We start from the raw sequence: 52,809 nt of genomic DNA on the forward strand, positions 1-52,809 counted from the left end.
GTCGCCCTCGAGCGCGTCGCGCACGGCCACCAGCTTCGCGGCGGCCTCGCGCACCTCGGTGTCGGGATCGGAGTCCGCGACGATCCCGCACCCGGCGAACAGGCGGGCGGTGGGGCCGTCGAGCTGGGCGCAGCGCAGGGCGATGCCGAGCTCGCCGTCGCCGCGGGAGTCGACCCAGCCGACCGGCCCGGCGTAGCGGCCGCGGTCCATGGCCTCCAGCTCGGTGATCAGCTCGACCGCGATCTTGCGGGGGGTGCCGCCGACGGCCGCCGTCGGGTGGACGGCCTCGGCCAGGCGCAGCAGCGAGGCGGGTCCGAGCGGGTCGAGCCGGCCGCGGACGTCGCTCGCGAGGTGCGAGACGTTGTGCAGCGTCAGCACGTCGGGGACGGCGGGGGCGTCGAGCGAGGCGCAGAGGGGTTCGAGCGCCGAGGTGAGCGAGTCGACGGCGAGGGCGTGCTCGTGGCGGTCCTTGGCCGATCCCATCAGCCGGTCGCCCAGCGAGCCCCGGCCCGGGGACGTGGCCCACATCGTGCCGGCCAGCACGCGGGACTCGACGACGTCGCCGGTGCGCCGGACCAGCAGCTCCGGCGTGGCGCCGACGAGCCCCTCCACCGCGAACGACCAGCACGTCGGGTAGCGCCGGGCGAGCCCGCCCAGCAGGTGTCGGGGGTCGAGCGGGTCGTCGGCGAGGGCGATGAGGTCGTGGGCCAGTGCCGCCTTGTCCAGCTCGCCCGCCCGCATCCGGCGCACGGCCTCGACGACGGCCGCGCGGTAGCGCGCGACGGGCAGCAGGCCGTCGGAGTAGCGCAGGGTGCCGCTGGGGCGCACCGGGTCGACCGCGTGCACCACCGACGGGCCGTCGCCGTGGGAGAACTCGGTGATCCACGACCGGCCGCCGCGCCGGCCGACGAGCACCCGGGGGACGACGACGACCGAGCCCGGCGACTCGTCGCTGAAGGTGAAGCTGGCGAACGCGACGGGCCCGGTGCCGGGCTCGCCGACCTCGTCGAGCACCTGCACGCCGTCGACGAAGCAGCGCCACCACTCGTCGGCGTCGGCGAAGCGGTCGGGGCCCGTGCCGCTCCAGCGGGCGACCTCGCCCCAGCCGACCAGACCGTCCTCGCCGCGCACCCAGGACTTGGGTGTGCGGGCGTCGGGGAGCAGCTCCAACAGGCCGCCGAGGTCGTCGACGGGCCTGGTTCGCACGCGCACACCGGTCGGTAGCGGAGCGATCGTCACGTTTCGAGCGTAAGAGGCGGGCGGCGCCGACGCTCGTCCGCCCCGGGGAGTCGCTGGCCACAGTGGCCGCGGCGAGGGCGTCTAGACTCCGTCGCCGTGGCCGAACCCAGCGCGCTCGACGAGGTGGCGGCCACCGTCGCGCCCACCGTGCGGTTCGTCCGCAGGCGCCTCCCCGAGCTGGTCACGGCCCTCGCGGTGCTGGTGACGGTGCTGGCGGGGCTGGCCCTGATCGGCTCGGCCGTCGACGACGCGGCCATCGACGCCAACCCGGCCACGGCCCAGGCCGAGGTGCTCGACGGCTCCACCTTCTTCCGCACGCTGGTGCGGTTCACCGTCGCGAACGGGCAGACGGTCGTCCCCGAGCAGGGGGTCTTCCACCCCCGCGGGCTCTCGCCGGGCGAGCAGGTGGCCGTCGAGTACGACGTCACCGAGCCGGAGCTGGTGCGCGTGGCCGGGCGCCGGACCGTCGACGGGATCGGGTCGACGGTGCTCGGCGTCGTCGCGACCTGGGTGGTGCTGGGGCCGCTGGCGCTGTGGCTGCGGCGCAGGCGGGCGGCCGCGGACCCGGGGTGAGCCGGGTTCACCCGGGTCGGGTCAGCCGGGCCACGACGGCGCGGTGGTCGCTGCCCGGCAGGTCGACGACGTCGGTGCTCACGGCCCGCATCCGGTCCGCGGGGTAGAGGACCCGGTCGATCTGCGCGCCGAGGTACGCCGGGATCCGCGACGGCCACGTCCCGACCAGGCCGTCACCGGTCTGCGCGGCGGCGTCCGCGCAGGAGCCGAGCCGCCCGCGCAGCAACGAGTGGTCGAGCGTGGCGTTGAAATCGCCGGTCACGACCACCGCGGACGACCCGTCGCACCACGGGCCCACCAGCTCCAGGTCGCGCTGCCACGCCGGGACGAGCGCGGGCACCGGCGCGGCTCCGTGGTACGCGACGTAGCGGAGCTCCCCGAGCTCGCCGCCGGTGACCTCGAGGTACGGGAACAGGGTCCCCCGGCCCTCGGTGACCCGCACCGGACCCACCCCCGGCGCGACGAGCACGGTGACGGCGTCGACGTCCTGGTCGCTGTCGCCGGTCGCGGTGAACGACCGGTACCCCGCCCCGGGCAGCCCGGCCTGCACCGCGTCGGCGAAGCGGGTGCCGGCCTCGATCAGCGTGACGAGGTCGGGCCGGCGCTCCCGGACCAGGCCGGCGACCGCCGCGGGGTCGGCACGCCCGTCGTAGGCGTTGAGGGTCAGCACCACCAGGTCCCGGTCGCCCGGCGGTGCGGGGTCCCCGACCGCCCGCGGGACGACCAGCGCCAGCGCCACCACGGGGGCGACCAGCAGCGACGCCGTCACCCACTGTGGTGGACGCAGCGCGACCGCGACGAGCAGCACGAGGACGACAACGCCCGCGGTCGACGCCGGGCGGAACGCGGTGAGCTGGGCGAACGGCGTGACGGCGTCGAGCCCGACCAGGTCGGGCAGCAGTAGGACCGCGGGCAGCCCGATCAGGACGACGGTGACAATGGCGCGACGAGCGGACACGTACACCTCGGGGACGGGTGGGGAACCGACGCGCGAGCTTATCCACGCCGGCCGCCCGGCCGCGTCGCCAGCGCCACCCCCAGCACCGCGACGACCATCCCGGCCACCGCGAACGGGCCGAGCGTCTCGCCGAACGCGACCAGCGCGATGAGCGCGGTGATGCCGGGGACGAGGTAGAAGTAGCTGGTCACCTGCGCCGCGGCCCCGCGCCGCAGCATGAGGTAGAGCAGCGAGACCCCACCCCCGGTGAGCACCAGCACCGACCACAGCAGCGCGCCGACGAGCTCCGGGGTCCAGTCGAGCCGGAACGACTCGAAGGCCAGCACGAACGGCAGTGTCACCAGGATCGAGGCGACGAACTGCACGACCTGGCCGGTGCGCAGGTCGAACTCCGGGCAGTACCGCTTCTGGTAGAGCGTGCCCGCGGTGATCGCGAGCAGGGCGAGCGTGGTGAGCCCGAGCGTCGTCGCGGTGATGCCGGCGGTCGTCAGGTTGCTGGACACGACCAGCACCACCCCCAGGAAGCCCAGCACCAGCCCGGCCACCTGCAGGCGCCCGAGCCGCGCGCCGGTCAGGCCGGCGACGGCGGCGGTGAGCACCGGCTGCAAGTTGACGACGAGCGCCGCGACCCCGGCCGGCATGCCCGCGGCGACCGCGGCCCAGACCCCGCCGAGGTACCCCGCGTGGATCCCGACGCCCGCGACGGCGATGTGCAGCACGGCCCGTCCGCGCGGCCAGCGGGCCCGCGCGACCAGCGCGAGCACCACCATCAGCACGATGACGCCCGCGTAGCGGACCAGCAGGAAGCTCAGCGGCTCGGCGTGGGGTGCGGCGTACTTGGCGACGACGAAGCCGGTGGCCCAGATGAGGACGAACAGCACCGGGGTGGCACGGACGAGGAGGGCCGCGCCGTCGCGGGTGCCCGGGGTGGTGGCGATGGACCGACCCTAGGTGGCCCACCCCGCCCCCCACCACCGTGAGCGAGCAGCGCCACTCCCCACCCCGCGAGTCCCCCGTTCTGCGTCCGCGAGTCCCCCGAACCCGGCCCGCGAGTCCCCTCTACCCCGTCCCCCGGGTCGCGGATCAGGGCGCGTGCCACCAGGACAGAACCGCGTCGAGCGCCCCGGGCACGGCGACGACCAGGTCCTCGGACGGGAGCGGGTCGGGGTTGCCCCGCGCGTCGACGACGACCGCGCCCGCCTCCGCGGCCAGGCACAGCGCCCCGGCGACGTCCCATTCGCGGTAGCGGTCGAGCACCGCGGCGACGGCGTGCCCGAGCGCGACCTGGGTGATGGCCAGCGCCGCCGACCCGAGCACGCGGACGCCGGTGTGGGCGGCGGCGGCCCGGGCGGTGAACCCGGGCGCGCGCTCCAGCGACAGCTCCGCGCACACCAGCCCCCCGACGACGGGCCGCGGCGCGATCCGCACCGGCACCCCGTTGGCGCGCACCCCGCGGCCGCGGGCGGCGGCGTAGATCTGGGCCCGGCTGGGGTCGGCGATCACCCCGACGACCGGCCCGTGGGCGTCGACGAGGGCGAGGCTGTAGGCGCACCACGGGAACCCGGAGACGTAGTTGGCGGTGCCGTCGACCGGGTCGACGACCCAGCGCAGCGGCGCCGAGTGCACGCCCTCGTCGGCGCCGTACTCCTCGCCCAGCACCGGCACCTGCGGGAACTCCGCGGCCAGCACGCGGCGAGTGTGCCGCTCCAGGGTGCGGTCGGTGTCGGTGACCCAGTCGAAGGGGTGGGCCTTCACGGTGTCGGTGAGGCGGTCGCGCCCGGCCGTGGCGGTGATGACCTCGGCCGCGTCGTTGGCCAGCCGCCCCGCCACCTCCAGCGCGCGCGAGAGCAGCCCCGGGTCCGCGGGCGGGAGGCGGCGGGTCTCGTGCTGGAGGCTCATGTGGGCCGAGGGTCACCGCGCCCGGTGTCGGGTGTGGAACGGCCGGGTGTCGTGTCGCCCATCACCGGGCCAACTGTGGCGGCGGTTCCCGATGTTGGCCGTGAGTTCGGCAGGTGGTCAGGCCGACGACGGCAACCCGGCCCGTGGGTGGGAGAGGTTCGGCCGGTGCGAGTCGCGATCGTGTCCGAGTGCTTCCTGCCCGTCGTCAACGGCGTCACCAACTCGGTCCTGCGGGTGGTGGAACACCTCACCGCCGCGGGCCACGACGTCCTGGTGGTGGCACCGGGCACCGACGGCCCCACCGAGTACCGCGGCGCGCCGGTCGTCCGGGTGCCCTCGCTGGACCTGCCCGTCGTCACCTCCATGCCGGTGGGGGTCCCCAGCCGGCGGATCCTCACGGCGCTGCGGGAGTTCCGCCCCGACGTGGTGCACCTCGCGGCCCCGTTCGTCGTCGGCTACCGCGGGCTGCACGCCGCGCGCCGCCTGGGGATCCCGACCGTCGCGGTCTACCAGACCGACGTCGCCGGCTTCGCCTCCTCCTACGGCCTCGGGCTGACGGCCCGGGCCGCGTGGCGCTGGACCTGCCGGCTGCACGGGCAGGCCGACCGCACGCTGGCCCCGTCGAGCTGGGCGACCGAGGCGCTGCGGGCGCGCGGCGTGCCGCGGGTGCACCAGTGGGCGCGCGGCGTCGACACCTGCCGGTTCACCCCGTCCAAGCGGGACGCCGGCATCCGCGCCGAGCTCGCGCCCGGCGACGAGCTGCTGATCGGCTACGTCGGGCGCCTCGCCCCGGAGAAGCAGGTGGAGCGGCTCGTGGCGCTCGACGGGCTGCCCGGCACGCGGCTGGTCGTGGTCGGGGCGGGGCCCAGCGAGGAGCGGCTGCGCGCCGCGCTGCCGGGTGCGGCGTTCCTCGGCTTCCGCGGCGGCGACGAGCTGGCCCGCATCTACGCCTCGCTCGACGTGTTCGTGCACACCGGGCCGTCGGAGACGTTCTGCCAGGCGGTGCAGGAGGCGCTCGCCTCGGGCCTGCCGGTGGTGGCGCCGGACGCGGGCGGCCCGCGCGACCTGGTGCTGCCCGGCCGCACCGGCTACCTCGTCCCGCCGCGCCCCGACCAGGCCGACCCCGACGACCCCGCCGCCCGCTCCGCCGACGCCCGGCTGCGCGCCGCGGTGCGGGTGCTCACCGACGACGACGCCCTGCGCCGCCGGTTCGGGCAGGCGGCCCGCCGGTCGGTGCTGCGCCGCACCTGGTCGACGGTGTGCGACGAGCTGCTCGCCCACTACGCCGAGGTGATCGGGCTCGCGGCGGAACCGCGGGCCGCCGCCTGACCCGGTGCGCATCGTCCAGCTCGCCAACTTCTACGGCCCCCGCTCCGGCGGGCTGCGCACCGCGCTGACCCACCTCGGTGCGGGCTACGCGGCCCGCGGGCACGAGGTGGTGCTCGTCGTCCCCGGCCCACGCCCCGCCGACGACCGGCTGCCCGGCGGGACCCGCCGCGTGACGGTCGCGGCGCCGCGGCTGCCGGGCACCGGCGGCTACCGCGCCGTCGACCCGTGGCGGGTGCAGCGGCTGCTGGAGCGGCTCGGGCCCGACGCGATCGAGGTGTCGGACCGGCTCACCCTGCGCGGGCTCGGCGCCTGGGCGTCCCGGCGCGGCGTTCCGGCCGTCGTCGTCTCCCACGAGCGGCTCGACCGGCTGCTTGCCCAGTTCCTGCTGCCCGGGCCCGCCGCCCGCCGCCTGGCCGACGCCGCGAACGCGCGGATGGCCGCCGCCTACGACAGCGTCGTGTGCACCACGACGTTCGCCGCGGCGGAGTTCGAACGGATCGGGGCGCGCAACGTCGTGCGGGTGCCGCTCGGCGTCGACCTGGAGACGTTCTCGCCGCGCCACCACGACCCGGTGCTGCGCGCGTCGCTGGCCCGCGGCGCCGACGTCGTGCTGGTGCACTGCGGGCGGCTGTCCCCGGAGAAGCACCCCGAGCGCAGCATCGACACCACCGCCGCGCTGCGGGCCGCCGGCCTGCGGGTGCGGCTCGTCGTCGCCGGGGACGGGCCGCGCCGCCCGATGCTGGAACGCCGCGCCGCCGGGCTGCCCGTGACGTTCCTGGGCTTCGTCCCCGACCGCGCCCGCCTGGCGCGGCTGCTCGCCTCGGCGGACGTGTCGCTGGCCCCGGGCCCGCACGAGACGTTCGGCCTGTCCGCGCTGGAGGCGCTGGCCAGCGGCACCCCGGTGGTGGTGTCGGCGTCCTCGGCGCTGCCCGAGATCGTCGGCACCGGCGCCGCGGTGGCCGACTCGCCCGCCGCGTTCGCCTCGGGCGTCGCCACGGTCCTGGCCGCCGACGAGGCGCTGCGCCGCGGCGCCGCGCGCGCCCGCGCCGAGCGGTTCGGGTGGCCCGCGTCCGTCGACTCGATGCTGGCCACGCTGCGTGCCGGGTGATCCGCCGCGGCGGGTACCGTCGGACCGGTGAGCCGCGCCGACCTCGACAAGGACCCCCGCGACGTCGCCGCCATGTTCGACGGCGTCGCCCGGCGCTACGACGTGACCAACACCGTCCTCACCGCGGGGCAGGACCGCCGCTGGCGCCGCCTGACCCGGCAGGCGCTGGGGCTGCGGCCGGGGGAGAAGGTGCTCGACCTCGCCGCGGGCACCGCGGTCTCCACCGTGGAGCTGGAGCGCTCCGGCGCCTGGTGCGTGGCCGCCGACTTCTCCCTCGGCATGCTGCGCGCCGGCGAGGGCCGCAGCGTGCCCAAGGTCGCCGCCGACGCGCTGCACCTCCCGTTCGCCGACGGCGCCTTCGACGCCGTGACGATCTCGTTCGGCCTGCGCAACGTCGCCGACACCGACCGGGCCCTGCGGGAGCTGGCCCGCGTCACCCGCCCCGGCGGTCGGCTGGTCGTCTGCGAGTTCGGCACGCCCACCTGGGCCCCGTTCCGCGCCGCCTACTACGCGGGCCTGGAGACGGTGCTGCCCGCGATCGCCTCGCGGGTGTCGAGCAACGCCGAGGCCTACCGCTACCTGGGCGAGTCGATCCGGGACTGGTCACCGCAGCCGGAGCTGGCCGACCGGATCGCGCGGGCGGGCTGGGGAGAGGTGGCCTGGCGCGACCTCACCTTCGGCGCCGTCGCCCTGCACCGCGCCCGCCGCAGCTACGCCTGACCGCGATCGCGCCCGAACCGGACGCGCGGGTTCGGGCGACCCTGTCTAGACTCCTCCCGACTTCGTGAATATCTTCACAAGGAGTCGCAAGACCCCATGCGGACCACCACACGCAGCGGGCGTCGGGATCGACGACCACGACGGTGACCAGGCCCGCACGGAGTGCGAGTAAGGCTCACCTGGCTTCGGCCGGGAGGGCCGCCGCGACCTAGGGTCGCGCCCGGAATGTGATCCGTCGACGGCGAGGACTGCGCAGGATGCTCGATCCGTATCTCCCGCTGGTGCTGATGTTCGCGCTGGCCGGTGCGTTCGCCCTGTTCTCCGTGGTGTCCGCGCCCTACATCGGCCCGCGGCGCTACAACCGCGCCAAGCTCGACGCCTACGAGTGCGGCATCGAGCCGTCGCCCCAGCCGGTGGTGGGCGGTGGCCGCATGCCGGTCGCCTATTACCTCACCGCGATGCTGTTCATCCTGTTCGACATCGAGCTGGTCTTCCTCTACCCGTACGCGGTCGTGTCCGACTCGCTGGGCCTGTTCGGCCTGGTCGCGATCGTGCTCTACATAGCGACCATCGCGTTCGCCTACGTCTACGAGTGGCGCCGCGGCGGACTGGAGTGGAACTGACATGGGTCTCGAAGAGAACCTGCCCAGCGGCGTCCTGCTGACCAGCGTCGAGAAGCTGGTCAACTGGACCCGCAAGTCCTCGCTGTGGCCCGCCACCTTCGGGTTGGCGTGCTGCGCGATCGAGATGATGACGACCGGCGCCCCGCGCTACGACCTCGCGCGGTTCGGCATGGAGGTCTTCCGCGCCTCGCCGCGCCAGGCCGACCTGATGATCGTCGCCGGCCGGGTGAGCAACAAGATGGCCCCGGTCCTGCGCCAGATCTACGACCAGATGCCCGAGCCCCGCTGGGTGCTCGCCATGGGCGTGTGCGCCAGCTCCGGCGGCATGTTCAACAACTACGCGATCGTCCAGGGCGTCGACCACGTCGTGCCCGTCGACATGTACCTGCCCGGCTGCCCGCCGCGGCCGGAGATGCTGATGGACGCGATCCTCAAGATCCACGCCAAGATCATGGACGAGCCGCTGGGCGCCAAGCGCGCCGCGGAGCTGGCCGAGAGCGGTCGCCGGACCCCGATGATCCCGTCCTCGGTGAAGTACGCGCCCAAGGCGAAGAAGTCGGCGCCGAAGACGGCCCCGACCGTGACCGCCGGAGGCGAGTGACGATGGCCGACGACACGACCGGCACCTCCAAGGAGAGCGCCGAGCCGACGGGCGGCGCCCAGTCCTCCGCCGAGGAGAGCGGCGCCGACCGCGACGCCCAGCGTGCGGCGGGCGGCACCGCCCCGGCCGCGGGCGAGACCGAGCAGGCGGGCCGCGACGCCGAGGGCGCCGACGTCGACCGCACCGGCGTGACCGCCGAGGGCGGCACCCGGCAGGCGCCGCCCGCGCGCGCCCGCGAGGGCATGTTCGGGGTCTCCGGCACCGGCGACACCTCCGGCTTCGGCGGCCTGCGCCTGCCCGGCTACGCCCCGGCCCCGGCCGAGCGTCCCTTCGGCGGCTGGTTCGACGAGTTCGCCGACGACTTCGCCGAGGCGCTGGCCGAGCGCGACGTCCCGCACGGTGCCGTGCAGCAGATCACCGTCGACCGCGGCGAGATCACCTTCTACGTGCAGCCCGAGCGCGTCCTGGACCTGTGCCGGACCCTGCGCGACGACGAGGGCCTGCGCTTCGAGCTCTGCAGCTCCATCTCCGGCGTCGACTACGGCGAGGGGGTGCGGCAGCGGCTGCACGTCGTCTACCACCTGACGTCGATGACCTACCGCCGCCGGATCCGGCTGGAGGTCGCGCTCGACGTGGACCACCCGCACGTGCCCAGCGTCGTCGAGGTCTACCCGACGGCCGACTGGCACGAGCGGGAGTGCTGGGACATGTTCGGCGTCATCTTCGACGGGCACCCGGCGCTGACCCGGATCCTCATGCCCGACGACTGGGAGGGCCACCCCCAGCGCAAGGACTATCCCCTCGGCGGCATCCCCGTCGAGTACAAGGGCGCGGAGATCCCACCGCCCGACGAGAGGCGGTCGTACTCGTGACCACACCCACCCCCGCCGAGGAGCGCATCACGACCGAGGGGTCCGTCTACACCGTCACCGGTGGCGACTGGGACACCCTCCTCGACGAGGACCACGACGACCGCATCGTCATCAACATGGGCCCGCAGCACCCGTCGACGCACGGGGTGCTGCGGCTGGTGCTGGAGCTGGAGGGCGAGACCGTCACCCAGGCCCGCTCGGTGATCGGCTACCTGCACACCGGCATCGAGAAGAACTGCGAGTACCGCACCTGGACCCAGGGCGTCACGTTCGTGACGCGCATGGACTACCTCGCACCGATCTTCAACGAGGTCGGCTACTGCCTGGCCGTCGAGAAGCTGCTCGGCATCGAGGTGCCGCGCCGCGCCACCGTCGCGCGCGTGCTGCTCATGGAGCTCAACCGGATCGGTTCGCACCTGGTGTGCCTGGCCACCGGGGGCATGGAGCTGGGCGCGCTCACCGGCATGACGGCCGGGTTCCGCGAGCGCGAGGAGGTCCTGCACCTGCTGGAGTTCCTCACCGGCCTGCGGATGAACCACGCCTACGTCCGCCCCGGCGGGCTCGCGCAGGACTTCCCGGACGGCTGGGAGGAGAAGGTCACCGAGTTCGTGGCCCTCATGCGCTCGCGGCTGCCCGACTACGACAAGCTCCTCACCGGCCAGCCGATCTGGCGCCAGCGCCTGGAGAACGTCGGCTACCTCCCGCTCGACGGCTGCCTGGCCCTCGGCGCCACCGGGCCCATCCTCCGCAGTGCGGGTCTGCCCTGGGACCTGCGCAAGGTCGAGCCGTACTGCGGCTACGAGGAGTACGACTTCGAGGTCCCCGTGGCCACCGAGGCCGACTGCTACGCCCGCTACCGGCTGCGCGTGCAGGAGATGCACGAGTCGCTCAAGATCGTCGAGCAGGCCGTGGCGAAGATGGAGCCCGGGCCGGTGATGGTGGAGGACCGCAAGGTCGCCTGGCCCGCGCAGCTCTCCGTCGGCTCCGACGGGATGGGCAACACCCTCGAGCACGTCCGCAAGATCATGGGTCAGTCGATGGAGTCGCTGATCCACCACTTCAAGCTGGTCACCGAGGGCTTCCACGTCCCGGCCGGGCAGGTCTACACCGCCGTCGAGTCGCCGCGCGGGGAGCTGGGCTTCCACCTGGTCTCCGACGGCGGCACCCGCCCGGTGCGCGTGCACGTGCGCGAGCCCAGCTTCGTGAACCTGCAGACGATGCCGGCGATGAGCGAGGGCGGCATGGTCGCCGACGTCATCGCGGCCGTCGCGTCGATCGACCCCGTCATGGGAGGCGTGGACCGGTGACGACACCCAACCCCGAGACGAACGGCCCGGTGGCCGCTCCGCAGGAGCGTGTCTGGGACGGGCCGGCGCCGCAGTCGCCGGTGAGCCCGGTGTTCGACGAGCTCACCCGGCAGCGCACCAAGGAGATCGTCGCGCAGTACCCGCAGTCGCGGTCGGCGCTGCTGCCGTTGCTGCACCTCGTGCAGTCGGTCGAGGGCCACGTCAGCCAGGACGGCATCCGCTACTGCGCCGAGGCGCTGGAGCTGACCACCGCCGAGGTGGCCGCGGTCGCGACGTTCTACACGATGTACAAGCGCACGCCCTGCGGCGAACACCTGGTCAGCGTCTGCACCAACACGCTGTGCGCGGTGCTCGGCGGCGACGACATCTACGCCCGGCTCAAGGCGAAGCTCGGCATCGGCCACGAGGAGACCGCGGGGGAGCCCGGCAGCCCCGGCTCGATCACCCTGGAGCACGCCGAGTGCCTGGCCGCGTGCGACCTCGCACCGGTGGTGCAGGTCAACTACGAGTTCTTCGACAACCAGACCGTCTCCTCGGCCGAGGAATTGGTCGACGCGCTGCAGCGCGGCGAGAAGCCGCACCCCACGCGCGGCGCCGCGCTCACCGACTTCCGCTCCGTGGAGCTGGAGCTGGCCGGGGTCTTCACCGACCTGCCCACCACCGTCGAGGGTGCCTCCAGCGCCGTCGAGACCATGCGCGGGGCCCGGCTGGCCACCGACCGCGGCTGGAGCGCCCCGTCGATGCCCGACACCCCGCCCGCCTTCCCGACGTTGCCGGAGAAGAAATGACGGACATGCTCACGCCGGTGCTGACGCGCCGCTGGCAGTCGCCGCGCTCGTGGTCGATCGACACCTACGAGCAGCTGGAGGGCTACCAGGCCCTGCGCACCGCGCTGACCGCCCACCCCGACCAGCTGATCCAGCTCGTCAAGGACTCCGGCCTGCGCGGCCGTGGCGGCGCGGGCTTCCCCACGGGCATGAAGTGGGGCTTCATCCCGCAGGGGCCCGACGGCCCGGGCGCCAAGCCCAAGTACCTGGTGATCAACGCCGACGAGGGCGAGCCGGGCACCTGCAAGGACATCCCGACGATGATGGCCGACCCGCACTCGCTCATCGAGGGCTGCATCATCACCAGCTTCGCGATCCGCGCGAACTTCTGCGCGATCTACATCCGCGGCGAGGCGCTGCACCCGATCCGCCGGGTGCGCCACGCCGTCGACGAGGCGTACGCGAAGGGCTACCTGGGCAAGGACATCCTCGGCTCGGGCTTCGACCTCGACATCGTGGTGCACGCCGGGGCCGGCGCGTACATCTGCGGCGAGGAGACGGCCCTGCTCGACTCCCTGGAGGGCCGCCGCGGCCAGCCGCGGCTCAAGCCCCCGTTCCCGGCCACGTCGGGCCTCTACGCCTCGCCCACCGTGGTGAACAACGTGGAGACCATCGCCTCGGTTCCGGCGATCGTGCAGGGCGGGTCCGAGTGGTTCCGGTCGATGGGCACCGAGAAGAGCCCCGGCCCGAAGATCTACTCGGTGTCCGGCCACGTCGAGCGGCCCGGCCAGTACGAGGCCCCGCTCGGCATCACCCTGCGCCAGCTGCTCGAGCTGGCCGGGGGGATGAAGGGCGGGATCCCGCTGAAGTTCTGGACGCCGGGCGGCTCGTCCACCCCGCTGTTCACCGCGGAGCACCTCGACGTGCCGCTGGACTTCGAGGGGGCGGCGGCCGCGGGCTCCATGCTCGGGACGACGGCGGTGCAGGTCTTCAACGAGACCGTGTCGGTGCCGTGGGCGGTCATGAAGTGGACCGAGTTCTACAAGCACGAGTCCTGCGGCAAGTGCACCCCGTGCCGCGAGGGCACCTACTGGCTCGTGCAGATCCTGGAGCGCATGGTGGCCGGCGAGGGCACCCCGAGCGACGTCGAGACGATGCTCGACATCTGCGACAACATCCTGGGCCGCAGCTTCTGCGCACTGGGCGACGGCGCGACGAGCCCGATCACCAGCGCGATCAAGTACTTCCGCCAGGAGTTCCTGGACCTGTGCGCCGCCCAGCCGGTCGCGGCGCCGGAGCCCGCCGGAGCCATGGCATGACGACGCACCACAGCACCGAGATGACGGGGGGACGGGCGTGACGCTCGCTCAGGACGCGTCCACCGACACCGACCCCGTGCCCGAGGGGCACGTGCGGCTCACGATCGACGGCCGCGTGATCGACGCCCCCAAGGGCGAACTGCTGATCCGTACCTGCGAGCGGCTCGGGATCATCGTGCCGCGCTTCTGCGACCACCCCCTGCTCGACCCGGCGGGCGCCTGCCGCCAGTGCCTGGTCGAGGTGGAGATGGGCGGGCGCCCGATGCCCAAGCCGCAGGCCAGCTGCACGATGACCGTCGCCGACGGCATGGTCGTGAAGACCCAGCACACCTCGCCGGTGGCCGAGAAGGCCCAGGCCGGGGTGATGGAGCTGCTGCTCATCAACCACCCGCTGGACTGCCCGATCTGCGACAAGGGCGGCGAGTGCCCCCTGCAGAACCAGGCGATGACCTCCGGGCGCACCGACTCGCGGTTCACCGAGACCAAGCGGACGTTCCCCAAGCCGCTCCCGATCTCCTCGCAGGTGCTGCTGGACCGCGAGCGCTGCGTGCTCTGCCAGCGCTGCACCCGGTTCTCCGAGGAGATCGCCGGCGACCCGTTCATCGAGCTGCTCGAGCGCGGCGCGGAGCAGCAGGTCGGGGTGGCCGACGACAAGCCGTTCCAGAGCTACTTCTCCGGCAACACCATCCAGATCTGCCCGGTCGGCGCGCTCACCAGCGCCGCCTACCGGTTCCGGTCCCGGCCGTTCGACCTGAGATCGACGCCCGGGGTGGGCGAGCACGACTCCGGCGGCGGCGCGATCCGCGTCGACACCCGCCGCGGCACGGTGCTGCGCCGCCTGGCGGGCAACGACCCCGAGGTCAACGAGGAGTGGATCGACGACCGCACCCGGTTCGCGTTCCGCTACCTGTCCTCCGCCGGGCGAATCACCCGCCCGATGGTCCGCGGCGCCGACGGCGTGCTCGCCGAGACGTCGTGGACCGACGCGCTCGCGGTGGCCGCGCAGGGCCTGGCGGCGGCGAAGGAGGGCGGCATCGGGGTGCTGGCCGGGGGCCGGCTCACCGTCGAGGACGCCTACGCCTACGCCAAGTTCGCCCGGGTCGCCGCCGGCACCAACGACGTCGACTTCCGTGCCCGGCCGCACTCGGCCGAGGAGCTCGACTTCCTCGCGGGCCACGTCGTCGGCCAGGGCCCGGAGGTCCTGAGCTACACGCGTCTGGAGGCCGCCCCCGCGGTCCTGTGCGTGGCGCTGGAGCCGGAGGAGGAGGCCCCGCTGGTCTTCCTGCGCCTGCACAAGGCGGTGCGCAAGCACGGCCAGCAGGTCTTCCACCTGGGCCAGTGGACGACCCCCGCGGTGGAGCGCACCTCGCGCGGCACCGGGGCGGCGTCGCCCGCGGCCAAGGACAACCTGATCCCGGCCGTGCCGGGCGCCGAGGCCGCGGTCCTGGCCGCCCTGCCCTCCCACGTCGTCGACGCGCTGCGTGGTGGAGGTCTGGGCGGCGGCGGCGTGGTCCTCGTCGGCGAGCGGGCCGCCGAGGTGCCGGGCCTGTACTCCGCGGTGTCGGCGCTGGCCGCCCGCACCGGCGCCGTCGTCGGCTGGGTGCCCCGCCGGGCGGGTGACCGCGGCGCGCTCGAGGCCGGCGCGGTCCCGACCCTGCTGCCCGGTGGCCGTCCGGTCGGCGACGCCCGCGCCCGGGCCGAGGTCGAGGCGCTGTGGCAGCTCCCGTCGGGCTCGCTGCCCTCGCTCCCGGGCCGCGGCACCGCCGAGATCCTGACGGCCGCGGCCGACGGCGAGCTCGCCGCGCTCGTCGTCGGCGGGGTCGACCCCTACGACCTGGCCGACCCGGCCGCGGCGATCACCGCGCTGCGCGAGGTCGGCTTCCTGGTGAGCCTGGAGATGCACACCTCCGCGGTCACCGAGCTGGCCGACGTCGTGCTCCCGGTGGCGCCCGACGCGCACCGCGCGGGCAGCTACGTCAACTGGGAGGGCCGCAGGCGCCCGTTCGAGCCGGCCCTGGACGCCAGCGGCGTGCTGCCGGACTGCCGGGTGCTCGACACCCTGGCCGTCGAGATGGACGTCGACCTGTTCACCCAGACCCCGGCCGCCGCCGCGGGCGAGCTGGAGCGGCTCGGTGCCCGCACCGGTGCCGCGCCCGCGGCCCCTGCCGTGCCGGCCGGGGAGCCCCGCCGCCCGGCCTCGCCCGGCCAGGCGGTGCTGGCCACCTGGCGCCAGCTGGTCGACCACGCCAGCCTCTCGGTCGACGAGCCTGCCCTCGCCGGTACGGCCCGGCCCGCCCTGGTGCGGGTCAACGCGGCCACCGCGGAACGCCTCGGGCTCACCGAGGGCGCCCCGGCGACCGTCCGCACCGCCCGCGGCATGATCACGCTGCCGGTGGCGCTGACCGACCTGCCGGACGGCGTCGTGTGGCTGCCGGGCAACTCCGGTGACTCCCGCGTCCGGGCGCTGCTCGGCGCGGGGCACGGCGACCTGGTGGAGGTGACCGCGTGAACACCTGGCTGGCCCAGGAGCCGGAGCCGGTGGAGGGCCTGACCCGCACCCAGCAGCTGCTGGCCGACGACCCGCTGTGGCTGATCCTGCTCAAGGTCGTGGCGCTGTTCGCGATCGGCGTGGTCCTGACCCTGGTCATGATCAACGCCGAGCGCAAGGTGGTGGGCCGGATGCAGCAGCGTCCCGGCCCCAACCGCACCGGACCGGGCGGATGGCTGCAGTCCTTGGCCGACGGGCTCAAGCTCGCGTTCAAGGAGGACATCATGCCGGTGATGGCCGACAAGAAGATCTACTTCATCGCGCCGGTCATCTCCACCATCCCCGCGTTCGTCGCGTTCAGCGTCATCCCCTTCGGCGGCGAGGTCGTCATCTTCGGCGAGCCCACCGTGCTGCAGCTGGTCGACCTGCCGGTCGGCGTGCTGGTGGTGCTGGCCTGCGCCTCGATCGGGGTCTACGGGATCGTCCTCGGCGGCTGGGCCTCGGGCTCTCCCTACCCGCTGCTCGCCGCGCTCCGCTCGGCCGCCCAGGTGATCTCCTACGAGATCGCGCTGGGCCTGTCGATCGTCGCGGTCATCCTCTACGCCGGGTCGCTGTCCACGGCCGACATCGTGGCCGCCCAGGCCTCGGGCTGGTTCGGCTGGCTGCTGATCCCGAGCTTCGTGGTGTTCGTCATCTCGATGGTCGGCGAGACCAACCGCGCCCCGTTCGACCTCCCGGAGGCCGAGTCCGAGCTCGTCGGCGGCTTCCACACCGAGTACTCGTCCCTGAAGTTCGCGCTGTTCTTCCTGGCCGAGTACGTCAACATGGTCACGGTCTCGGCGATGGCCACCACGCTGTTCCTGGGCGGCGGGATGTGGCCGTGGCCGCTGTCGTTCCTGAACGGCAACGGGTGGCTGCAGATGGTCGCCTTCCTGATCAAGATGTCGCTGTTCCTGTTCCTGTTCATCTGGCTGCGCGGCACGCTGCCCCGCCTGCGCTACGACCAGTTCATGAAGCTGGGCTGGAAGGTCCTGGTCCCGATCAGCCTGATGTGGATCGTCGTGATCTTCGCGATCCGGGTGTTCCGCAACAGCGGCAACGACCTGTCCACGCTGCTGGTGACCATCGGCATCATCCTGGCCGTCGTGCTGATGATCGCGTTCCTGGTGCCCGAGCGTTCGCGGCCGCAGGAGACCGTCGAGCTGGCCTCGGACTACCCGGTGCCGCCGCTGGACCTCGCGGTACCCACGCCGTCGCGGCACAAGCTGCGTCCCCGCGCTGCCGAGAGCCGCGAACCGGCGCTCGCCGGACCCGACCCGAAGGAGGGCGAGTAGATGTTCGAGTTCTTCAAGGGCTTCGGCGTCACCTTCTCGACGATGTTCAAGAAGGTCGTCACCGAGGAGTACCCGGAGAACTTCCCGCCCGCCGCTCCCCGGTACCACGGCCGCCACCAGCTCAACCGGCACCCGGACGGCCTGGAGAAGTGCGTCGGGTGCGAGCTGTGCGCCTGGGCGTGCCCGGCCGACGCGATCTACGTCGAGGGCGGCGACAACACCGACGAGGAGCGCTACTCCCCGGGTGAGCGCTACGGGGCGGTCTACCAGATCAACTACCTGCGCTGCATCGGCTGCGGCCTGTGCATCGAGGCCTGCCCCACCCGGTCGCTGACGATGACGAACTTCTACGAGATGGCCGACGACGACCGGCAGAACCTGATCTACACCAAGGAGCAGCTCATGGCGCCGCTGCTGCCGGGCATGGAGCAGCCCCCGCACCCGATGCGGCTCGGCGACTCCGAGCTGGACTACTACGTCCAGGGCCCCTCGCTGGAGAAGGTCGACGTCACCGCGGTCGCCGCCGAGGCGGGCCGGTGAACGTCCTCGCGCAGGAGGCCGCCGGTGCCGTGAGCACCGGGGAGGCCGTCGTCTTCTGGATCCTCGGGCCGATCGCGCTGGCCTGCGCGATCGGCATGATCTTCGTGCGCAGCGCGGTGCACTCGGCGCTGCTGCTGGTGTCCACGATGTTCTGCCTGGCGATCTTCTACATCGTCCAGTCGGCGCCGTTCCTGGGCTTCGTGCAGATCATCGTCTACACCGGCGCGGTGATGATGCTGTTCCTGTTCGTGCTCATGCTTGTCGGGCGCGACAGCTCGGACTCGGTGGTCGAGGTGCTGCGCGGGCAGCGGGTCGCGGGCCTGCTCCTCGGGCTCGGGCTCGCGGTGCTTCTGGTGTCCGGGCTGTCCCGGGCGCTGGTGTCGGTCGAGCCGGTCGGTCTCGCCGCCGACGGGGCCGGCAGCGGCAACAACGTCGTCGGCCTCGGACAGCTGATCTTCGGCCCCTACGTCTACGCGTTCGAGCTCACGGCCGCGCTGCTGATGACCGCCGCGCTCGGCGCGCTGGTCTTCGCGCTCGCCCAGTCCACCGCGCACGACAAGCGCGGCCAGCGGGCCACGGTGATCGCCCGCCTGCGCGGCGAGCACGCCCGGATCTCCCCGCTGCCCGGCCCCGGCGTCTTCGCCACGGCCAACTCGGTGGCTGTCCCGGCGCTCCTGCCGGACGGGTCGATCGCCCCCGAGTCGCTCTCCGAGATCATCGACGCCACCCCGGTGGCCCCGGTCGAGGACGTGCTCCCCGATGCCCGTGCCCTCACCGGGCGCTCCTCCGACACGTCCGCCCACGACGGGGAGGACCGGTCGTGACCCCCACCTACTACCTGCTGCTGTCGGCGCTGCTGTTCTCCGTCGGCGCGGTGGGCGTGCTGGTCCGGCGCAACGCCATCGTCGTGTTCATGTGCATCGAGCTGATGCTCAACGCGGTGAACCTGACCCTGGTCACCTTCTCGCGGATCAACGGCGACCTGGACGGCCAGGTCATCGCCCTGTTCGTGATGGTCGTGGCCGCCTGCGAGGTCGTGGTCGGTCTCGCCATCATCATGTCGATCTTCCGTTCCCGGCGGAGTGCCTCGATCGACGACGCCAACCTCCTCAAGTACTGAGTCCCCGACATGCCCACCACTGGAGTGCTCCCCGTGCCCAGCCCTGTCCCCCCGCGTGAGGTGACCCGATGACGGAGTTGCCCGAGGTCGGGGCCGCCACCGGCGTCGCGTCGCTGGCCTGGTTGCTCTTCCTGCTGCCCGCGGCGGGCGCGCTGGTCCTGTTCGTCGCCGGGCGCCGGGCGAACGCGTGGGGCCACTGGCTCGGCGTGCTCACCGTGCTCGCGTCCTTCGGCGTCGGCCTGGCGATCTTCCTGGAGACGGTCGGGCTGCCCGCCGCGGAGCGCACCCGCGAGCTGTCGCTGTTCGACTGGATCTCCGTCGCCGGGCTGAACATCGACTTCGGCCTGCGGCTCGATCCGCTGTCGCTGACGTTCGTGCTGCTGATCACCGGTGTCGGGTCGCTGATCCACATCTACTCGGTCGGATACATGAGCCACGACCCCGGCCGCCGCCGCTTCTTCGCGCAGCTCAACCTGTTCGTCGCGGCGATGCTGCTGCTGGTGCTGGGCAACAACTTCGTCATGCTCTACCTGGGCTGGGAGGGTGTCGGCCTGGCGTCCTACCTGCTGATCGGCTTCTACCAGGACCGCCCGTCCGCGGCCACGGCCGCCAAGAAGGCGTTCCTGATGAACCGTGTCGGTGACGTCGGGCTGGCCGTCGCCATCTTCATCCTGTGGACCCAGCTGGGGACGCTCCAGTACTCCGAGGTCTTCGCGAACATCGGTCAGGTCGACCCGGGCGCCGTCCTGGCGATCACCCTGCTGCTCCTGCTCGGGGCGTGCGGCAAGTCCGGCCAGTTCCCGCTGCAGTCCTGGCTGCCCGACGCGATGGAGGGCCCGACGCCGGTCTCCGCGCTGATCCACGCGGCCACGATGGTCACCGCGGGCGTCTACCTCATCGCCCGCGCCTCCCCGATCTACAACCTGTCGGAGACCGGGCGGTTGGTCGTCGCGCTGATCGGGGTGATCACGCTGATGATCGGCGCGATCATCGGCTGCGCCTACGACGACATCAAGAAGGTGCTCGCCTACTCCACGGTGAGCCAGATCGGCTACATGATCCTCGCCGTCGGCCTCGGCCCGGCCGGGTACGCGCTGGGCATCTTCCACCTGCTCACCCACGGCTTCTTCAAGGCCGGCCTGTTCCTCGGGGCGGGCTCGGTGATGCACGCGATGCACGACGACGTCGACATGCGCCGCTACGGCGGGCTCGCCCGGTACATGCCGATCACGTTCGTCACCTTCGGGCTGGGCTATCTCGCCCTGATCGGCTTCCCGTTCCTGTCCGGGTACTTCTCCAAGGACGAGATCATCAAGGCCGCGTTCGACCAGCCGGGCTGGCAGGGCTGGGTCTTCGGCGGTGCCGCGCTGCTGGCCGCCGGGCTGACCGCGTTCTACATGACCCGCCTGATGCTCATGACGTTCTTCGGCGAGAAGCGCTGGAAGGACCTGAAGTCCGCGGACGGACAGGACTACCACCCGCACGAGTCGCCGCCGTCGATGACCGTGCCGATGATCGTGCTGGCGTTCGGCTCGGTCTTCGCGGGCTTCCTGCTCTACAACGGCAAGGTCCTCGAGGAGTGGCTGGCGCCCTCGGTCGGTGAGCTGGTCGTGCTGGAGGCGAACGTGGTGTCCCACGCTCTCGTCCCGTTCCTGGTCGTCGGGATCTCGGTGGTCGGGGCGCTGGTCGCCTACCTGACCGTCGGCCGGCGGCGGACCCCCGTCGAGCGGCCGGAGCGCGTGTCGCTGCCGGTGCGCGCGGCGCGGCGCGACCTCTACGCCAACGCGATCAACGAGGCCCTCATCGCGCGGCCGGGCACCTGGCTCACCCGCGCGCTGGTGTTCGTCGACAACCGGGGCGTCGACGGGGTCGTCAACGGCACCGCCGCCCTGCTCGGCGGCTCCTCGGGGCGTCTGAGAAGGCTGCAGACCGGCTTCGTCCGGTCGTACGCGCTGTCCATGCTCGGCGGCACGGTGCTCGTCATCGCGGCCCTGCTCGCGGTGAGGTTCGCCTGATGAACTCCGGATTGCTGCTGCTCGCCCTGCTGCTGCTCCCCATGGTGGGGGCGGCGGTGGTCGCCCCGCTGGGCGCCGCGACGGCCCGCGTCGTCGCGCTCGGGTTCTCGCTCGCCTCACTGGCGCTCACGGTCGTGGTCTGGTTCGCCTACCTCGGCGCCCGGTCCGAGAGCCGGTTCGCCCTCGAGCTGTCGGTGCCCTGGATCCCCGCGTTCGGCACGTCGTTCGCGCTGGGCATCGACGGCATCGCGCTGGTGATGCTCGGGCTGATCGCGGTGCTGGTGCCGATCGTCATGCTGTTCTCGTGGGAGGAGAAGCTTCCCGAGGGCCGCTCCGTCGCCGGGTTCTTCGCGCTGCTGCTGGCCACGCAGAGCCTGCTCGTCGGGGTGTTCGCCGCCACCGACGTCTTCCTGTTCTACGTGTTCTTCGAGGCCATGCTCGTCCCGATGTACTTCATGATCGGGCGCTTCGGCGGGCCGCGCCGCCAGTACGCCGCGGTCAAGTTCTTCCTGTACTCGCTGCTCGGCGGACTGATCATGCTGGCGTCGGTGATCGGCCTGTTCGTCGTGTCCGGCACCGAGCTGGGCGCGGGCACGTTCACCTGGGTCGAGCTGCAGCGGATGGCCGCGGGCGTCGACGAGACCACGCAGATCTGGCTGTTCCTCGGCTTCTTCCTCGCCTTCGCGATCAAGGCGCCGCTGGTGCCGTTCCACACCTGGCTGCCCGACGCCGGTGCCGAGGCCCCGGTCGGGGCGGGCGTGCTCCTGGTCGGCGTGCTCGACAAGGTCGGCACGTTCGGCTTCCTGCGCTACTGCCTGCCGCTGTTCCCGCTCGCCAGCCAGCGGCTCGCCCCGCTGGTGCTGACGCTCGCGGTGATCGGCGTGCTCTACGGCGCGCTGCTCGCCGTCGGCCAGACCGACATGAAGCGCTTCGTCGCCTACACCTCGATCGCGCACTTCGGCTTCATCGCACTGGGGATCTTCTCCTTCTCCAGCCAGGCCTTCGCCGGCGCCACGCTCTACATGGTCAACCACGGCATCTCCACGGGGATGCTGTTCATCGTGGTCGGCCTGCTGATCGCGCGCGGCGGCTCGCGGCTGATCGGCGACTACGGCGGCGTGCACAAGCTCGCCCCGCTGCTGGCCGGGTCGTTCCTGATCGCCGGCCTGTCGTCGCTGGCGCTGCCGGGCACCAACTCGTTCGTCAGCGAGTTCCTGGTGCTCGTCGGGTCCTACCCGCGCCAGCCGGTGTTCACGATCCTGGCCACGGTCGGCATCATCTTCGCCGCCCTCTACGTGCTGTGGGTCTACCAGCAGGTCATGCAGGGCCCGGTGCGCGGCGCCGCGGTGCTCGCGGCGGTGTCCACCAGCGGCCCGGGCACGATGCTCGACCCGTCCGTCGAGGCCGCACGTGGCGGCTCGTCGGGCTTCCCCGACCTGAGCAGGCGCGAGATCGCCGTGGTGACCCCGCTGATCGTGCTGATCCTGGTGCTCGGGTTCTTCCCGGGGCCGGTGCTCGACGTCATCACCCCGTCGGTGGTGGCCACCATGAACGAGGTGGGTCTCGCCGACCCGGTGGGAGGGTTCGCCCCGTGACGTACGAGGTCCCGACGACGCTGGCCCAGGCCATCGAGCCGCCCGCGATCGACTACGCCGCGATCATGCCGCTGCTCGTCGTGCTCGGCACGGCGTGCGTCGGCGTGCTGATCGAGGCGTTCCTGCCGCGGCACCAGCGCTGGCCCGCCCAGGTGGCGCTGTCGGTCGCGGGTATCGCGGTGGCCGGGCTCACCCTCGGCCTCTACGCGGGCGGGGCGGGCGCGGAGGGCGTGCTGACCCTCGCCGGCGCGGTCGCCGTCGACCGCCCGACCCTGTTCATGTGGGGTGCGCTGCTGGCCCTCGGGCTGGCCAGCGTGCTGCTGATCGCCGACCGGTCCGTCGAGCCGGGCGGGGCGTTCATCTCCTCGGCCGTCGCGCGGGCCGCGGCGGGTGGCGGTCCCGGCACGAGCGGGACGGCTGCCGACGACCGCGACTACGGCAGCCCCGACCAGGCGCCGACGATGCAGACCGAGGTCTTCCCGTTCGCCTTCTTCGCCCTCGGCGGGATGATGGCGTTCGTCTCGGCCAACGACCTGCTCACGATGTTCATCGCGCTCGAGGTGCTGTCGCTGCCGCTGTACCTGATGTGCGGGCTCGCGCGGCGTCGCCGGCTGCTGTCGCAGGAGGCGGCGGTCAAGTACTTCCTGCTCGGGGCGTTCGCCTCGGCGTTCTTCCTGTACGGCCTCGCGCTGATCTACGGCTACGCGGGCTCGGTGCGGTTCTCCGACATCGCCGAGGCCTCCGTCGGCTCCGCCCGGTCGGACGCGCTGCTGTTCGCCGGCCTCGCGCTGCTGGTCGTCGGGCTGATGTTCAAGGCGTCGGTCGGCCCGTTCCACACCTGGACGCCCGACGTCTACCAGGGGGCCCCGACCCCGGTCACCGCCTTCATGGCGGCCTGCACGAAGGTCGCCGCGTTCGGCGGCATCCTGCGGGTGCTGCACGAGGCGTTCGGCGACACCCGCTGGGAGTGGCGCGGGGTGCTGTGGGCCGTCGCGATCGCCTCGATGGTGATCGGCGCCGTGATCGGTCTCACCCAGACCGACATCAAGCGGATGGTCGCCTACTCCTCGGTCGCGCACGCCGGTTTCCTGCTGCTCGGTGCGATGGCGATCACCCCCGAGGGCATCTCGGGCACGCTGTTCTACCTGCTCGCGTACGGCTTCAACACCATCGCGATCTTCGCGGTGATCAGCCTGGTCCGCGACGCCGACGGGGAGGCCTCCCACCTGTCGCAGTGGGCCGGGCTCGCCAAGCGGTCGCCGGTCGCGGCGTACACGATGGCGTTCCTGCTGCTCGGGCTCGCCGGCATCCCGCTGACCAGCGGGTTCACCGCCAAGTTCGCCGTGTTCTCGGCCGCGCTGGCCGACGGCATGGCGCCGCTGGTGGTGATCGCGCTGATCGCCAGTGCGATCGCGGCGTTCTTCTACCTGCGCGTGATCGTGTTGATGTTCTTCAACGAGCCCGCCCCGGACGGCCCGGCCGTCACGATCCCGGGCGCGTTCACCACCGCCGCCATCACCCTCGGTGTGCTGTTCACCCTGCTGCTCGGCATCCTGCCGACACCGGCCTTGGAGTGGGCGGCCGGCGGGGTGTTCGTAAGCTGAGCAGGTGAGCAACTACGAGGTAGCGGGCGTCGAGCTGGGAGACGCGGAACTCGCGGGCGCCACGGCGGCGGGGCTGGAACGCGTGGAGGAGCTGCTGCGCCGCGAGGTGCAGGGCGACTACCGGTTCGTCACCGAGACGTCGTTGCACCTCATCGAGGCGGGCGGCAAGCGGTTCCGCCCGCTGTTCACCCTCCTCGGGGCCCAGATGGGGCCCCGACCGGACTCGGCCGACGTCGTCACCGCGGCGGCGGTCGTCGAGCTGATCCACCTCGCGACGCTCTACCACGACGACGTCATGGACTCCGCCACGATGCGCCGCGGCGCGGAGAGCGCGAACCACCGCTGGGACAACACGGTCGCCATCCTCACCGGCGACTTCCTGTTCGCCCACGCCTCGCGGCTGGTCGCCGATCTCGGACCCGACGCCGTGCGGATCATCGCCGAGACCTTCGCCGAGCTCGTCACCGGACAGATGCGGGAGACCCGCGGACCCGCGCCCGACGAGGACCCGGTGGAGCACTACCTCACCGTCATCGCGCAGAAGACCGGGTCGCTGATCGCGACCTCGGGCCGTTACGGCGGGATGTTCTCCGGCTGCACCCCCGAGCAGGTGGAGGCGCTGAGCCGGTTCGGCGCCGTCGTCGGCAGCGCGTTCCAGATCTCCGACGACATCATCGACATCGCCTCGGCGTCGGAGGACTCGGGCAAGACGCCGGGCACCGACCTGCGCGAGGGCGTGCACACCCTGCCCATGCTGTTCGCCATGCAGGGCTCCGGACCCGACGCCGACCGCCTGCGGGAGCTGCTGGCCGACCCGATCGCCGACGACGCGCTGGTCGACGAGGCGCTGGTGCTGCTGCGCCGCGGCGACGGGATCGGCCGGGCGCGCGAGGTGCTCGCCCTGCAGGCCAAGGAGGCCCAGCAGGAGCTCGCCCAGCTCCCCGCCTGCCCGGCCGCCGACGCTCTGGCGACCCTCACGGCCTACATGGTCGACCGCACCGCCTGAGCGCCGGCCCGTTCGCGCGGCCGGCCGCCGCGGACCAGGTCGGCGGTGAACAGCGCCAACGCCGTCCAGACCAGGGCGAAGCCGATCCAGCGGGTCGGCTCCATCTCCTCCCGCAGCACGACCACGCCCCACAGGAACTGCAGCGTCGGGTTCAGGTACATGAGGATCCCGATCGTGCTCAGCGGCACCCGCCGCGCGCCCACGCCGTAGAGCAGCAGGGGCACGGCGGTGACCGGGCCGGCCAGCAGCAGGAGCAGCAGGTGCCCGCCGCCGAAGCCGGTCATCGTCCCGGCGCCGGTCAGCTCGAACCACGCGATCACGCCCAGCGCGACCGGTCCCAGGACCAGGCCCTCCGCGGTGAGGCTCGCGGTCGCCGTCAGCGGGACGGTGCTCTTGATCAGCCCGTACAGGCCGAAGGACACGGCCAGGGTCAGGGCCAGCCAGGGCGGGCGGCCGCCCTCTACCGCGATGACGACGACCGCGACCGCCGCGATGCCGACGGCCACCCACTGCACGGGCCGCAGCCGCTCGCGCAGCACCAGCACGCCGAGCAGCACGCTCACCAACGGGCTGACGAAGTACCCGAGCGCCGCCTCGACGACCTGCCCGGTGAACACCGCGTAGATGTAGCAACCCCAGTTGAGGGAGATGAGCAGCCCGGCCGCGGCGACCATGCCCCACCCGCGGGGCGCCAGCGTGCCCAGCTCGCCCCAGCCGCGGACCAGCGTGAACACCACGGCCATCAGCACCGCGGCCCAGGCGATCCGGTGGGCCAGCACCTCGACCGGCACGGCCGGCGCGAGCAGCGGCCAGAACGCAGGGAACAGCCCCCAGATCGTGTACGCCCCCACCGCGGCGGCCACGCCCCGCCCGTCCAGCCCCGTCCCCGCCACGTGCCCATGAGAACACCGCGGCGCCACGGGATCCGCCGCCGGATCCGTGACGTGCCCGACATCACGTCGTGGCATCCTTCTCCTGTCCACGACCCGGTTGGAGGCCCGATGGCCGCGCGGCGCACGCCGGTGCTGCTGTGGTGCGCGGCGCTCGTCGCGGTGCCGACGGTGCTCGCGGGCGTCAGCACGGTCTGGCCCGGCGCCCCCGCCGGGGCCTCGGCCGTCGCCGCCCCCGCGACGCCCGCCCCTGCGACGCCCGACCCTGCGATGTCCGACCCTGCGATGTCCGGCTCTGTGGCGTCCGGCCCCGGCGACACCTCCGTCGCGACCGCGGTGGCGCCGGACAGCGCCGTCACCGTCGCGGGGGCGCCCGCCGGCCGGGCCGACGACGGGTCCGCCCCGACGGCCCCGGCGCCCACCGCGGGCACGCTCCCGGCCGCCGACCAGGTCGCCGCTCTCACCGCGGCCAGCCCGGTGCTCTTCGCCCCCGACAGCGCCGAGCTGGGCCCCGACGCCGCCGGCACGGTGCGGGCCATCGCCGAGGCGCTGGCCGCGGCCCCGGACGCGTCGGTCCTGCTGGTGGGGCACGTCGCCGACACCCCCGGGCCGCCGGAGACCGCCCAGCTGCTGTCCGAGCAGCGCGCCGAGGCCGTCGCCGACGCCCTCGTCGCGGGCGGCGTCGACCGTGCGCGGATCACGACCGTCGGCCGCGGCGCGGCCGAACCGCGCGACACCAGGGCGGCGAGCCGCCGCGTCGAGTTCGAGATCCGGTAGGAGGCACCGTGACGGGGTTCGTCGCGCAGGTCTGGGTGCTGTGTGCGGTGGCGTTCCTGCTCGGGGCGGGGGTGACCTGGCTGCTGTTCGTCCGGCCGCAGCGCCACCAGCCGGTCCCCGTCGCGGCCCCGGCGCCCGTCGCCCCGCCGGCGCTGCCGCGCCGCGTCGTCCGGCCCCCGGCACCCCCGGCCGTGGACCCGGGCGCCCCGCCCGCCGACCCGGCGCTCGCGGCGCTGGACGGGCCGGCCGTCGCGCCGTCCCGGTGGTCGAGCACGGGTGCCCGCGCGAGCGACGCCCTCGACCGGCTCGGCGTCACGCCCTCCGGGCTGGCGCCGGCGATCCCGACCCAGCCCGGGCCCGCCGACGAGGACGAGCCCCGGGCCTGACGGCGAGCGTGTCGCGGCCGGCGGTGGTCGGCCTCAGTCGCCGTGCGCGCCGCAGGAGATGTTGACCTGGGTCGCGGTCATGGAGCGGGCCCGGTCGGAGGCGACGAACGCCGCGACGCGGCCGACGTCCTCGAGCGTGGCGGCCCGGCCGAGCAGCGTCGCGTCGGCGATGGCCTGCTTCGCGGGCTCCATCTCCGGGGCGTCCGGGAACGTCTCCGGGATGCCGCCGGTGAGCAGCGTCAGCACCCGGACGCCGAGGGGGCCGAGCTCGCAGGCCCACTGCCGGCGGATGCCCTCGACGACGTCCATGCCGATCTGCACGCTGCCCATGCCCGGCTGCTTGTAGATCCCGTCGGAGCCGCCGAAGAACAGGATCACCCCCGAGCCCTGCTTGCCCATGTGCCGGGCCGCGGCCCGGGTGGTGATCAGCTGGGAGGTGACGGTCCCCGCCACGGAGCGGGCGACGTCGGCCACCGGGAGGTCGGCGAGCGGCCCGAAGACCGCCTCCTGCGTGATGACGTTGACGGAGATGTCGAGCGAGCCGGTCGCGGCGGCGACGCTGTCGGCGTGGTCGTTCACCGCCGCCTCGTCGAGGGCGTCGAGCACGGCGGTCTCCGCGCGGCCGCCGCTCGCGCGGACGGCCGCGGCCGTGGTGTCGAGCGGGCCGGGGGTGCGCCCCACCAGCACGCACCGGGCGCCCTCGGCGGCGAAGCCGCGCGCCAGCGCGCCGCCGATCGCCCCGCCCGCTCCGTAGACGACGGCGGTCCTGTTCTCCAGCAGCATGTCCTGCTCCCTCGTTCCGGGGTGTGGTCCGGCGGGTGCCGGTGACCGGAACGCTAGGGACGACGGCCCCCCTCCGGCGTCGGTCGGACGACCGGTGTGCCGTCGTGCGGGAGGACGGCCGTATCCGTCGTGGCGCTACAGCGCCAGCCGCGACAGCTCCGCGCGCCGGGCGATCCCCAGCTTGGGGAAGGCGCGGTGCAGATGGTGGCCGACGGTGCGCGGGCTCAGGAACAGCTGCGCCGCGATCTCCTTGTTGCTGCGCCCGGTGGCGGCCAGCCGCACCACCTGCAGCTCCTGCGGCGTGAGCCGGTGGCGGGGGTCCTCCGCCGCCGGGTGGGCGACGGGCCGCTCCCCGATGGTGGCCAGCTCCGACCGGGCCCGCTGCTCCCACCGGCGGGCCCCGAGCCGGTCGAACGCCGCCGCGGCCGCGCTGAGCTCGGTGTGGGCGTCGCTGCGCCGCCGCCTGCGGCGCAGCCACTCGCCGTGCACGAGCCGGGTGCGGGCCTGGTCGAACGGGCCGGCCCCGGCGTCCAGGGCGGCGCGGTACACCCCGTCGTCGTCCCCGAGCAGGGCCCGGCAGCGCAGGGCCAGGCCGGGGGCGACCGGGCCCCCGACCTGCTCCGCCCACCGCTCGACCTCGGGCAGGTGCCGGCGGGCCGCCTCCTGGTCGCCGGCCCGCACGGCGGCCTCGACGTGGTCGGGCACGGCCCGGACGAGGACGTCGCGCCGGCCGGGGGCCGTGCACACCGCGTCCAGCGCGCGCAGCGCCCGGTCGAACCGGCCGCCGGCCAGGTCGAGGCGGGCCAGCCCCCAGCGGGCGAGGTCGGCGTTGAGCAGCCCACGGGCGTCGGCGTCGGGGAGCACGGCGCGGGCGAGCGAGGTGGCCCGGTCCTCGTCGCCCGCCGCGGCCGCGACCCAGACCGCCAGCGCGCGCAGCGCGGCGAGCTCGGTGTGCCAGCCGGCCTCCGTGGCCAGCGCGATCGCCTCGGTGACGTGCGCGTCCGCGTCGTGGACCGCCCCGGCCAGGAGCCGGGCGATGGCGAGGAACTCCAGCACGTACGGGCTCCAGCCGGCCGCGCCGGTGGCCCGCGCGTGGTCGAGGGTCTCCTCCAGCACCCGGGTCGCGCCCGCGTCGTCGCCCACCAGGAGCGCACCGACGGCGGCGACGATCCGGTGCGGGAACCCGAGGGAACCGACACCGGCGGCGAGCGCGCCGACCGGGCCCACGGCGGCGTCCGCGCGCCCGTCGAACAGCGCGCTCCACGCGACCTGCGCCCCGATGGAGACGCCGAGGTCCGAGTCCGGCGGCACCGCCAGCGACCGGAGCCGGTCGGCGGCACGTCGCACCAGGTCGTGTGCGGCCACGTGCCGGCCGACCAGCAGCACCTCGGTGAGCATCTCCGCGGCGCGCTCCGGATCGGCGGTGAGCACCAGCTCCGCGGCGGGCAGCGCCAGGTCGGCGTCCGCGCGGGGAGCGGTGCGGTCGTACTCCACCTGGGCGCGGACGAACATCGCGGCGGCCACCACCCGCGGGTCGCGCCCGTACGACTCGGCCTCGGCGGCCAGGCGCGCGGCCCGGTCGGCCCGGCCGCCGTCCCACGCGGCCTGCGCCGCCAGCGTCAGCCGCCGGGCCCGGCGGTCGTCGTCGGTGCTCAACCGGGCCGCGCGGTCGTAGGCCGCGCAGACGGCCATCACCCCGCCCCGGTGCCGGGCCCGTTCCGCGGCCCGTTCCAGCCCCTCGGCCACCCGCTCGTCGGGCTCGATCGCCGCCGCGGACTCGTGCCAGGCACGGCGGTCGGCGTCGGCGGTGCCCGCGAGGTCGTCGGCGAAGGCCCGGTGCACCGCCACCTGCTCGTGGTGCGCCGCGCCCTGGTAGACCGCCGCCCGCACCAGCGGGTGCCGGAAGGCGACCGCACCCCCGGTCACCGTGACGAGCCCGGCCCGCTCGGCCGGGGCGAGATCGGCCGGGGTGGCGCCGCGGCGCGCCGCCACCCGCAGCACGGTGTCGAGGCCGGCCCGGCCGTCGGCGGCCGCCGCGAGCAGCACCGTCCGGGTCGCCGGGGACAGCTCGGCGAGCTGGGCGCGGAACGCCCGCTGCACGCGTCCCGCCACCGGCAGCGGCCCCACCTGCTCGACCGGCTCGTGCCGGCCCGGCGCCTGGGCGCCGCCGAGCTCCAGCACGGCCAGCGGGTTGCCGCGCGCCTCGTGCAGCACCCGCTCGCGGACGGGCCCGCTCAACCCGGGCACCCGCGCGTCGAGCAGCGCGGCCGACTCCGCCACCGGGAGCCCGGACAGCGCGAGCGTGTCGATCCCCGGCGCGGCGAACGGGACCGCGGTGTCGCGTGCCGCCATCAGCACGGCGATCGGATCGGCCTGGAAGCGGCGGGCCGCGAACAGCAGCGCGTCCACCGACCCGTGGTCGAGCCACTGCACGTCGTCGACCAGGCACAGCAGCGGCCGCTCGTCGGCCAGCTCGGCGAGCAGCGTGAGGGTCCCCGCCCCGATCAGGAACCGGTCCGGGGCGGCGCCGTCGGCCAGGCCGAACGCCGCCCGCAGCGCGGCGGCCTGCGGCCCGGGCAGCGCGTCGAGCCGGTCGAGGTGGCCGACGAGCAGCTGGTGGAGGCCGCCGAAGGCGAGCTCTGCCTCGGACTCGATCCCCAGCGCGCGCAGCACCAGTGCGTCACCGGCCGCGGCCGCGGCGTGGTCGAGCAGCGCCGACTTCCCGATGCCGGCCTCGCCCGTGACCAGGAGCGCGCGGCTGGTGCCGCGCATCGCCTCGGCGAGCAGGCCGTCGATCGTGGCCCGTTCGGCGTCGCGTCCGACGATCACGGGCGCGGGCGGTCCGGACGCGCGTCGACGGTCATGCGGGGCTCAGCCGATCACGGTCCAGGTGTCGCGGCCGTGCAGCAGGGCCTGCAGGTCCGGGCCACCCGCGGCGGCGGCCTTCTCCTTCGCCTCGGTGACCTGGGCGCGGGCCGCGTCGTCGTAGGTGAGCTTGTCGACGTCGCGGAAGATCCCGGTGACGGTGTGGGTCAGGTCCTGGTCGGACAGCCGCGACAGCGCGAACGCGAGGTTCTGGTCGCGGGCGTCGTGCACCACGATCTCCGACGCGTCGACCTCGGCCGCCTTCGCGACCCCGAGCCCGAAGCCCTCCCGGACCACGGCGAACGTGCCGAGCCCGTCGTCGCCCGTCGGCCCGAACCGGATTGGCTCGCCGTCGGTGAGGTGGATCAGCCGCTCCTCGACGTCGTCGCCCTTGCGCAGGACGTCGAAGGACCCGTCGTTGAAGATCGGGCAGTCCTGGAAGATCTCGACGAGCGCGGTGCCACGGTGCGCGGCGGCCGCGCCCAGGACGGCGGTGAGGCCCTTGCGGTCGGAGTCGATCGCCCGCCCGACGAAGGTGGCCTCGGCGCCCAGCGCCAGCGACACCGGGTTGAACGGGTGGTCGACCGAGCCCATCGGCGTGGACTTGGTGACCTTCCCGACCTCGGAGGTGGGCGAGTACTGGCCCTTGGTCAGCCCGTAGATCCGGTTGTTGAACAGCAGGATCTTGAGGTTGACGTTGCGGCGCAACGCGTGGATCAGGTGGTTGCCGCCGATGGAGAGCGCGTCGCCGTCGCCGGTGACGACCCAGACCGAGAGGTCCGGTCGCGACACCGCGAGACCCGTGGCGATGGTCGGCGCACGTCCGTGGATCGAGTGCATGCCGTAGGTGTTGAGGTAGTACGGAAACCGGCTGGAGCAGCCGATCCCGGACACGAACACCGTGTTCTCGCGCTTGATGCCCAGCGTCGGGAGGAACTGGCGGACGGCGGCGAGCACGGCGTAGTCGCCGCAGCCGGGGCACCAGCGCACCTCCTGGTCGGAGGTGAAGTCCTTGGCGGTCTGCTTGTCGGTCGTGGTGGGGACCCCGTCGAGGCCCCCGATCGAGGGCAGACCCAGATCCAGCGCGGTCATGCGTGCACTCCAGACAAGTAGCTCAGGAACAGGTCCTGCAGTTCCTCGGCCTTGAACGGCAGGCCGGTGACGTTGGTGTAGCTCTTCGCGTCGACGAGGTAGCGCGCGCGCAGCAGCATGGCCAGCTGCCCGAGGTTCATCTCGGGGACCAGCACGGTGCGGTAGCGCCCCAGCACGTCACCCAGGTTGGCCGGGAACGGGTTGAGGTGCCGGATGTGGGCCTGGGCGACGGAGTGGCCGAGCGCGCGGACGCGCCGGCAGCCGGCCCCGATCGGCCCGTAGGTGGAGCCCCAGCCGACGACGAGGAGCTCCGCGTCGCCGGTCGGGTCGTCGACCTCGATGTCGGGCACCGCGATGCCGTCGACCTTGGCCGCGCGCAGCCGGACCATGCGGTCGTGGTTGGCCGGGTCGTAGGAGATCGAGCCGCGGCCGTCGGCCTTCTCCAGGCCGCCGATCCGGTGCTCCAGGCCCTTCGTGCCGGGGACCGCCCACGGGCGGGCGAGCGTGTCGTCGTCGCGCAGGTAGGGCCAGAACTCGCCGGACCCGTCGGGGGCGTTGGGCTCGGTGGCGAAGCCGGGGTCGATGGGGGCCAGGTCGGCGACGTCGGGCACCCGCCACGGCTCGGAGCCGTTGGCCAGCGAGCCGTCGGACAGCAGCAGCACCGGGGTGCGGTAGGTGACCGCGATGCGGGCGGCCTCCAGCGTGGCGTCGAAGCAGTCGCCCGGGCTCTGCGGGGCGACGATCGGGACCGGCGACTCGCCGTTGCGCCCGAACATCGCGTGCAGCAGGTCGGCCTGCTCGGTCTTGGTCGGCAGGCCGGTGGACGGGCCGCCGCGCTGCACGTCGACGACGATCATCGGCAGCTCCAGCGCCACCGCGAGGCCGACCGTCTCCGACTTCAGCGACAGGCCGGGACCCGACGTCGTGGTGACGCCGAGGGCCCCGCCGAAGCTCGCGCCCAGCGCCGCGCCGACCCCGGAGATCTCGTCCTCGGCCTGGAACGTGGTGACGCCGAAACCCTTGTGCTTGCTCAGCTCGTGCAGGATGTCCGACGCCGGGGTGATCGGGTAGGAGCCCAGGAACACCGGCAGCCCGGTGGCCTGCCCGGCCGCGACCAGGCCGTAGGACAGCGCGGTGTTGCCGGTGATCTGGCGGTAGGTGCCGGTGGGCAGCGGGGCGGGCTTGACCTCGTAGGTGACGGCGAACGCCTCGGTGGTCTCGCCGTAGGCGTGCCCGGCCCGGAACGCGAGGATGTTGGCCTCGGCCAGGTCGGGGCGCCGCGCGAACTTCTCCCGCAGGAACCGCTCGGTGCCCTCGTGCGGCCGGTGGTACATCCAGGACAGCAGCCCGAGCGCGAACATGTTCTTCGCCCGCTCGGCGTCCTTCTTGCTCAGCCCGGTCTCCGACAGCGCCCCCATCGTCAGGGTGGCCATCGCGACCTCGTGCACCGCGTACTGCTCCAGCGAGTCGTCCTCGAGCGGGTTCGTCGCGTAGCCGACCTTGGTCAGGTTGCGCTTGGTGAACTCGTCGGTGTTGACGATCAGCACGCCGCCCGCGGGGAGGTCGGCGATGTTGGCCTTGAGCGCGGCCGGGTTCATCGCGACCAGCACGTCGGGGCGGTCGCCGGGGGTCAGGATGTCGTAGTTGGCGAAGTGCAGCTGGAACGACGACACGCCCGGCAGGGTCCCGGCGGGTGCCCGGATCTCGGCGGGGAAGTTCGGCAACGTGGAGAGGTCGTTGCCGAACGCGGCGGTCTCCGAGGTGAACCGGTCACCGGTGAGCTGCATGCCGTCACCGGAGTCACCCGCGAAGCGGATGACCACCCGGTCCTTCTCGACGACCTCGGGGCGGTCGACGGCGCTGTCGGGGGTGGCAGTCATGGGTGGGTCGTGTCCTCGTTCCGGACGGCTGCAGGTAATCCTCGAGCGAGGTTAACTCCCGTTTCGCCCCAGTGTCCTCGCACCCTGCCTGATGTCACACCTCGCCGAAAGGTGGGCGTCCCCGGCTCAGGAACGGCTGATCTTCGCCTGGAGCGCGGCGAGCCGGGTCCGGAACTCCGGGGAGTGCACCGACTCGGCCTGCGCCCGCACCTCGATCTCCACCGCGGCCCCCTGCGTGTCGAGCCCGGCGGTGAGCCGCATCGTGGCCTTCGTGGCGATCGTGAGGTCGCGGGGGTTGGCCGCGGCCCGCGCGCCCATCTCCACCGCGGCGGCCACCACGTCGTCGACGGTGCGGTGGACGAGCCCGATCCGCTGCGCCTCCTGCGCGTCGACGACCTCGCCGAACAGCGTGAGCGCCGCCGCCCCCTGCGCACCGAGGACGCGGTGCGCCATCCAGGTGTAGCCACCGCCCGGGTGGATGCCCAGCGGCAGGAACCGGGCGTCGAACCGCGCGGCCGGTCCGGCCAGGCGCACGTCGGCGGCCAGTGCGAGGTTCATCCCGGCACCGACCGCGGCCCCGTTGACGGCGGCGATCGTCGGCAGCGGGCACTGCGCCACCGCGAGGAACCCGGCGTAGACCCGCTGCAGGGTCGGCGCGTCGGCCGTGGCGAGCTCGGCGAGGTCGCCACCGGCGCAGAAGCCGGGGTCCTCCCCGGTGACGACGATCGCGCCCACCTCGGGGTCGGCGACGGCCTCGGCGACCGCGGCCTCCAGCAGCTCGGACAGCGCGAGGTTCATCGCGTTGCGGCGCGCGGGGTACGACAGCGTCAGGACGGCGACGCCGTCGGTGGTCTCGCGGAGCACCCGGATGTCGGATGTGGGGAAGTCGGCCATGGCCGCATCCTGCCCCAGCCCCGGCTACCGTCCGGTACATGACCCTCTCCGTCCCCGGGAGTGCCGTCCGGCCCGCCTCGCACCCCGACACCCCGCCGCCCGGCACCGTGCTGCCCGCCCACTACGAGGGCTGCTTCGGCTGCGGCGACCTCGAGGGCGGGATGCGGCTGCGCTCCACCGTCGGCGACGACCTGGCCGTCACCACCACGTTCGTCGTGCAGCGCCACCACCAGGGGGCGCCGGGCATCGCGCACGGCGGCGTCGTCGCGGCCGCGTTCGACGAGGCGCTCGGCGCGCTGGCCGTGCACCACCGGGAGCCCGCGGTGACGGCGAGCCTGCAGACGCAGTTCCGCCGCCCGGTCCCCGTCGGCGTCACGCTCTACCTGGTGGCGCGGATCGTGGGCCGCGAGGGGCGCAAGGTGTGGTGCACGGGGGAGGCCCGGCTCGGGGCACCCGACGGCCCGCTGGCGGCCGAGGCGACCGCGCTGTTCCTGGTCGTCCCGGCGACCCACTTCGCCGAGCACGGCACCCTCGAGTAGCCGTGTGGCGCAACTGGGCGGGCAACCAGCGCGCCGAGCCGTCGCGCACCGTCGTGGCGCGCGACGCGGGCGAGGTGGTCGACGCGGTACGCGCGGCGGGCCGCGACGGGCTGCGGGTCACCGCGCTGGGCTCCGGACACTCGTTCACCGCGATCGGCGCGCCGCACGGCGTCGCGCTGCGGGTGCCCGCCGACCCGGCGGCGGCGCGCGTCGACGGCGACCTGGTCACGGTGCCCGCGGGGCTGCCGCTGAGCGCGCTGAACGCGCTGCTGTGGGAGCACGGCCGCGCGCTGCCCAACCTCGGCGACATCGACGCCCAGACCGTCGCGGGCGCGATCTCCACCGGCACCCACGGCACCGGCGCGACGCACCGCGGCATCGCCGCGCAGGTCCGCGCGCTCGACCTGGTCACCGCGGACGGGTCGCTGCTGCACTGCTCCCCGTCGGCGCACCCGGAGGTGTTCGACGCCGCCCGGGTCGGGCTCGGCGCGCTCGGCGTGCTGGTCGGCGTCACGCTGGCGACGGTGCCGGCGTTCCGGCTGCGCGCGGTGGAGGCGACGCTGCCGCTGGAGGCGCTGCTCGCCGACCTCGACGGGTTCCTGACCAGCGCCGAGCACGTCGAGTTCTACTGGTTCCCGCATTCCGACGTCGCCGCGACCAAGCGCAACGACCCCCTCCCCGTCGACGGACCGGTGCGCGGCCGCGCCGCCCGGTGGGCCGGCGAGGAGCTGCTCGGCAACGCCGGGTTCGGCGCCGCCTGCCGGCTCGCCCGCGCGGCGCCTGCTCTGGTGCCGCGGCTCAACCGGTTCGTCGCGGCCCGGATGGCGGCGGGGGAGTACGTCGACCGCTCCCACCGGGTGTTCACCAGCCCGCGCCGCGTCCGGTTCCTGGAGACGGAGTACGCCGTACCGCGTGCCGCGCTGCGCGAGGCGTTCGACGGGGTGCGGGCCGCGGCGGCCCGGCACGCGCGGGCCGTCCCGTTCCCGGTGGAGGTGCGGGTGGCCGCGGCCGACGACGTCCCGCTGTCGACGGCGTGCGGGCGCGACAGCGCCTACGTCGCCGTCCACGTGCACCGCGGGCAGCCGCACGAGGCCTACTTCGGGGCCGTCGAGGACGTCATGACGGCGCTGGACGGGCGCCCGCACTGGGGCAAGCTGCACACCCTCGGGGCGGACGACCTGCGGCCGCGCTACCCCGGGTTCGACGCCTTCACCGCGCTGCGCGACCGCCTCGATCCCGACCGCCGTTTCACCAACCCCTACCTGGACCGGGTGCTCGGATGAACCTCCGTGAGCTGACCACGCCCGCCCTGCTCGTCGACGTCGACGCGCTGGAGGCCAACCTCGCCGACATGGCCGCGGCGCTGCCCGGCGACCGGCTGCGCCCGCACGTCAAGGCGCACAAGACCACCGCGCTCGCCGCCCGGCAGGCCGCGGCCGGGCACGCCGGCTTCACCTGCGCCACGGTCCGCGAGGTCGAGGGGATGGCCGCGGCGGGGCTCGGCGAGGACCTGCTGCTGGCCAACGAGGTCCTCGACGCCCGGCGACTCGGGGTGCTGGACGCGCGGGTCACGCTGGCGGTCGACTCCCCCGAGACCCTGCGCGCGGCCGTCGACGGCGGGGTGCGGGAGGTGCTGATCGACGTCAACGTGGGGCTGCCGCGCTGCGGGATCGCCCCCTCGCGCGCCGGTGCGCTGGCCGACCGCGCCCGCGCCGCCGGGCTGACGGTGCGCGGGGTCATGGGCTACGAGGGCCACCTGATGATGCTCGGCGACGTGGCCGAGCGCGCGCGGCTCACGCAGGAGTGCATGGAGCGGCTGCTCGCCGCGCACGCCGAGGTGGGCGGGGAGATCGTCTCCGGCGGCGGCACCGGCACGTACGCGCTCAACACCTGGGTCACCGAGGTCCAGGCCGGGTCCTACGCGCTGATGGACACCGCCTACACCGCGGCCGGGCTCCCCTTCCGGCAGGCGCTGACGGTGCTGGCCACGGTGATCTCGGTGACCGCGCCGTCCGGGGAGATGCCCGGGTGGGCCGTCGCGGACGTCGGGCTTAAGGCGCTGGGGATGGACCACGGCAACCCGACGGTGCCCGGGGCGCAGGTGTGGTTCTGCTCCGACGAGCACCTCACCTTCGCCCCCGACGCACCGCTCGCGGTGGGCGACCGGATCCGCGTGCTGCCCGCGCACGTCGACCCGACGGTGGCGTTGCACGAGCGGATGCACCTGGTGCGGGGCGACGGCCCGGACGCCGAGGTGCTCGACTCCTGGCCGGTGGACCTGCGCGGCTGGTGACCGGTCGCGGTGCCCCCTGCCGCCCGGCCGCCCCGTCGACGGATGGGGCGGCGGGTTCGCGCGGGTTTCCGGGTCTCGCGCGGGTTTCCGGGTCTCGCGCGCCCCCGGGGCCGTGCGAGACCCGGTTCCGCGCGCGAGACCCGGTTCCACGGGCGCCCCGGTCCGGCGTGGGGACCGGTCCGGGATGCGGGGCGTCGAGGGCGCTCAGTCCGGCACCACGGCGTCGGCGACGGGCCGCCACACCTCCCGGACCTCGGCGGCCCAGCGCCGGACGAGCGCGCAGTGCTCGGCGGCGTCACGGGCGCGGGCGACGTCGGTGACGCGCAGGACGGCCCGGCCGGCCGGGCGGGGCACCGGGCCGGGCGGCTGGTCACGCAGCCGGGACGACGCCCAGGCGACGTGGCGGCGCAGCGCGGGCCCGTCGAGCCCGCGGTCGACCGCGGCGCACAACGCGTCGAGCAGCAGCGCGAGGGTGTGGTCGCTGCTGTCGCCGGGGTGCTCCAGCCGGTAGGCCGCGACGGTGAGCTGGTGCACCGCGAAGTACTCCGGGTCCGCGAACTCCCGTGCCAGCAGGATCTCGAACGCCTCCTGCTGGGTCGCCTCCTCCTGGGTCGACTCCTCCTGGGTCACCGCCGCCGCCAGGTGACCTGCAGGGCGTCGCGGCGGACCGTCGAGTGGTTGCGGGTGCCGGAGTGCCACAGGTGGCCGTCGAGCACGACGGCCGATCCCGCGCGCAGGGCGATGCGGCGCTCGCCGGGCCAGGTGCGGTCGACGGTGGCGCCGGGCGCGGTGCGGTTCCACCGGTGGGTGCCCGGGACGACGCGGGTCGCGCCGCCGTCCTCGGTGACGTCGACGAGCGCCACGATCGCGACGGCGACCTGCGGTAGCGGGGGCGGCGGCCCGGCGAAGTCGGCGTGCAGTGCCTGCGCGCCGAACCCGGGGTGCGGCGCGCGGACGTGCAGCGCGCCGCGGACGGGGTCCGGCCCGAGGATCCGCTCGACCGCCGCGACCAGCCGGGGTGCGGTCCACACCGCCTCGACCGCGGGGCCGCGCAGGTCGTCGACGTGCAGGGTGCCGCCGGGGCCGCGCGGGCCGTCGCGGTCCAGCGCCTGCGCCGTCGCCGCGCGGACACCGTCGAGCGCGGCGGCGTCGAGGAGGTCGGGGAGCAGCAGGTAGCCGTCGGCGTCGAGCGTGGTCACGCGCAGAGGGTGCGACGTGGCAGCGGGTGGAGGTCAAGCGGTTTCGGAACACCACCCGGTCGTGGCTCGTTGAAGGTGCAACCGAGACCGGAAGGGACGGACCCCGCATGAACGGCCTCAGGACCGCGCTGCTGCTCGGCGGGATGGGCGGTCTGCTCCTGCTCGTCGGGTCGATGTTCGGCCGCACCGGGCTGCTGGTCGCCGTCGTCGCCGCGTTCGCGATCAACGGATGGGCCTACTTCCACTCCGACAAGGTGGCGCTGCGCGCGATGCACGCGCGGCCCGTCACCGAGGCGGAGCACCCGGTGATGTACCGGATCGTCCGCGAGCTCTCCCGCGCCGCCCGCATGCCGATGCCGCGGCTCTACATCTCCCCGACCGCAGCGCCCAACGCGTTCGCCACCGGCCGCAGCCCGCGCCACGCCGCGGTCTGCGCCACCACCGGCCTGCTCGACCTCCTCGACGAGCGCGAGCTGCGGGCCGTGCTGGGCCACGAGCTCTCGCACGTGTACAACCGCGACATCCTGATCTCGTCGGTGGCCGGGGCGCTCGCCACCGCGATCGGCTTCCTGGCGAACCTGGCGATGTTCTCCAGTCTCTTCGGCGGGGGCGACGACGACCGCCCCAACCCGGTCGCGATGCTGCTGATCGCCCTGCTCGCCCCGGTGGCCGCGGGGCTGGTGCAGATGGCGGTGAGCCGGTCGCGGGAGTACCAGGCCGACGCGAGCGGCGCGGCGCTGACCGGCGACCCGCTCGCGCTGGCGTCGGCCCTGCGCAAGCTGGCGGTCGGCACCCAGCTCGCCCCGCTGCCGCCCGACCCGCAGCTCACCGCGCAGTCGCACCTGATGATCGCCGGCCCGTTCCGGGCGGGGGAGCACCTGGCCCGGCTGTTCGCCACCCACCCGCCGATGGCCGACCGCATCAGGCGGCTGGAGGAGATGGGCCTGCACCGGCACTGATCACGAACCCGCCGGGGCGGACTCCGGGGCCGGGAAGAGCCGCGTCAGCCACTCCTGCCACGCCGTCGTGAGCGCCCCGGCGTCGACCGGCTCGCCGTAGAAGTAGTGGTACGCGCTGACCCCGCACCCCTGCTCGCCCTCCACGCCGATGCGGTGCAGCCCGTGCGCGGAGCGGACGCCGAGGAACTCCGGGCTCGCGACGTCGACCACCCCGGTGACCGCGGGCGGCCCGTCGGGAGCGAGCGTCACCTCGTCGCCGACGGCCGGGTGCCGGTCGAGCCGCAGCGCCGCGTGCAGCATCGGCCAGACGTCCGCGGGCCGGCCGGGCGTGAACGTCATCACCAGCGCGTTGCGCACCGGCTGCCCGGCGAAGTGGGCCAGGTAGGTGCGCAGGTTGCCGAAGAACAGGTCCCAGCCCCGGTCGAAGCCGTCGTACTCCTGCTCCCAGCCCTCGTCGGTGAACCCGCTCTGGACGAAGCGCAGCACGGTGCCGCCCCCGTCGCGGCCCTCGACGAGGAACTCGAACGCGTAGTCGGCGCCCTGCTCGGGGGGCCCGGCCGAGCCGTAGGCGAACCGCTTGCCGGGCTCCCACGCCGTCACGCGGCCGGTGGCCCCGGCGCCGCTGCCGAAGTCGGCCGAGACGGCGCCGCCCTCGCGCGGTTCCACGCTGTGCGGCACGAACCAGGTCGAGATGCCGGGGCCGGTGGCGATGGCCTCCCAGACCTGCTCGGGGCTCGCGTCGAGCTCGACGGACCTCTCCAGGCGGCGGTCGTTCACGGGCTGTCTCCGATCATGGGATGGACGGCGACGACGATCCGGTGCGGCCGGCCGTCGGGTGCGCCGTCGTCGTGGTATCTGCCGACCAGTGCGGTGACGGCGGTGGCGAGCTCCTCGGCGAACGCGGCCCGGTCGGCGGCGGAGGCGAAGCGGACCTCGCCGTCGATCGCGAGGGTGGCCAGGCGCTTGTCGGCCCTCCTGGCCCCGGCGATCAGCTCGCCGACCTCGCGGACGGTCCGCGCGGCGACGGCCACGAGCCAGCGGGCGGAGAGCCGGTCGGGGGAGCGGCGGGGGTCGGGCGCCATCGCGCCCAGCGTCGAGGGGGAGATGACGAAGCTGGCGGCGGTCGCCCGCATCACCCGCTCGGTCATGTTGCCCCGCCGCCGCTCCTCCACCAGCTCGACGAGCCCGTGCTCCTCCAGCGTGCGCAGGTGGTAGTTGACCTTCTGGCGGCTCAGGCCGACGGCCGCGGCCAGCGTCGTCGCCGATCCCGGCTCGACGAGCGCGGCGAGCAGCCGGGCGCGGATCGGGTCGAGGGAGACACCGGCCGCGGCCGGGTCGTCGATGACGGTGAGCTCCTGCACCGCGAGAACGTCCCACCGACAAGAAAAGTTGTCAAGGAGTCCGGCCGAACCGCCCGAGCAGCTCCGCCTGCGCGCCGCTGCCGGCCGGCACCTCGACGCGCGGCCCGATCACGCCGATCCGCTGGTAGAGCGCCTCGGTCTCCTCGACGTACCAGGCCAGCAGCGCCTCGACGACCTCCCCGTCGAGCGTCTCGTCGGTGCCCAGCGCGCGGGCGAGGTCCCAGGCGTGGACGAGGTGGTCGGCGGAGAGTTGCAGCACGTACTCGCTCGCGGGCCGGTCGCCGAACGACAGGTGCGCCGTGCCCTCCACCGCGCCCTCGGCGAGGACGGCGGCGAGCGCGGCGGCCGCGGCCTCGTCGTAGGTGCCCACGGGGTCGGGGCCAAGCAGATCACCGTCGAAGCGGTCGCCGACCTCCTCGACCGTCGCGCCGCCGAGCAGCAGCGGGGTCCACCGCTCCTCGTTGACGAGGTGGTTGACCAGCTCGCGCACGTCCCAGCCGGGGTTGACGGTGGGTGCGTCCCACCGGCCGTCGACGGCGTGCACGCGCTCGCCGAACGCTGCGCTGCACCGGGTGTAGATCTCGCGGACGTCCATGCGCCGATTGTGCGACGGGCCCGCGCCCCTGTCGTCGTCCATCCGGGATCCCCCGCTGGTGCATGCTGTCCTCGCCCGGTGATCACCGGCCCGGCGCCACCCACGGATCGGCGACCCGGTGGATCGCTGAGGCCCCTTCGTCCGTCGCGCGGACCGCCGGAGCACCCCGCTCCGCCGCCCACCCGACGCACGACACCGGAGGACCCTCGTGACGACCACGTTCGACCACACCGTCATCGCCGCGCGCGACCGCACCGGGTCGGCGCGCTTCTACCGCGACCTGTTCGAGCTGGCCGAGGCCCCGTCCTGGGGCCCGTTCACCAACGTCCTGCTCGACGACGGCGTGCTGCTGCGGTTCGCCGAGCCGCCCGTGCAGATCCAGATGCAGCACTACGCGTTCCTTGCCGACGACGAGCTGTTCGACCGCGCCTACGTCCGCCTGGTCGACGGCGGTGTCGAGCACCGGGTCGACCCGCAGCTCACCCGGCCCGGCGAGACGAACACCGAGCACAGCCTGAAGATGATCACCCGGCCGTACCTCTGACGGAGCCGGCCAGCACCGTGGCGGCCAGCGCCGTGCGGTGGTCCTTGGCCCACGGCGGGCCGAGGACCGCCCGCGGGCCGCGCAGCACCTCGTCGGCCCGGTCGCCCAGCAGGTCCGCGGCGCGGCGCTCGGCGTCGGCGTCGTAGAGGTGGACCTCCCACCCGCGGTCGCGGGCGAGGTCGTCGAGCACCTGCCGGTACATGACGGAGTCGGCCCGGGCCTCGTAGGGCACGCGGCGCAGGGTCGCGATGTCGGTCGGGAAGTCGGGTGACCAGGCCCGCAGCGACAGCGACACGACCGGGCCCACCGCCGCGGCGAGGTCGTCGAGCGCGGCGGCGCCCGCCCGCACGGCCGAGGCCCGGACGCGGGCGACGAGCGCCGCCGCGCCCGCGTCGTCCAGATGGGCGCCCTCGTGGTGGATCGGGGCGGTCGGCACGCCGGGCTCGACCAGCTCGATCCGCCGCCGGTCGACGACCCGGTGGCCGGCCCCGGCCGTCACCACCACCGCCCAGCCGAGGTGGTGGGCGACGCCGACTCGCACGGCTACCGCTCGTCGGTGAACTGCATCTGAGCAGGCACGATGCCGAGAATATCCCAGTGATCCGGCGTTGCGTGGTGTGGTGTGACGCGGGGTGTCGACCGGTGTCGGCACTGTTCTGTACCGGATCTGTGCCGCCCTTCCTCGTGGCTCGCTCGGGGAATGGGCGCAACTCGGTGCTCCGTGCGGTGTAACGGCGCCGCTGAGGGCGCCGAAGTGACCGGCAGGGATGGACGGCCTCAGCGGAGGGGGAGCGGCGTTGTCTGATCGCGTTGGACACTCGGTGAACTGGGGTCCGGTCACGACCCATCACGCACGCGAGAAGATGATCATTCGTCCGTTCCTCTCCGTGCGTTCCTGGATGATCGTCACCGCTGCCCTTCTGGTGCTGGCGGCCGTACTCGCCATCACGAACGGTTCAAGCGCCGGGGGGCCTGTCTTCGTGGCGGCCGTGATTTCTGCGTGTGTCGTGTCCCGGTCTGCGCACAAGTGGCGGGAGTACAACGACGCGGTGGCCGCCAACAAGGCCAAGGCCAAGCGGGCGGAGGAGGACGAGCAGGATCGAGCGCTCTACCGCAGGTGGCTGCGCGAGCAGGCGGGCAAGGACCCTGAGTAGAGAGTCGGATCGACCGGGTCATCGCTCGGCCGGAATTCGCGTGCGGACAGGGGGACCGCTCCGATGCGAACGCGCGTCCGGCGATCGGAATGCCACCGCGGCGGGTCGTCTGTGCTGCTCCCCGTGTCGCGGCGTGCGGGCGGCTAGTGCGATTCGTGACGCGCTGCGCAGGCTCGCGTGACGACCGAACCTGTCGATCCGCTGCGCGGTCTGCGGACGTGACCACACCGTCCTTCGACGCCGACGCCGACGCCGACGCCGACGCCGACGCCGACGCCGACGCCGACGCCGACGCCGACGCCGACGCCGTCATCGCCGGTCTATGTGCGGACCCGATCCGCGCATCCGACGTCCGCACCCATATGCCGGCAGCCCCCGGTCTCTACGCGTGGTGGGCGAGCCCTGCGGTACTCCCGACGCTGTGCGGCCCGCCTCATCCATCGGCCACGGATCTCCGGCTGCTCTACGTCGGCATCGCGACCAGGCTCCGGACCCGGATCGCCTCCAACCATTTGGGCCGGACCGGCGGCTCGACTCTGCGCCGCACGCTGGCCGGCCTCCTCCTCGATGAGGAGCAGTACCGCACCCGCTGGACGGACCGCGTGGTCCTGGTCGACGTCGACGAGCGGCGGCTGACGGACTGGATGGTCGCGCACCTGCACGTGTCGTGGTGCGAGCACCTGACGCCGCGCGACGCCGAGGAATCGATCATCCAGGTGCTGCGGCCGCCGCTGAACGTGGATCACGCTTCGGGCCCTGCTCTCGGCATCGTCAAGGCAGCCCGGCGGCACTACTACGGCAGCGCCGGCCCTCGACCGGCTCCGTGAACGACGGCGGACGCGGCACCGGTACGCCCCACGACCGGCCCCGGTGCACCCGCTGTTCATCCGTGGCGACCGGCGACCCGTTCGCCGGGAGGATCTCCGGCACGACTTCGGCACGGTGCTGATCGTCGGGCGCGCGAAGCGTCAGGAGCGTGCAGCCCGCGATGAGCCACACGACTCCGACGATCACCCTCCACGCCGACGTCGGCTACTGGTCGGCCGCGATCGACCAGGCACGCAGACCCGGTCGACTCCGCGCTCCGTTGTACCGAGGTGTACCCGACCCCCCTGCCTGACCGGTTCGGGCAGGTCAGGGCCGGTGGTTCATCGGTAGTTGGTGAACTGCAACGCGATGCCGAAGTCCTTGCTCTTCAGCAGCGCGATGACGGCCTGCAGATCGTCCTTCTTCTTCCCGGTGACGCGCAGCTGGTCGCCCTGGACCTGGGCCTGCACGCCCTTGAACTTCTCGTCACGGATGGCCTTGCTGATCTCCTTGGCCTTGTCCTGCTCGATGCCCTGCAGGATCTTGCCGTTGACCTTGTAGACCTTGCCCGAGATCGCCGGCTCGCCCGCCTCGAACGCCTTCATGGAGATGCTGCGCTTGACCAGCTTCTCCTTGAACACCTCGACGGCCGCCAGCGCCCGCTCCTCGGTCTCGGACTCGATCGTCAGCGCCTCCTCGCCCGCCCACGCGATGGAGGTGTTGGTGCCGCGGAAGTCGAAGCGCTGCGAGAGCTCCTTCGCGGCCTGGTTGAGGGCGTTGTCGACCTCCTGCCGGTCGACCTTGCTCACGACGTCGAACGACGGGTCTGCCATGCGGTCCTCCTGATCGCCGGGGCCGGGAGCGAACCCGGTTTCCGGCTGTCGTATCCTTCTCCAGCGCTTCGGCGCACCGGGGCAGGTTGCCCGAGTGGCCAAAGGGAGCGGACTGTAAATCCGTCGGCTTAGCCTACGAAGGTTCGAATCCTTCACCTGCCACACCCCGCAGAAGCGGCCCCTGACCAGCAACAACACGGTCAGGGGCCGCTTCTGCGTCTGTCCGGCTGTGTCCGGCTCCAGACGGCTGTATACGGCCATCCACGGACGCATCACGGACGCGATCATGAACTCCCCTGCCTCAGCGCGTCCTCGACCCGGCGCCGGACCGTTGCATCCTGACCGGAGATGCACTTGGCGTAGACCCGGAGCAGGACGTCCACGCTGTGCCCCGCCCACGCGCCCACCTGGGGCGCCGGAACCCCACCGTTGAGCCACGTCGACACCGCGGCGTGCCGGAGGTCGTAGGGTCGGCGAGCCAACGGAGAGGCCGCCTCCTCCGCGCTCAGCGCAGCAGCACGAGCGACCGCCCAGCGCCGGCCGTACAGGCTCTCCGAGAGTGGGCCACCCCGCACACCGCGGAACAGCCGGCCATCCGGCGCGGTCCCATGGTCGTCGAGGTGTTGGTGCAGGAGCGCGGTCAACTCCGGGGGAGACGGCACCACCCGCACCTCCTCCATACCCCGGTGCTTCAACTGGCGAGGCTCCCGCCGTGTCCCGGACTCACTCCACGAGCGTCCGGCCGACGGCGCCGACGTGCTCAGGTACAGCTCGCCCCACCCCTTCGACGGCAACGCCAGTGCGTCCTTGCGGAGATCGACCGCTTCCCCGGGCCGGAGCGCGGCGTAGTACATGACCCCGAAGAACGCGACCAGCCGCGGGCCGACCGGTTCCTGTGCCCGCACCGCGTCGAGCAGGGCACGAGCCTGCCCGTGGTTGATCACCACTCGGGGATTCACCGCCTCGGTGACCTTCGGCGCCCGCCACTTGATCGACGCGACCGGATTGCCGGATAGGTGCCCGAGCTCCACCGCGTACTCCACCGCGTTGTAGAAGATCGCCCGCTTCCGCGCCACCGTCGACGCCGCAGCCGGCTTCCCGTCCATCCGCAGCGCTAGGGCGTCGAGGGCCGGCCGCAGCACTCCCGGATCGGCGAGATCCCGTACCGGCCGGGTGTTTGCCGCCACCCACCGCTCAGCCCGCCGATGCACCTCGTCCGGTGGCCCGCTGGCCCGACGCCGCGCGTTGAACGACCACCCGTAGAGCGCCGCGCGCAGCGCCTCAGCACCGGGCCGGCTCTTGACCGACGACAGCAGCGCAGGCGTCACCGTCGCCAGCGAATCCGCGATGCCCTGGCGGCTCTTGCCCGCCGCGTGCGGCCACTTCATGTCCACGTAGGCGCAGGCGTGGTCGTACCAACTCACCGGAGTCTCGGCCGGGCGGTCCCAGGTCATCGGCCGCCCGGTAGCGACCGAGAACGGCTCACCACGCCGGGTCGCGGATACGAGATCGGACCGGAAGCTGTCGGCCATCGCGCGCGTCGGGAAGCTGTCGTGCCACTCCTTGCGACCCACGAGCCAGCGCACCCGGTAGGTGGTGCCGCTTGGCCACACGCGTTTGCTGACACCCCAGACGCGCACGCCGTACGTCGTCGGATCGCCGCTCACGCCGCGTCCGCGAGCGAGGCCAACCAGGCGTCCAGATCATCGCGCCGGACCCGGATCGCGCCGTTCGGGAGCCGCACGCACCGTGGGGCCTTCCCGACCTGCCGCCACTGGTAGAACGTCGACCGCGCCACCTGCAGTTCCTCGCAGAGCTGGTCCACCGTCAGCTGCTCCACGACCGTCCGGGCCACCGTTGCCATGCGCTTCACGCCGCCTCCCCAGCAGTTGCCGAACGATCCGCGGGTGGGTCGCCGGCCAGGGCCTGGGCGGCGGTGTAGTCGGCTTCCCAGCGCTGTCGCTGCGAGATCGCGTGCAGCAGCAGCGCCGGTCTCGTCGGCACATCCGGGTCACCGGGGCGGGTCTTCTCCCACTCGAACGGCCCGTCATCGACGGCGTAGCCGGGACGGACGCCGACCCGGTTGAGGAGTTGCCGAACGAACTCCGCCCGCTCGGCCTGGTGGTCGCCGAGCGTCTTCCCCGACCACTTGCGCGAGACCAGGACACGGCGGCCACCGATGCCGAGGTGCTCGGGCCGGTGCGCTTTGCCCTTGCACTGCCCGGGGACTGCCGTGTGTCTGACCTTCTTCGGCTGCACGCCGTAGAGCAGCCAGATCGGGCACTGCGGCGAACAGGGCGTGCGTTCCAGCTCGGCGACCAGACGGCGACGGTGCTCGCGTTGCCGAACACTCGGGTCCTCCACCAGCCCGGCGGCCTGGGACACGGACTTGGTGAGGTACTTGGTCAGGTAGCCGATGTGGCGGCCGGCCTCCTCCGTTCCGCCGAGGATGCCCTTGACGTGGACCTGCGCCCCGAAAGTCACCGTGTGCCCGGGGGTGAGCAGCACCGCCGGATCGGTGGCCGCGTCCCAGGTGGGCAGCGCGTCGCCGGTCTCGGGGTCGACGAAGCCGTGGGCGTCGTCGTTCCACACCGGGACGCGATCGCCGCGGTAGACCTGCTCGTCGTGGTGGGGCCACCACACCTGGTGGTAGGTCGCGGCGGTGATCGCCCGCAGCTCGGCGCGCGGAATGGAGCCGCGGATGGCGGCGTGGAAGTGCGGTGCCCCGCGCTTCTGCGGCTCGATCGTGCCGAAGTACTGGACCTCCCAGCCGACGCAGCGCCGGGTGTTCTGCCAGAACCGGTCCACGATCTTGGGGAAGTGGATCGCGTCGCGGGCGGCCCGGCGGTAGTCGTAGTCGTCCGGGTCCAGGGCGGCCCCGTCGCCGTCCACCCGCCCGTACGAGTCGAGGGTGAGCGTCAGGAAGGTGGAGGGCCGGTACCTGCCGCCGAACACCTGCCCGAGCGTGCGCTTCTCCACCGGACGGCGGGGGAGGTTCGGGGCGTCCTGCCGCCGCCGGGTCGAGCGCTTCACCGCGGGCCGGTCGGGCGGGTCGAGTGGTTCCAGCCGGCCCGTCACCCCGGCGCGGCGCAGCTCGTCGTCCAGGACGGCGACGGTGTTGCGGATCGCCTCTCGCTCGGTCTCCTCGTCCTCCTCCTGATAGACGGTGTGCAGATCGGCCCGCACGGCCAACAGCTCCTTCTGCGCCTCCGTGGGCGCCGGCCGGTCCGGGATCGGTTCGTGCTCGAGGTGCCAGCCCTCCCGGCACTGCGTCATCCGGGTCCGCCGGCACTTCTCTGCACACGGCCGGCACAGGTCCTCCCGCCGAGCCCCACACGGGACCGGGACAACCTCTACCCGGCCGGTCGTGAGGTCGATCCGCCGCATCGCCAACGGTCGGACACAGACCCCGTGATCCTCCGCGAGCTGCTGCGCGACGTCCCCGGACAGGGACATGAGCGCCTTCTGCGCCCGGCTGAGCTGGTCGTACTCGACCGTCCGGCCCACGACGTCGGTACTGGTGTCGATGGTCATGCGGGGCCTCCGATGGAGTGCAGGACGGGTACGGGCAGCGCGACCGGACCGGCCTGCGCAGGGATGGCCAGCCCGGAGGGGGTGGTGACGAACCGCTCCAGCTCTTTGATCACGTGGTCGGGGACCCAGGCGGAGCGGACGCGCAGGGGTTCGCGGATGCCTTCGCCGAACAGGTAGCCCACCCCGGGCTCGTGCTCCCCGATGCGGTTGGCCCAGGCGCCGCGGTCGTAGGCGTGCTCTCCGAGCACCATCGACACGTGCGACTTGCTCGCGACGCGCAGGCAGATGCGGCGCGGGAACAGCTCCCGGACCGGGACGGTGTCCTTGGTCGGCTCCTGCACGTAGCCGCGGACCGCGTACCCGAGCGCGCGGCCCTGCGTGGTCAGCACGGCAACGCGTTCGACGATCGCTTCCCGGGTCTTGCGGTCCCCGACGTAGCGCACAAGGGCGCCGATCTCGTCGAACTCGACCAGCTCCAACGGGTACTCCCGCGAGATCGGGACGACCCGCTTGTGGGTGGAGAACCGCTCCTTGCGGGCGGTCATCCCGTCGATCAGGTCGTCCAGCAGGGCTAGCGCGTCTTTGGAGGTGGAGGCGTAGCGGTGGAACACCCGCCGCCCGTAGGCCAGCTCCATGCCCTTGGGGTCGATCCCGGACACCCTCACCAGGCCGTCGCGGATGGCGGGGGCCATCGAGATGATCGGCGCCCAGGTCAGCGAGTTCTTCCCCGCACCGGTCGACCCCGCGACGAGGGTGTGGCTGCCCTCGATGGCCTGGAACCAGTCCGTGCCGTACTCGGTGCGGCCGGACCAGACGCGGCGGAAGTCGACCTGCTCCCCGCGCACGCCCCATAGGGCTGGGAGGGGCTGGCAGTCGACCACCGCGGTGAGCCGGTCGTGGCGCTGGAAGTCGATCGATACCAGGTCCGGGCCGAGCTCCCGCACCTGACACCGCGCCACCCCGCGAGCCACCGCGAGGGAGCGGGCCGCGAGGTCGAAGTCCTCGGGAGTCTGCCCGGGAACGAGCCGTACCCGGACCTCGTCCCAGGACCCGCCGGAGCGGACCCCGACCACGCGGGGGGTGCGGCCGGCGCCGGGCTTGACCTTGGGCTGCACCGCCGAGCGGCGGAACGGGTTGACCTGCACGTGGACGCCGGGGTCGCGGTCGGCGACGGTGAGCCCGCAGGCGCGAAGCCAGCGGGGCATCGTGCGGGCGTAGAGCGCCCAGCGCAGCCACCAGGCGCGCAGGTGTCGGCCGGCCCACGGCTCGAACGACTCCCGCCCGAACCAGAACCAGCCGAGCAGCCACACGCCGATGACTCCGCCGGTGATGAGCAGCGACGGCCACCCGAGGAGGTAGCACCAGGCGGCCACGAGGGCGGTGGCGGTGCTGGTGCGCCAGTGCCGCACGATCCGCCGACCCACCCACCACACAGCCTTGGCGGCGAACCACAGCGTCACGAACACGACCGCGATCGCGGCCAAGGCTTCCAGGAGCTGGGTCAGCCACTTCCCAACCTTGTGCAGCACCCACAGCCCGGCCCCGGCACCAAGGGCGAGCAGGACGAGTTGCGCGGAAGTCATCACGCCACCTCCCGAGTGGCGGCCGGGCCGCCGGCCCAGCGCTGGTGTGCGGCCTGCCGGGTGACGCCGAGCCGGGAGGCGATCTCGCCCCACGAGTAGCCCGCCGCCCGGAGACCGGTGACCGCGTCCGTGATCGCGGCGTCCAGGTCGGCCGACAGTGCGGCGAGGTAGGGCAGGGCCTCGACGTCCCCGGCCGCGATCCGGCGCCCGGCAGCCCGGATGACCCGCCCTCCGAACGCGGTGAAGTCAGAGTTCTCCACCACCCGCGGGGTCCGTCCGGCCGTCAAGCGGGCATTGACACGGGATCGGGTGCGGGCGCTCACGCAGCCACCGCCCCGGTCGAGCCGAGCAGCGAGCGCTGCCCAGCGTGCAGTGCGGTTCGCTCGTCGGGGGTCAGACCGGCGGTGACGCCCCAGCGCCGGGCCGGGTCTTCCCCGGCCATCACGTCGACCAGGCACGCTGCGCGGACCGGACACCCCGCACAGACCCGCCGGGCGGCCGTGACGGCGGGGGCGGTCGGGTCGAGGTCGAGCGGGTAGAACACCTCCGGGTCGACGTCCGCGCAGGCCGCGTGGTGGCGCCAGTCGCGCCCGATCAGCGCGCCGAGGTGGGTTGGCGTGGTGGTCATGCCGTCACCCCCAGCTCGGCCCAGTTCGACAGTCCGCCGGCCGCGTCCGAGGTCGGGGTTCGGTCGGCGCGGGCGCGCCAGTCCGCGGCGGTGTCGCGCCAGAACCGGGCCCGGTCCCGCTCCGTGTCACTGGCAAGCAGGGCTGCCTTGCCGTGGAGGCGGTGGTAGCCGGCGCGGTAGGTGAACCGGGCCAGGACCCGCCACCACGCGGCGCGGCGGGCGCAGACCCGGGCGATGGCCAGGGCGCGGTCGGCGTGCTCGACATTGCCGCGGTGGGGCATGGCCACGGCTGCGGCGTAGGCGTCGTCCAGCCCGGCCAGGGCGGTGATGATGTGGGTCGGGATGTCGACGACCGGCCGCCGCGCACCGACGCGGGTGAGGTCGTCGGGTCGGGCGCGGTGGTGTCGATCAGTGATGGTGTGCATCTAGGCTCGTGGTCCTTCCGGGACTCGGATTCCTTGCCAGGGGTTGGAGCTGTGGGAGATCAGGAGGGGAGCCCGGTTGCCGCCGGACTCCCCTCCGCTCGTGCTGGTCAGGCCGCCTCCGATCCCGAGCGCGGCGATGCCTTGCTCGCCGCGGGGGCTCGCATGCCGGTGGCCCGGAAGCTGTAGGCCACGCGGGCGCGGCCGCCGTTCTCGTTCAGGTACGGGGTCACGGTGAGCCCGTCGAACTCCACCGGCCGGAACGGCAGCCCCGCCGCCAGCTCCCCGGGCGGCACCGGCTGCACCGGGGCGGAGATCTTCACCGTCACCGTCTTGGCGTCCTTCCGGGCTTCCGGGTCCGGGTCGAGCACCGACACCGACCACACCAGCTGGCCGGTCTCCTTGTCGGTGGCCTGCACCGGCCGCTCCCGGGTGGAGCGCTCGAAGTCCCGCACCGCCTCCACGTCCCCGACCACGTACGCGCCGTGCGGGAACACGTCCCCGTGGTTGACCTTGAACCTGCCGTTGATCGCCATGAGGCTTCTCCTTGTCTCCGCGGCTTGCATACCACGTATACGTAGTATGGTGGCACGCGGTCGCCAGTCCGCGCAAGTACCCCGTATACGAGGTTGGGCGGAGCACTCGGATGGAGCAGTGGCAATGAGGAAGTACACGAAGCCCGGAGAGCCGGCCTACGTCACGATGGCCGGCCACTTGCGCGAACAGATCCAGTCCGGCGAGCTGCCCTCCGGCGCGAAACTTCCTAGCGAACGAGAGCTGTCACAGGCGTGGGGAGTGAGCGGCATCGTCGCCCGCCAGGCCGTGGCAACACTGCGCAGCGACGGCCTGGTCTACGGCGTTCCCGGGAAGGGCGTCTTCGTCACCGACCGCCCGAATCTCACCCGAGTCGCCCCGGCGCGATACCGCAAAGGCCGTACCGCTCGCACCTTCGTCGACGAGGCGGCATCCGCCGGCCAGACCTCCGACCGCGTCACGAGCACAAGCCAGATTCAGGCCCCCGACGACGTCGCCGAACGGCTCGGCATCGAACCTGGCGCCCAGGTCAGCGACACCGAGTACCTGATCAGCATGGACTCGGTCCCCGTCACCTGGTCGCACGCCTACGAGCCGTTGGAGCTGACTGGCGGTACGGAGATCGAGTGGCCGAACGAGGGGCCGTACGGCCACCTGGGCATCGCCGACCGGTTCGACGTCATCGGCCACCAGGTAATCGAGGTCGAGGAGCAGCTCACCTTCCGCGCTCCTACCGACGCCGAGGCAGCCAAGCTCCAGATCACCGCAGGTGTCGGCGTCATCGAGATCAAGCAGACGTTCCGCACGAGTGAGCGCGCCGTCGAGGTGGCCGACATCGTCTACCCGGCCAACCGCTACCGGTTCATCTACCGGATGCCCGTTCCACAGCAGTGAGCAAGCAGCTCACGAGGGTGTCACCGCAGTTGGCCGGCCGGCCAGCGAGGTGGCACCCTCGTTGCATGAGCGCAGCGCCCGAGCCCGACCACTACATGGTCAGTGAGTTCGGCGAGCCCATCGCGCTCCGACCCGACGGCTGCCCACACTGCGAAGCCGATTTCGTCTCCGTCTACACCAGCCAGTGCTGGCGCTGCGAGCGGACATTCCCACCGCTGACGTTGCCCGACGCTCCTGAACCGGGCACGTGAGTCACAGGAGCGCACGAGCTGATTCGTCGTCATTTCACCGCTCGATGCTGCCGAATCAGTCTCTTTAGGATCAAGGCGCCGCCTCCGGCGGCGCG

Annotated in this window: 55 protein-coding genes and 1 tRNA gene; 31 read left to right on the forward strand and 25 right to left on the reverse strand. The window is 73.4% G+C overall.

The features are described 5' to 3' along the window. Positions 1-1,206 (reverse strand): isochorismate synthase (locus tag PHY01_RS22535; protein WP_246086084.1); only part of this gene is annotated, 1,206 nt, incomplete at its 3' end. Between the two features lie 129 nt (positions 1,207-1,335). Here PHY01_RS22535 and PHY01_RS22540 point away from each other — a divergent pair. Beyond that, a complete protein-coding gene (locus PHY01_RS22540; RefSeq protein ID WP_141281632.1) occupies positions 1,336-1,812 on the forward strand; it encodes a DUF3592 domain-containing protein in 477 nt (158 codons plus the stop codon). A gap of 7 nt (positions 1,813-1,819) precedes the next feature. Here PHY01_RS22540 and PHY01_RS22545 read toward each other — a convergent pair whose 3' ends face one another. The 3 genes from PHY01_RS22545 to PHY01_RS22555 all read right to left on the reverse strand — a co-directional run bounded on the left by PHY01_RS22545 (position 1,820) and on the right by PHY01_RS22555 (position 4,669). Further along, positions 1,820-2,770, reverse strand: coding sequence for an endonuclease/exonuclease/phosphatase family protein (locus PHY01_RS22545; protein WP_170183938.1), 951 nt, complete (start codon positions 2,768-2,770; stop codon positions 1,820-1,822). A 38-nt stretch (positions 2,771-2,808) separates the two neighbouring features. After that, entirely contained in the window at positions 2,809-3,651 is an 843-nt protein-coding gene (locus PHY01_RS22550) for a DMT family transporter (RefSeq protein WP_218030290.1), read from the reverse strand. A gap of 202 nt (positions 3,652-3,853) precedes the next feature. Then, positions 3,854-4,669 (reverse strand): inositol monophosphatase family protein, encoded by an 816-nt coding sequence (locus PHY01_RS22555; RefSeq protein WP_141281638.1) that lies wholly within the window; start codon positions 4,667-4,669, stop codon positions 3,854-3,856. Positions 4,670-4,834: 165 nt separating this feature from the next. On the opposite strand from PHY01_RS22555, the gene PHY01_RS22560 reads away from it, so the two are divergent. From PHY01_RS22560 to PHY01_RS22645, 18 genes are all read left to right on the forward strand, one after another. Next, positions 4,835-5,998: a glycosyltransferase family 4 protein gene (locus tag PHY01_RS22560; RefSeq protein WP_141281640.1), complete on the forward strand. Its 1,164-nt coding sequence runs from the start codon at positions 4,835-4,837 to the stop codon at positions 5,996-5,998. Between the two features lie 4 nt (positions 5,999-6,002). Further along, complete coding sequence (locus tag PHY01_RS22565; protein ID WP_141281642.1) at positions 6,003-7,106, forward strand: glycosyltransferase; 1,104 nt, start codon at positions 6,003-6,005, stop codon at positions 7,104-7,106. A 27-nt stretch (positions 7,107-7,133) separates the two neighbouring features. After that, positions 7,134-7,826, forward strand: coding sequence for a demethylmenaquinone methyltransferase (locus PHY01_RS22570; RefSeq protein WP_141281644.1), 693 nt, complete (start codon positions 7,134-7,136; stop codon positions 7,824-7,826). 257 nt (positions 7,827-8,083) lie between these two features. Next, entirely contained in the window at positions 8,084-8,449 is a 366-nt protein-coding gene (locus tag PHY01_RS22575; protein ID WP_141281646.1) for an NADH-quinone oxidoreductase subunit A, read from the forward strand. Position 8,450: 1 nt separating this feature from the next. Next, complete coding sequence (locus tag PHY01_RS22580; RefSeq protein WP_141281648.1) at positions 8,451-9,050, forward strand: NuoB/complex I 20 kDa subunit family protein; 600 nt, start codon at positions 8,451-8,453, stop codon at positions 9,048-9,050. 2 nt (positions 9,051-9,052) lie between these two features. After that, entirely contained in the window at positions 9,053-9,922 is an 870-nt protein-coding gene (locus PHY01_RS22585; protein WP_246086085.1) for an NADH-quinone oxidoreductase subunit C, read from the forward strand. Next, entirely contained in the window at positions 9,919-11,229 is a 1,311-nt protein-coding gene (locus tag PHY01_RS22590; RefSeq protein WP_141281650.1) for an NADH-quinone oxidoreductase subunit D, read from the forward strand. Before PHY01_RS22585 ends, PHY01_RS22590 begins: the two co-directional genes overlap by 4 nt. Then, complete coding sequence (nuoE, locus tag PHY01_RS22595) at positions 11,226-12,017, forward strand: NADH-quinone oxidoreductase subunit NuoE (RefSeq protein ID WP_141281652.1); 792 nt, start codon at positions 11,226-11,228, stop codon at positions 12,015-12,017. Before PHY01_RS22590 ends, nuoE begins: the two co-directional genes overlap by 4 nt. Continuing rightward, positions 12,014-13,315, forward strand: coding sequence for an NADH-quinone oxidoreductase subunit NuoF (gene nuoF, locus PHY01_RS22600; RefSeq protein WP_141281654.1), 1,302 nt, complete (start codon positions 12,014-12,016; stop codon positions 13,313-13,315). Before nuoE ends, nuoF begins: the two co-directional genes overlap by 4 nt. Before the next feature lie 37 nt (positions 13,316-13,352). Beyond that, positions 13,353-15,824, forward strand: a complete 2,472-nt coding sequence (locus PHY01_RS22605; protein ID WP_141281656.1) for an NADH-quinone oxidoreductase subunit G — start codon at positions 13,353-13,355, stop codon at positions 15,822-15,824. Positions 15,825-15,862: 38 nt separating this feature from the next. Beyond that, positions 15,863-17,137, forward strand: coding sequence for an NADH-quinone oxidoreductase subunit NuoH (gene nuoH / locus PHY01_RS22610; protein ID WP_141281736.1), 1,275 nt, complete (start codon positions 15,863-15,865; stop codon positions 17,135-17,137). Next, complete coding sequence (gene nuoI / locus PHY01_RS22615; protein ID WP_141281658.1) at positions 17,138-17,677, forward strand: NADH-quinone oxidoreductase subunit NuoI; 540 nt, start codon at positions 17,138-17,140, stop codon at positions 17,675-17,677. Then, a complete protein-coding gene (locus tag PHY01_RS22620; protein ID WP_141281660.1) occupies positions 17,674-18,501 on the forward strand; it encodes an NADH-quinone oxidoreductase subunit J in 828 nt (275 codons plus the stop codon). The genes nuoI and PHY01_RS22620 overlap by 4 nt, the downstream gene beginning before the upstream one ends. Then, complete coding sequence (gene nuoK / locus PHY01_RS22625; protein ID WP_141281662.1) at positions 18,498-18,797, forward strand: NADH-quinone oxidoreductase subunit NuoK; 300 nt, start codon at positions 18,498-18,500, stop codon at positions 18,795-18,797. The genes PHY01_RS22620 and nuoK overlap by 4 nt, the downstream gene beginning before the upstream one ends. Positions 18,798-18,865: 68 nt before the next feature. Further along, positions 18,866-20,812, forward strand: coding sequence for an NADH-quinone oxidoreductase subunit L (gene nuoL / locus PHY01_RS22630; protein ID WP_141281664.1), 1,947 nt, complete (start codon positions 18,866-18,868; stop codon positions 20,810-20,812). Further along, the gene (locus PHY01_RS22635; RefSeq protein ID WP_141281666.1) at positions 20,812-22,407 is read left to right on the forward strand and encodes an NADH-quinone oxidoreductase subunit M; all 1,596 of its coding nucleotides are present in this window, start codon (positions 20,812-20,814) and stop codon (positions 22,405-22,407) included. The genes nuoL and PHY01_RS22635 overlap by 1 nt, the downstream gene beginning before the upstream one ends. Positions 22,408-22,472: 65 nt before the next feature. Next, on the forward strand, positions 22,473-24,011 hold the full coding sequence (gene nuoN / locus PHY01_RS22640; protein ID WP_246086090.1) for an NADH-quinone oxidoreductase subunit NuoN: 1,539 nt from the start codon (positions 22,473-22,475) through the stop codon (positions 24,009-24,011). 4 nt (positions 24,012-24,015) lie between these two features. Further along, the gene (locus PHY01_RS22645; protein ID WP_141281670.1) at positions 24,016-25,017 is read left to right on the forward strand and encodes a polyprenyl synthetase family protein; all 1,002 of its coding nucleotides are present in this window, start codon (positions 24,016-24,018) and stop codon (positions 25,015-25,017) included. Here the strand turns inward: PHY01_RS22645 and rarD are convergent. Further along, complete coding sequence (gene rarD, locus PHY01_RS22650; RefSeq protein WP_246086086.1) at positions 24,993-25,910, reverse strand: EamA family transporter RarD; 918 nt, start codon at positions 25,908-25,910, stop codon at positions 24,993-24,995. The genes PHY01_RS22645 and rarD overlap by 25 nt on opposite strands. Before the next feature lie 108 nt (positions 25,911-26,018). Between rarD and PHY01_RS22655 the strand changes: the two genes are divergently transcribed. Next, positions 26,019-26,684, forward strand: coding sequence for an OmpA family protein (locus PHY01_RS22655; protein ID WP_170183940.1), 666 nt, complete (start codon positions 26,019-26,021; stop codon positions 26,682-26,684). Between the two features lie 8 nt (positions 26,685-26,692). Continuing rightward, entirely contained in the window at positions 26,693-27,070 is a 378-nt protein-coding gene (locus tag PHY01_RS22660) for a hypothetical protein (protein ID WP_141281676.1), read from the forward strand. 33 nt (positions 27,071-27,103) lie between these two features. Here the strand turns inward: PHY01_RS22660 and PHY01_RS22665 are convergent, their stop codons facing one another. From PHY01_RS22665 to PHY01_RS22685, 5 genes are all read right to left on the reverse strand, one after another. Further along, a complete protein-coding gene (locus PHY01_RS22665; protein ID WP_141281677.1) occupies positions 27,104-27,853 on the reverse strand; it encodes an SDR family NAD(P)-dependent oxidoreductase in 750 nt (249 codons plus the stop codon). 135 nt (positions 27,854-27,988) lie between these two features. Continuing rightward, positions 27,989-30,682 (reverse strand): ATP-binding protein, encoded by a 2,694-nt coding sequence (locus PHY01_RS22670; protein ID WP_246086087.1) that lies wholly within the window; start codon positions 30,680-30,682, stop codon positions 27,989-27,991. Positions 30,683-30,724: 42 nt separating this feature from the next. Next, positions 30,725-31,810, reverse strand: a complete 1,086-nt coding sequence (locus tag PHY01_RS22675) for a 2-oxoacid:ferredoxin oxidoreductase subunit beta (protein WP_141281679.1) — start codon at positions 31,808-31,810, stop codon at positions 30,725-30,727. Then, entirely contained in the window at positions 31,807-33,690 is a 1,884-nt protein-coding gene (locus PHY01_RS22680) for a 2-oxoacid:acceptor oxidoreductase subunit alpha (RefSeq protein WP_141281681.1), read from the reverse strand. The genes PHY01_RS22675 and PHY01_RS22680 overlap by 4 nt, the downstream gene beginning before the upstream one ends. A gap of 126 nt (positions 33,691-33,816) precedes the next feature. After that, positions 33,817-34,584, reverse strand: coding sequence for an enoyl-CoA hydratase (locus PHY01_RS22685; protein WP_141281683.1), 768 nt, complete (start codon positions 34,582-34,584; stop codon positions 33,817-33,819). Positions 34,585-34,622: 38 nt separating this feature from the next. Here PHY01_RS22685 and PHY01_RS27800 point away from each other — a divergent pair, with 38 nt between their 5' ends. Genes PHY01_RS27800 through PHY01_RS22700 form a run of 3 tightly spaced genes read left to right on the forward strand, consistent with a single transcriptional unit; the run spans position 34,623 to position 37,416 of the window. Beyond that, complete coding sequence (locus PHY01_RS27800; protein ID WP_141281685.1) at positions 34,623-35,123, forward strand: PaaI family thioesterase; 501 nt, start codon at positions 34,623-34,625, stop codon at positions 35,121-35,123. A 2-nt stretch (positions 35,124-35,125) separates the two neighbouring features. Further along, complete coding sequence (locus PHY01_RS22695) at positions 35,126-36,406, forward strand: D-arabinono-1,4-lactone oxidase (RefSeq protein ID WP_141281687.1); 1,281 nt, start codon at positions 35,126-35,128, stop codon at positions 36,404-36,406. Beyond that, positions 36,403-37,416: an alanine racemase gene (locus PHY01_RS22700; protein ID WP_141281689.1), complete on the forward strand. Its 1,014-nt coding sequence runs from the start codon at positions 36,403-36,405 to the stop codon at positions 37,414-37,416. The genes PHY01_RS22695 and PHY01_RS22700 overlap by 4 nt, the downstream gene beginning before the upstream one ends. 204 nt (positions 37,417-37,620) lie before the next feature. On the opposite strand, the gene PHY01_RS22705 is transcribed toward PHY01_RS22700, so the two are convergent. Together PHY01_RS22705 and PHY01_RS22710 are read right to left on the reverse strand one after the other, a co-directional pair. Then, complete coding sequence (locus PHY01_RS22705; protein ID WP_141281691.1) at positions 37,621-38,046, reverse strand: DUF5946 family protein; 426 nt, start codon at positions 38,044-38,046, stop codon at positions 37,621-37,623. Beyond that, positions 38,043-38,615 (reverse strand): phytanoyl-CoA dioxygenase family protein, encoded by a 573-nt coding sequence (locus PHY01_RS22710; protein WP_170183941.1) that lies wholly within the window; start codon positions 38,613-38,615, stop codon positions 38,043-38,045. Before PHY01_RS22710 ends, PHY01_RS22705 begins: the two co-directional genes overlap by 4 nt. Before the next feature lie 107 nt (positions 38,616-38,722). Here PHY01_RS22710 and htpX point away from each other — a divergent pair, with 107 nt between their 5' ends. Further along, entirely contained in the window at positions 38,723-39,574 is an 852-nt protein-coding gene (gene htpX / locus PHY01_RS22715) for a zinc metalloprotease HtpX (protein WP_141281694.1), read from the forward strand. Here htpX and PHY01_RS22720 read toward each other — a convergent pair whose 3' ends face one another. The 3 genes from PHY01_RS22720 to PHY01_RS22730 are packed head-to-tail and all read right to left on the reverse strand — an operon-like array spanning position 39,575 to position 41,530. Beyond that, a complete protein-coding gene (locus PHY01_RS22720) occupies positions 39,575-40,351 on the reverse strand; it encodes an SRPBCC family protein (protein WP_141281696.1) in 777 nt (258 codons plus the stop codon). It lies immediately after the preceding gene. Then, complete coding sequence (locus tag PHY01_RS22725; protein WP_141281698.1) at positions 40,348-40,935, reverse strand: helix-turn-helix domain-containing protein; 588 nt, start codon at positions 40,933-40,935, stop codon at positions 40,348-40,350. Before PHY01_RS22725 ends, PHY01_RS22720 begins: the two co-directional genes overlap by 4 nt. 31 nt (positions 40,936-40,966) lie before the next feature. Then, the gene (locus PHY01_RS22730) at positions 40,967-41,530 is read right to left on the reverse strand and encodes a TIGR03086 family metal-binding protein (RefSeq protein WP_141281700.1); all 564 of its coding nucleotides are present in this window, start codon (positions 41,528-41,530) and stop codon (positions 40,967-40,969) included. Between the two features lie 208 nt (positions 41,531-41,738). Here PHY01_RS22730 and PHY01_RS22735 point away from each other — a divergent pair, with 208 nt between their 5' ends. Beyond that, positions 41,739-42,074, forward strand: coding sequence for a VOC family protein (locus PHY01_RS22735; protein ID WP_141281704.1), 336 nt, complete (start codon positions 41,739-41,741; stop codon positions 42,072-42,074). On the opposite strand, the gene PHY01_RS22740 is transcribed toward PHY01_RS22735, so the two are convergent. After that, positions 42,055-42,615, reverse strand: a complete 561-nt coding sequence (locus PHY01_RS22740) for a hypothetical protein (protein ID WP_141281706.1) — start codon at positions 42,613-42,615, stop codon at positions 42,055-42,057. The two genes, PHY01_RS22735 and PHY01_RS22740, sit on opposite strands and share 20 nt — an antisense overlap. A 280-nt stretch (positions 42,616-42,895) precedes the next feature. Between PHY01_RS22740 and PHY01_RS22745 the strand changes: the two genes are divergently transcribed. Beyond that, the gene (locus tag PHY01_RS22745; RefSeq protein ID WP_141281708.1) at positions 42,896-43,228 is read left to right on the forward strand and encodes a hypothetical protein; all 333 of its coding nucleotides are present in this window, start codon (positions 42,896-42,898) and stop codon (positions 43,226-43,228) included. A 218-nt stretch (positions 43,229-43,446) separates the two neighbouring features. Then, the gene (locus PHY01_RS22750; protein ID WP_141281710.1) at positions 43,447-44,055 is read left to right on the forward strand and encodes a GIY-YIG nuclease family protein; all 609 of its coding nucleotides are present in this window, start codon (positions 43,447-43,449) and stop codon (positions 44,053-44,055) included. 321 nt (positions 44,056-44,376) lie between these two features. Here the strand turns inward: PHY01_RS22750 and PHY01_RS22755 are convergent, their stop codons facing one another. Then, positions 44,377-44,868 (reverse strand): YajQ family cyclic di-GMP-binding protein, encoded by a 492-nt coding sequence (locus PHY01_RS22755; protein ID WP_141281712.1) that lies wholly within the window; start codon positions 44,866-44,868, stop codon positions 44,377-44,379. A gap of 80 nt (positions 44,869-44,948) precedes the next feature. Here PHY01_RS22755 and PHY01_RS22760 point away from each other — a divergent pair. Beyond that, positions 44,949-45,030: transfer RNA gene (locus tag PHY01_RS22760), tRNA-Tyr, on the forward strand. A 122-nt stretch (positions 45,031-45,152) separates the two neighbouring features. Here PHY01_RS22760 and PHY01_RS22765 read toward each other — a convergent pair. From PHY01_RS22765 to PHY01_RS22800, 8 genes are all read right to left on the reverse strand, one after another. Continuing rightward, on the reverse strand, positions 45,153-46,535 hold the full coding sequence (locus PHY01_RS22765) for a tyrosine-type recombinase/integrase (RefSeq protein WP_141281714.1): 1,383 nt from the start codon (positions 46,533-46,535) through the stop codon (positions 45,153-45,155). Further along, on the reverse strand, positions 46,532-46,732 hold the full coding sequence (locus PHY01_RS22770; protein ID WP_141281740.1) for a helix-turn-helix transcriptional regulator: 201 nt from the start codon (positions 46,730-46,732) through the stop codon (positions 46,532-46,534). Before PHY01_RS22770 ends, PHY01_RS22765 begins: the two co-directional genes overlap by 4 nt. Positions 46,733-46,737: 5 nt before the next feature. Next, positions 46,738-48,402, reverse strand: a complete 1,665-nt coding sequence (locus tag PHY01_RS22775; protein WP_141281716.1) for a replication initiator — start codon at positions 48,400-48,402, stop codon at positions 46,738-46,740. Continuing rightward, entirely contained in the window at positions 48,399-49,985 is a 1,587-nt protein-coding gene (locus tag PHY01_RS22780) for an FtsK/SpoIIIE domain-containing protein (RefSeq protein ID WP_141281718.1), read from the reverse strand. Before PHY01_RS22780 ends, PHY01_RS22775 begins: the two co-directional genes overlap by 4 nt. Further along, positions 49,985-50,248 (reverse strand): hypothetical protein, encoded by a 264-nt coding sequence (locus PHY01_RS22785; protein ID WP_218030292.1) that lies wholly within the window; start codon positions 50,246-50,248, stop codon positions 49,985-49,987. The genes PHY01_RS22780 and PHY01_RS22785 overlap by 1 nt, the downstream gene beginning before the upstream one ends. A 56-nt stretch (positions 50,249-50,304) precedes the next feature. Continuing rightward, a complete protein-coding gene (locus tag PHY01_RS22790; protein ID WP_141281722.1) occupies positions 50,305-50,613 on the reverse strand; it encodes a WhiB family transcriptional regulator in 309 nt (102 codons plus the stop codon). Then, complete coding sequence (locus tag PHY01_RS22795) at positions 50,610-51,038, reverse strand: hypothetical protein (protein WP_141281724.1); 429 nt, start codon at positions 51,036-51,038, stop codon at positions 50,610-50,612. The genes PHY01_RS22790 and PHY01_RS22795 overlap by 4 nt, the downstream gene beginning before the upstream one ends. A 107-nt stretch (positions 51,039-51,145) precedes the next feature. Then, complete coding sequence (locus PHY01_RS22800) at positions 51,146-51,571, reverse strand: plasmid replication, integration and excision activator (RefSeq protein ID WP_141281726.1); 426 nt, start codon at positions 51,569-51,571, stop codon at positions 51,146-51,148. Between the two features lie 124 nt (positions 51,572-51,695). Here PHY01_RS22800 and PHY01_RS22805 point away from each other — a divergent pair, with 124 nt between their 5' ends. Beyond that, a complete protein-coding gene (locus PHY01_RS22805) occupies positions 51,696-52,463 on the forward strand; it encodes a GntR family transcriptional regulator (protein WP_218030293.1) in 768 nt (255 codons plus the stop codon). Positions 52,464-52,528: 65 nt separating this feature from the next. Next, positions 52,529-52,714, forward strand: coding sequence for a hypothetical protein (locus PHY01_RS22810; RefSeq protein ID WP_141281730.1), 186 nt, complete (start codon positions 52,529-52,531; stop codon positions 52,712-52,714). Positions 52,715-52,809: the final 95 nt, after the last annotated feature.

The sequence above is a fragment of the Pseudonocardia hydrocarbonoxydans genome, from assembly GCF_006539565.1.
GTDB lineage: Bacteria > Actinomycetota > Actinomycetes > Mycobacteriales > Pseudonocardiaceae > Pseudonocardia > Pseudonocardia hydrocarbonoxydans.

Bases quoted from the DNA above. Each gene is read 5' to 3' on its own strand.
- PHY01_RS22555 (WP_141281638.1), bottom strand. From the start codon at position 4,669: ATGAGCCTCCAGCACGAGACCCGCCGCCTCCCGCCCGCGGACCCGGGG.
- PHY01_RS22575 (WP_141281646.1), top strand. From the start codon at position 8,084: ATGCTCGATCCGTATCTCCCGCTGGTGCTGATGTTCGCGCTGGCCGGT.
- PHY01_RS22580 (WP_141281648.1), top strand. From the start codon at position 8,451: ATGGGTCTCGAAGAGAACCTGCCCAGCGGCGTCCTGCTGACCAGCGTC.
- PHY01_RS22585 (WP_246086085.1), top strand. From the start codon at position 9,053: ATGGCCGACGACACGACCGGCACCTCCAAGGAGAGCGCCGAGCCGACG.
- nuoF (WP_141281654.1), top strand. From the start codon at position 12,014: ATGACGGACATGCTCACGCCGGTGCTGACGCGCCGCTGGCAGTCGCCG.
- nuoI (WP_141281658.1), top strand. From the start codon at position 17,138: ATGTTCGAGTTCTTCAAGGGCTTCGGCGTCACCTTCTCGACGATGTTC.
- nuoL (WP_141281664.1), top strand. From the start codon at position 18,866: ATGACGGAGTTGCCCGAGGTCGGGGCCGCCACCGGCGTCGCGTCGCTG.
- PHY01_RS22635 (WP_141281666.1), top strand. From the start codon at position 20,812: ATGAACTCCGGATTGCTGCTGCTCGCCCTGCTGCTGCTCCCCATGGTG.
- nuoN (WP_246086090.1), top strand. From the start codon at position 22,473: ATGCCGCTGCTCGTCGTGCTCGGCACGGCGTGCGTCGGCGTGCTGATC.
- PHY01_RS22655 (WP_170183940.1), top strand. From the start codon at position 26,019: ATGGCCGCGCGGCGCACGCCGGTGCTGCTGTGGTGCGCGGCGCTCGTC.
- PHY01_RS22665 (WP_141281677.1), bottom strand. From the start codon at position 27,853: ATGCTGCTGGAGAACAGGACCGCCGTCGTCTACGGAGCGGGCGGGGCG.
- PHY01_RS22675 (WP_141281679.1), bottom strand. From the start codon at position 31,810: ATGACCGCGCTGGATCTGGGTCTGCCCTCGATCGGGGGCCTCGACGGG.
- PHY01_RS22680 (WP_141281681.1), bottom strand. From the start codon at position 33,690: ATGACTGCCACCCCCGACAGCGCCGTCGACCGCCCCGAGGTCGTCGAG.
- PHY01_RS22685 (WP_141281683.1), bottom strand. From the start codon at position 34,584: ATGGCCGACTTCCCCACATCCGACATCCGGGTGCTCCGCGAGACCACC.
- PHY01_RS27800 (WP_141281685.1), top strand. From the start codon at position 34,623: ATGACCCTCTCCGTCCCCGGGAGTGCCGTCCGGCCCGCCTCGCACCCC.
- PHY01_RS22700 (WP_141281689.1), top strand. From the start codon at position 36,403: ATGAACCTCCGTGAGCTGACCACGCCCGCCCTGCTCGTCGACGTCGAC.
- htpX (WP_141281694.1), top strand. From the start codon at position 38,723: ATGAACGGCCTCAGGACCGCGCTGCTGCTCGGCGGGATGGGCGGTCTG.
- PHY01_RS22730 (WP_141281700.1), bottom strand. From the start codon at position 41,530: ATGGACGTCCGCGAGATCTACACCCGGTGCAGCGCAGCGTTCGGCGAG.
- PHY01_RS22755 (WP_141281712.1), bottom strand. From the start codon at position 44,868: ATGGCAGACCCGTCGTTCGACGTCGTGAGCAAGGTCGACCGGCAGGAG.
- PHY01_RS22770 (WP_141281740.1), bottom strand. From the start codon at position 46,732: ATGGCAACGGTGGCCCGGACGGTCGTGGAGCAGCTGACGGTGGACCAG.
- PHY01_RS22775 (WP_141281716.1), bottom strand. From the start codon at position 48,402: ATGACCATCGACACCAGTACCGACGTCGTGGGCCGGACGGTCGAGTAC.
- PHY01_RS22780 (WP_141281718.1), bottom strand. From the start codon at position 49,985: ATGACTTCCGCGCAACTCGTCCTGCTCGCCCTTGGTGCCGGGGCCGGG.
- PHY01_RS22790 (WP_141281722.1), bottom strand. From the start codon at position 50,613: ATGACCACCACGCCAACCCACCTCGGCGCGCTGATCGGGCGCGACTGG.
- PHY01_RS22795 (WP_141281724.1), bottom strand. From the start codon at position 51,038: ATGCACACCATCACTGATCGACACCACCGCGCCCGACCCGACGACCTC.
- PHY01_RS22800 (WP_141281726.1), bottom strand. From the start codon at position 51,571: ATGGCGATCAACGGCAGGTTCAAGGTCAACCACGGGGACGTGTTCCCG.
- PHY01_RS22805 (WP_218030293.1), top strand. From the start codon at position 51,696: ATGAGGAAGTACACGAAGCCCGGAGAGCCGGCCTACGTCACGATGGCC.
- PHY01_RS22810 (WP_141281730.1), top strand. From the start codon at position 52,529: ATGAGCGCAGCGCCCGAGCCCGACCACTACATGGTCAGTGAGTTCGGC.